Source organism: Enterobacter cloacae complex sp. HYC003_NIDB, assembly GCF_056673375.1.
The window spans coordinates 2,643,844-2,700,943 of sequence record NZ_CP114220.1 but is presented as its reverse complement, the minus strand read 5'-3'; the positions used below and the strand labels follow the sequence as shown (position 1 = coordinate 2,700,943).

The 57,100-nt window shown below is 56.4% G+C and carries 53 protein-coding genes and 1 pseudogene (2 of these 54 running past the window's edge); 37 read left to right on the top strand and 17 right to left on the bottom strand.

The window, feature by feature from the left end:
• The 4 genes from O1722_RS12795 to O1722_RS12780 all read left to right on the top strand — a co-directional run.
• On the top strand, nucleotides 1-930 hold the 3' portion of the coding sequence (locus O1722_RS12795; protein WP_017694076.1) for an MFS transporter. Its footprint begins 456 nt before the window's first position; 930 of the gene's 1,386 nt are visible here — the last part of the coding sequence; its start codon lies off the left edge, out of view; its stop codon occupies nucleotides 928-930.
• Nucleotides 927-2,333: a glucuronate isomerase gene (gene uxaC / locus O1722_RS12790; RefSeq protein WP_032669998.1), complete on the top strand. Its 1,407-nt coding sequence runs from the start codon at nucleotides 927-929 to the stop codon at nucleotides 2,331-2,333. The genes O1722_RS12795 and uxaC overlap by 4 nt, the downstream gene beginning before the upstream one ends.
• Before the next feature lie 27 nt (nucleotides 2,334-2,360).
• Nucleotides 2,361-3,899 (top strand): MFS transporter, encoded by a 1,539-nt coding sequence (locus tag O1722_RS12785; protein WP_015570613.1) that lies wholly within the window; start codon nucleotides 2,361-2,363, stop codon nucleotides 3,897-3,899.
• Between the two features lie 223 nt (nucleotides 3,900-4,122).
• Nucleotides 4,123-5,586, top strand: coding sequence for a mannitol dehydrogenase family protein (locus O1722_RS12780; protein WP_033486751.1), 1,464 nt, complete (start codon nucleotides 4,123-4,125; stop codon nucleotides 5,584-5,586).
• Nucleotides 5,587-5,630: 44 nt separating this feature from the next.
• Here O1722_RS12780 and ydfZ read toward each other — a convergent pair whose 3' ends face one another.
• On the bottom strand, nucleotides 5,631-5,834 hold the full coding sequence (gene ydfZ, locus O1722_RS12775; protein WP_003857405.1) for a putative selenium delivery protein YdfZ: 204 nt from the start codon (nucleotides 5,832-5,834) through the stop codon (nucleotides 5,631-5,633).
• Nucleotides 5,835-6,121: 287 nt separating this feature from the next.
• Here ydfZ and O1722_RS12770 point away from each other — a divergent pair, with 287 nt between their 5' ends.
• Entirely contained in the window at nucleotides 6,122-6,553 is a 432-nt protein-coding gene (locus O1722_RS12770; protein ID WP_015570611.1) for a universal stress protein, read from the top strand.
• 35 nt (nucleotides 6,554-6,588) lie between these two features.
• Here O1722_RS12770 and O1722_RS12765 read toward each other — a convergent pair whose 3' ends face one another.
• Together O1722_RS12765 and ydfG are read right to left on the bottom strand one after the other, a co-directional pair.
• Nucleotides 6,589-7,275, bottom strand: coding sequence for a GntR family transcriptional regulator (locus tag O1722_RS12765; protein ID WP_003857403.1), 687 nt, complete (start codon nucleotides 7,273-7,275; stop codon nucleotides 6,589-6,591).
• Nucleotides 7,276-7,365: 90 nt separating this feature from the next.
• Nucleotides 7,366-8,112, bottom strand: a complete 747-nt coding sequence (gene ydfG / locus O1722_RS12760) for a bifunctional NADP-dependent 3-hydroxy acid dehydrogenase/3-hydroxypropionate dehydrogenase YdfG (protein ID WP_022647991.1) — start codon at nucleotides 8,110-8,112, stop codon at nucleotides 7,366-7,368.
• 143 nt (nucleotides 8,113-8,255) lie between these two features.
• On the opposite strand from ydfG, the gene dcp reads away from it, so the two are divergent.
• On the top strand, nucleotides 8,256-10,289 hold the full coding sequence (gene dcp / locus O1722_RS12755; RefSeq protein ID WP_033486753.1) for a peptidyl-dipeptidase Dcp: 2,034 nt from the start codon (nucleotides 8,256-8,258) through the stop codon (nucleotides 10,287-10,289).
• Between the two features lie 260 nt (nucleotides 10,290-10,549).
• Here the strand turns inward: dcp and O1722_RS12750 are convergent, their stop codons facing one another.
• Nucleotides 10,550-11,608, bottom strand: a complete 1,059-nt coding sequence (locus O1722_RS12750; protein ID WP_017694072.1) for a YncE family protein — start codon at nucleotides 11,606-11,608, stop codon at nucleotides 10,550-10,552.
• Nucleotides 11,609-11,772: 164 nt separating this feature from the next.
• Here O1722_RS12750 and fhuE point away from each other — a divergent pair, with 164 nt between their 5' ends.
• On the top strand, nucleotides 11,773-13,941 hold the full coding sequence (gene fhuE / locus O1722_RS12745) for a ferric-rhodotorulic acid/ferric-coprogen receptor FhuE (RefSeq protein ID WP_033486755.1): 2,169 nt from the start codon (nucleotides 11,773-11,775) through the stop codon (nucleotides 13,939-13,941).
• Between the two features lie 5 nt (nucleotides 13,942-13,946).
• On the opposite strand, the gene O1722_RS12740 is transcribed toward fhuE, so the two are convergent.
• Nucleotides 13,947-14,192: a hypothetical protein gene (locus O1722_RS12740; protein ID WP_033486756.1), complete on the bottom strand. Its 246-nt coding sequence runs from the start codon at nucleotides 14,190-14,192 to the stop codon at nucleotides 13,947-13,949.
• 331 nt (nucleotides 14,193-14,523) lie between these two features.
• Between O1722_RS12740 and O1722_RS12735 the strand changes: the two genes are divergently transcribed.
• Both O1722_RS12735 and O1722_RS12730 read left to right on the top strand, forming a co-directional pair.
• A complete protein-coding gene (locus tag O1722_RS12735; protein WP_033486757.1) occupies nucleotides 14,524-15,438 on the top strand; it encodes an extracellular solute-binding protein in 915 nt (304 codons plus the stop codon).
• A 14-nt stretch (nucleotides 15,439-15,452) separates the two neighbouring features.
• Nucleotides 15,453-16,199, top strand: coding sequence for a molybdate ABC transporter permease subunit (locus O1722_RS12730; protein ID WP_033486758.1), 747 nt, complete (start codon nucleotides 15,453-15,455; stop codon nucleotides 16,197-16,199).
• A 320-nt stretch (nucleotides 16,200-16,519) separates the two neighbouring features.
• On the opposite strand, the gene O1722_RS12725 is transcribed toward O1722_RS12730, so the two are convergent.
• Both O1722_RS12725 and O1722_RS12720 read right to left on the bottom strand, forming a co-directional pair.
• A complete protein-coding gene (locus tag O1722_RS12725) occupies nucleotides 16,520-16,759 on the bottom strand; it encodes a DinI family protein (protein ID WP_003857390.1) in 240 nt (79 codons plus the stop codon).
• An 87-nt stretch (nucleotides 16,760-16,846) separates the two neighbouring features.
• On the bottom strand, nucleotides 16,847-18,109 hold the full coding sequence (locus O1722_RS12720; RefSeq protein ID WP_020480531.1) for an amino acid permease: 1,263 nt from the start codon (nucleotides 18,107-18,109) through the stop codon (nucleotides 16,847-16,849).
• A gap of 632 nt (nucleotides 18,110-18,741) precedes the next feature.
• Between O1722_RS12720 and O1722_RS12715 the strand changes: the two genes are divergently transcribed.
• Both O1722_RS12715 and O1722_RS12710 read left to right on the top strand, forming a co-directional pair.
• Nucleotides 18,742-19,107, top strand: coding sequence for a hypothetical protein (locus O1722_RS12715; RefSeq protein ID WP_032104048.1), 366 nt, complete (start codon nucleotides 18,742-18,744; stop codon nucleotides 19,105-19,107).
• 10 nt (nucleotides 19,108-19,117) lie between these two features.
• The gene (locus O1722_RS12710) at nucleotides 19,118-21,214 is read left to right on the top strand and encodes a pyrroloquinoline quinone-dependent dehydrogenase (protein WP_033486759.1); all 2,097 of its coding nucleotides are present in this window, start codon (nucleotides 19,118-19,120) and stop codon (nucleotides 21,212-21,214) included.
• 74 nt (nucleotides 21,215-21,288) lie between these two features.
• On the opposite strand, the gene O1722_RS12705 is transcribed toward O1722_RS12710, so the two are convergent.
• A complete protein-coding gene (locus O1722_RS12705) occupies nucleotides 21,289-21,879 on the bottom strand; it encodes a DUF4142 domain-containing protein (protein WP_033486760.1) in 591 nt (196 codons plus the stop codon).
• A gap of 227 nt (nucleotides 21,880-22,106) precedes the next feature.
• Between O1722_RS12705 and O1722_RS12700 the strand changes: the two genes are divergently transcribed.
• Both O1722_RS12700 and O1722_RS12695 read left to right on the top strand, forming a co-directional pair.
• On the top strand, nucleotides 22,107-22,385 hold the full coding sequence (locus O1722_RS12700; RefSeq protein WP_003857380.1) for a YdgH/BhsA/McbA family protein: 279 nt from the start codon (nucleotides 22,107-22,109) through the stop codon (nucleotides 22,383-22,385).
• Nucleotides 22,386-22,676: 291 nt separating this feature from the next.
• Nucleotides 22,677-22,850, top strand: a complete 174-nt coding sequence (locus O1722_RS12695) for a GnsA/GnsB family addiction module toxin (RefSeq protein WP_006808842.1) — start codon at nucleotides 22,677-22,679, stop codon at nucleotides 22,848-22,850.
• Nucleotides 22,851-23,028: 178 nt separating this feature from the next.
• Here O1722_RS12695 and O1722_RS12690 read toward each other — a convergent pair whose 3' ends face one another.
• Nucleotides 23,029-24,018 (bottom strand): 2-hydroxyacid dehydrogenase, encoded by a 990-nt coding sequence (locus O1722_RS12690; RefSeq protein ID WP_017384525.1) that lies wholly within the window; start codon nucleotides 24,016-24,018, stop codon nucleotides 23,029-23,031.
• A gap of 210 nt (nucleotides 24,019-24,228) precedes the next feature.
• Here O1722_RS12690 and O1722_RS12685 point away from each other — a divergent pair, with 210 nt between their 5' ends.
• From O1722_RS12685 to O1722_RS12675, 3 genes are read left to right on the top strand one after another with little or no spacing between them, the layout of a single operon-like run.
• On the top strand, nucleotides 24,229-26,868 hold the full coding sequence (locus O1722_RS12685; RefSeq protein ID WP_017694063.1) for a YdbH family protein: 2,640 nt from the start codon (nucleotides 24,229-24,231) through the stop codon (nucleotides 26,866-26,868).
• Nucleotides 26,865-27,056 carry a YnbE family lipoprotein gene (locus O1722_RS12680; RefSeq protein ID WP_003857369.1) on the top strand — a complete coding sequence of 64 codons (192 nt, stop codon included), beginning with the start codon at nucleotides 26,865-26,867 and terminating at the stop codon, nucleotides 27,054-27,056. The genes O1722_RS12685 and O1722_RS12680 overlap by 4 nt, the downstream gene beginning before the upstream one ends.
• 7 nt (nucleotides 27,057-27,063) lie before the next feature.
• Nucleotides 27,064-27,381, top strand: a complete 318-nt coding sequence (locus O1722_RS12675; protein WP_006808832.1) for a YdbL family probable chaperone protein — start codon at nucleotides 27,064-27,066, stop codon at nucleotides 27,379-27,381.
• Here the strand turns inward: O1722_RS12675 and feaR are convergent, their stop codons facing one another.
• The gene (gene feaR / locus O1722_RS12670; RefSeq protein WP_015570600.1) at nucleotides 27,382-28,290 is read right to left on the bottom strand and encodes a transcriptional regulator FeaR; all 909 of its coding nucleotides are present in this window, start codon (nucleotides 28,288-28,290) and stop codon (nucleotides 27,382-27,384) included.
• A 241-nt stretch (nucleotides 28,291-28,531) separates the two neighbouring features.
• Here feaR and O1722_RS12665 point away from each other — a divergent pair, with 241 nt between their 5' ends.
• On the top strand, nucleotides 28,532-30,031 hold the full coding sequence (locus tag O1722_RS12665) for an aldehyde dehydrogenase family protein (RefSeq protein ID WP_033486761.1): 1,500 nt from the start codon (nucleotides 28,532-28,534) through the stop codon (nucleotides 30,029-30,031).
• A gap of 151 nt (nucleotides 30,032-30,182) precedes the next feature.
• Nucleotides 30,183-30,257: pseudogene (locus O1722_RS12660) on the top strand (hypothetical protein); the annotation flags it as partial.
• A 97-nt stretch (nucleotides 30,258-30,354) separates the two neighbouring features.
• Here the strand turns inward: O1722_RS12660 and O1722_RS12655 are convergent.
• The 4 genes from O1722_RS12655 to paaZ form a co-directional block, all read right to left on the bottom strand.
• Nucleotides 30,355-31,461, bottom strand: coding sequence for a sensor domain-containing diguanylate cyclase (locus O1722_RS12655; protein ID WP_033486763.1), 1,107 nt, complete (start codon nucleotides 31,459-31,461; stop codon nucleotides 30,355-30,357).
• A 51-nt stretch (nucleotides 31,462-31,512) separates the two neighbouring features.
• Nucleotides 31,513-33,486 (bottom strand): alkyl/aryl-sulfatase, encoded by a 1,974-nt coding sequence (locus O1722_RS12650; protein WP_017693485.1) that lies wholly within the window; start codon nucleotides 33,484-33,486, stop codon nucleotides 31,513-31,515.
• A gap of 168 nt (nucleotides 33,487-33,654) precedes the next feature.
• A complete protein-coding gene (gene tynA, locus O1722_RS12645; RefSeq protein WP_033486764.1) occupies nucleotides 33,655-35,928 on the bottom strand; it encodes a primary-amine oxidase in 2,274 nt (757 codons plus the stop codon).
• A 196-nt stretch (nucleotides 35,929-36,124) separates the two neighbouring features.
• Entirely contained in the window at nucleotides 36,125-38,164 is a 2,040-nt protein-coding gene (gene paaZ / locus O1722_RS12640; RefSeq protein ID WP_033486765.1) for a phenylacetic acid degradation bifunctional protein PaaZ, read from the bottom strand.
• 285 nt (nucleotides 38,165-38,449) lie between these two features.
• Between paaZ and paaA the strand changes: the two genes are divergently transcribed.
• From paaA to paaY, 13 genes are all read left to right on the top strand, one after another.
• Nucleotides 38,450-39,379 carry a 1,2-phenylacetyl-CoA epoxidase subunit PaaA gene (paaA, locus tag O1722_RS12635; protein WP_032103760.1) on the top strand — a complete coding sequence of 310 codons (930 nt, stop codon included), beginning with the start codon at nucleotides 38,450-38,452 and terminating at the stop codon, nucleotides 39,377-39,379.
• A 12-nt stretch (nucleotides 39,380-39,391) separates the two neighbouring features.
• Nucleotides 39,392-39,679, top strand: a complete 288-nt coding sequence (gene paaB, locus O1722_RS12630) for a 1,2-phenylacetyl-CoA epoxidase subunit PaaB (RefSeq protein WP_003857353.1) — start codon at nucleotides 39,392-39,394, stop codon at nucleotides 39,677-39,679.
• Nucleotides 39,680-39,687: 8 nt separating this feature from the next.
• On the top strand, nucleotides 39,688-40,434 hold the full coding sequence (gene paaC / locus O1722_RS12625) for a 1,2-phenylacetyl-CoA epoxidase subunit PaaC (protein ID WP_033486767.1): 747 nt from the start codon (nucleotides 39,688-39,690) through the stop codon (nucleotides 40,432-40,434).
• Between the two features lie 11 nt (nucleotides 40,435-40,445).
• Entirely contained in the window at nucleotides 40,446-40,943 is a 498-nt protein-coding gene (gene paaD, locus O1722_RS12620; RefSeq protein WP_033486768.1) for a 1,2-phenylacetyl-CoA epoxidase subunit PaaD, read from the top strand.
• Nucleotides 40,944-40,950: 7 nt separating this feature from the next.
• Nucleotides 40,951-42,021 (top strand): 1,2-phenylacetyl-CoA epoxidase subunit PaaE, encoded by a 1,071-nt coding sequence (gene paaE / locus O1722_RS12615; RefSeq protein WP_033486769.1) that lies wholly within the window; start codon nucleotides 40,951-40,953, stop codon nucleotides 42,019-42,021.
• Nucleotides 42,018-42,785 carry a 2,3-dehydroadipyl-CoA hydratase PaaF gene (gene paaF, locus O1722_RS12610; RefSeq protein ID WP_033486770.1) on the top strand — a complete coding sequence of 256 codons (768 nt, stop codon included), beginning with the start codon at nucleotides 42,018-42,020 and terminating at the stop codon, nucleotides 42,783-42,785. The genes paaE and paaF overlap by 4 nt, the downstream gene beginning before the upstream one ends.
• Nucleotides 42,785-43,573 (top strand): 2-(1,2-epoxy-1,2-dihydrophenyl)acetyl-CoA isomerase PaaG, encoded by a 789-nt coding sequence (paaG, locus tag O1722_RS12605; RefSeq protein WP_094058368.1) that lies wholly within the window; start codon nucleotides 42,785-42,787, stop codon nucleotides 43,571-43,573. Before paaF ends, paaG begins: the two co-directional genes overlap by 1 nt.
• Before the next feature lies 1 nt (nucleotide 43,574).
• Nucleotides 43,575-44,999: a 3-hydroxyacyl-CoA dehydrogenase PaaH gene (paaH, locus tag O1722_RS12600; RefSeq protein ID WP_033486772.1), complete on the top strand. Its 1,425-nt coding sequence runs from the start codon at nucleotides 43,575-43,577 to the stop codon at nucleotides 44,997-44,999.
• The gene (gene paaI / locus O1722_RS12595; protein WP_033486773.1) at nucleotides 44,989-45,411 is read left to right on the top strand and encodes a hydroxyphenylacetyl-CoA thioesterase PaaI; all 423 of its coding nucleotides are present in this window, start codon (nucleotides 44,989-44,991) and stop codon (nucleotides 45,409-45,411) included. The genes paaH and paaI overlap by 11 nt, the downstream gene beginning before the upstream one ends.
• Nucleotides 45,411-46,616 carry a 3-oxoadipyl-CoA thiolase gene (gene pcaF, locus O1722_RS12590; protein WP_033486775.1) on the top strand — a complete coding sequence of 402 codons (1,206 nt, stop codon included), beginning with the start codon at nucleotides 45,411-45,413 and terminating at the stop codon, nucleotides 46,614-46,616. The genes paaI and pcaF overlap by 1 nt, the downstream gene beginning before the upstream one ends.
• Nucleotides 46,617-46,642: 26 nt before the next feature.
• Complete coding sequence (gene paaK, locus O1722_RS12585) at nucleotides 46,643-47,959, top strand: phenylacetate--CoA ligase PaaK (RefSeq protein ID WP_017384511.1); 1,317 nt, start codon at nucleotides 46,643-46,645, stop codon at nucleotides 47,957-47,959.
• Nucleotides 47,960-48,080: 121 nt separating this feature from the next.
• On the top strand, nucleotides 48,081-49,016 hold the full coding sequence (paaX, locus tag O1722_RS12580) for a phenylacetic acid degradation operon negative regulatory protein PaaX (protein WP_032103751.1): 936 nt from the start codon (nucleotides 48,081-48,083) through the stop codon (nucleotides 49,014-49,016).
• Between the two features lie 9 nt (nucleotides 49,017-49,025).
• Entirely contained in the window at nucleotides 49,026-49,631 is a 606-nt protein-coding gene (gene paaY, locus O1722_RS12575; protein WP_006810541.1) for a phenylacetic acid degradation protein PaaY, read from the top strand.
• 42 nt (nucleotides 49,632-49,673) lie between these two features.
• Here the strand turns inward: paaY and O1722_RS12570 are convergent, their stop codons facing one another.
• Nucleotides 49,674-50,309 (bottom strand): helix-turn-helix domain-containing protein, encoded by a 636-nt coding sequence (locus O1722_RS12570; RefSeq protein ID WP_100151278.1) that lies wholly within the window; start codon nucleotides 50,307-50,309, stop codon nucleotides 49,674-49,676.
• 202 nt (nucleotides 50,310-50,511) lie between these two features.
• Here O1722_RS12570 and O1722_RS12565 point away from each other — a divergent pair, with 202 nt between their 5' ends.
• The gene (locus tag O1722_RS12565; protein ID WP_017693471.1) at nucleotides 50,512-52,488 is read left to right on the top strand and encodes an alkyl/aryl-sulfatase; all 1,977 of its coding nucleotides are present in this window, start codon (nucleotides 50,512-50,514) and stop codon (nucleotides 52,486-52,488) included.
• A gap of 57 nt (nucleotides 52,489-52,545) precedes the next feature.
• On the opposite strand, the gene O1722_RS12560 is transcribed toward O1722_RS12565, so the two are convergent.
• Entirely contained in the window at nucleotides 52,546-53,298 is a 753-nt protein-coding gene (locus tag O1722_RS12560) for a hypothetical protein (RefSeq protein ID WP_017384508.1), read from the bottom strand.
• A 1-nt stretch (nucleotide 53,299) separates the two neighbouring features.
• Complete coding sequence (locus O1722_RS12555) at nucleotides 53,300-53,497, bottom strand: hypothetical protein (protein ID WP_003857318.1); 198 nt, start codon at nucleotides 53,495-53,497, stop codon at nucleotides 53,300-53,302.
• Nucleotides 53,498-53,755: 258 nt separating this feature from the next.
• Between O1722_RS12555 and O1722_RS12550 the strand changes: the two genes are divergently transcribed.
• The 5 genes in view from O1722_RS12550 to O1722_RS12530 are tightly spaced (at most 1 nt apart) and all read left to right on the top strand, a layout consistent with a single transcriptional unit that may run on beyond the window.
• A complete protein-coding gene (locus O1722_RS12550) occupies nucleotides 53,756-54,190 on the top strand; it encodes a nuclear transport factor 2 family protein (RefSeq protein WP_017384507.1) in 435 nt (144 codons plus the stop codon).
• Nucleotides 54,187-54,906, top strand: a complete 720-nt coding sequence (locus O1722_RS12545) for an SDR family NAD(P)-dependent oxidoreductase (RefSeq protein WP_033486776.1) — start codon at nucleotides 54,187-54,189, stop codon at nucleotides 54,904-54,906. Before O1722_RS12550 ends, O1722_RS12545 begins: the two co-directional genes overlap by 4 nt.
• The gene (locus O1722_RS12540; protein ID WP_033486778.1) at nucleotides 54,903-56,162 is read left to right on the top strand and encodes an NAD(P)/FAD-dependent oxidoreductase; all 1,260 of its coding nucleotides are present in this window, start codon (nucleotides 54,903-54,905) and stop codon (nucleotides 56,160-56,162) included. Before O1722_RS12545 ends, O1722_RS12540 begins: the two co-directional genes overlap by 4 nt.
• A gap of 1 nt (nucleotide 56,163) precedes the next feature.
• Complete coding sequence (locus tag O1722_RS12535; protein ID WP_023296566.1) at nucleotides 56,164-56,886, top strand: DUF1365 domain-containing protein; 723 nt, start codon at nucleotides 56,164-56,166, stop codon at nucleotides 56,884-56,886.
• Nucleotides 56,883-57,100: the 5' portion of an SAM-dependent methyltransferase gene (locus O1722_RS12530; protein ID WP_033486779.1), read on the top strand. 1,003 nt of this gene lie beyond the right edge of the window; 218 of the gene's 1,221 nt are visible here — the first part of the coding sequence; it begins with the start codon at nucleotides 56,883-56,885; the stop codon falls past the right edge of the window. Before O1722_RS12535 ends, O1722_RS12530 begins: the two co-directional genes overlap by 4 nt.

The following is a 57,100-nucleotide window of genomic DNA, read 5'->3' as shown; positions in this document are numbered from 1 at the left end:
GGCATCATCTCCTCGCTGGTGGCCATGGGCACCAACTGCGGGACGCTGAGCGCCACGGCGATCTGGGCCGTGATGTTCTTTGCCCTCGATCGTGAAGAACTTATTGCCTGGGGCTGGCGCGTGCCGTTCCTCGCCAGCGTGGTGGTGATGATCTTCGCCATCTGGCTGCGTATGAACCTTAAAGAGAGCCCGGTGTTTGAGAAGGTAAACGATGCCGAAGCCGTTGCGCCGGTTGCTGCGCAGGATACCTCGGTCGGCGCGATGTTTAAGAGCAAATCGTTCTGGCTGGCGACGGGGCTGCGCTTTGGTCAGGCCGGTAACTCTGGGCTTATCCAGACCTTCCTTGCCGGGTACTTGGTACAGACGCTGTTATTTGATAAGGCGATCCCAACCGATGCGCTGATGATCAGCTCGATTCTTGGCTTCGTCTCCATCCCGCTGCTGGGCTGGCTGTCCGATAAAGTGGGGCGCCGTCTGCCATATATCATCCTTAACATTTCAGCCATTATTCTGGCTTACCCGATGCTGTCGATTATCGTCGATAAGAGTTACGCGCCGGGCGTGATTATGCTCTCTATCATCGTTATTCATAACTTTGCGGTGCTCGGGCTGTTTGCGCTGGAAAACATCACCATGGCGGAGATGTTTGGTTCGCGAAACCGCTTTACCCGCATGGCGATCTCCAAAGAGGCGGGCGGTCTCGTGGCGGTAGGCTTTGGTCCGGTGCTGGCGGGGATCTTCTGCAATATGACCGGGTCCTGGTGGCCGATTGTGGCGATGCTGGTGGCGTACTCGCTGATTGGGCTGGTCTCCGCTTTGCTGATGCCAGAAGTGCGCGACCGCGATTTGAGCCTGGTGGAAGATGCAGCTGAACCCCTGCGCCAGAGCGATACCGCAGCGAAGCAGCGGAAATATGGAGCCCTGTCATGAGTTTTATTAACGATAACTTCATGATTGGCAATGCGAGAGGTGTTGAACTTTATCGTAACGTCGCGAAAGCGCTGCCAATTATTGATTATCACTGTCACCTGGACGCGAAAGATATCTTCGAGAATAAAAATCTCGATAATATTACCGAACTCTGGCTGGCTGGCGATCATTATAAATGGCGCGCCATGCGCGCCAACGGTATTGACGAAAAATACATTACGGGCGATGCCCCGGCGGAGGATAAATTTGCGGCATGGGCTGAAACGGTCGAAGCGAGCTATGGAAATCCGCTCTATCACTGGACTCATTTAGAACTTCACCACTATTTTAACTGTGACGAACCGCTGGGCAGGCATAACTGGCGTGAAATAATGGAGCGCTGTAATCTGCTATTGCAGCAGCCTGATTTTACGCCGAGGGAACTCATTAAACGCTCCAGGGTAGAAGTTATTTGCACGACAGATGCTCCGCTTGATGATTTACGCTACCATCAATTATTGCGTGATGACGCGACGTTCAACGTTAAGGTATTACCGACCTTTCGTCCGGACGATGTTTTTGCGCAAAACGCGGAACAGTTTGCCGACTTTATCGATCGATTAGGTGAGACGACAGGATCTAAAATCCAGACATTCAGCGATTTTGTTAAGGGAATGAGCCAGCGTATTGCCTGGTTCCACGAAATGGGGTGCCGAATTTCCGATCACGGACCCGTGGAGATCCATTTTCAGTCAGCAGATGAAAGACAGGTTGAATCCGTGTTTGCCCGAAAGCGCCGGGGTGAAAATCTGGACGCCCGTAATAATGCGATTCTTGACAGTGCCATTTTTATTATGCTGGCGCATAATTACAGGCAGCATAACTGGGCAATGCAGATACACTTCGGTGCGATTCGCAATAATAATTCCCGCATGTACCGTTCTTTGGGTAGTAATACTGGTTTTGACTCGCTGACCGATCAGTCGAATCTTGCGGCCAATCTCAACCAACTCCTGGATGCAATGGCGCAGGCTGAAGCTTTGCCCAAAACCATTCTATATAACCTCAACGCCAGTTATAACGATATTGTCGCGACGACTATCGCTAATTTTCAGACTGCGGAATTGGGCGTTAAATCGCCGATACAGTTTGGCTCCGGATGGTGGTTTAACGACACTCAACGCGGAATGGAAAACCAGCTACATAGCCTTGCGGATCAGGGGCTATTAATGAATTTTGTCGGTATGTTAACCGATTCCCGTAGTCTGGTTTCGTATACTCGCCACGATTATTTCCGTCGTATTTTGTGCAATATCATTGGCGGCTGGGTGGAGCGTGGTGAAGTTCCGGATAATAACGCCATCCTAACGAAGATGGTTAAAAATATTTGCCATGATAATGCTGAAAACTATTTCAGATTCTAAATTCTACTCACTGAGTGGGGATGGAACATGTCTCGTACTGCAAAAAAAATTACTATTCCGGTTAGTATCGGCTACGGACTAACGGATATTATGGGCGGCGGTGCCTTTACCGTTATCGGCGCCTGGTTATTATTCTTCTATACGACATTTGTTGGGTTGTCACCGGTTGAAGCGGCGTCTATTGTTGCTATAGCGCGCATTGTCGATGCTATCGTTAGTTTGTTTATGGGAAGTTTCACTGACCATTTTTACAAAAACTATTTTGGTAAAAAATTTGGTCGCCGACGTTTCTTTTTGCTGATCGGTGCACCGTTGATGCTGGTCTATGCATTGCTGTGGCTTGATGGCATGACATACGGTTTTTATCTCGCCGTCTATCTAGCATTTGAAATTATTGCTGCAATGGTACTGATCCCGTGGGAAACGTTACCGTCAGAAATGACAAAAGACTTTAACCAGCGGACCAAACTCTCTACCTGTCGCATGTTTCTTTCAGCGTCCGGGACGTTTCTGGCGACATTTATTCCCGGATTACTGATCGGCTATTTCGGGGAAAACAGCGCCCATGCCTACCTCATAAACGGCGTTATTTTTGCTGTACTGTTTATGGTATGTGTATTCATCTCGTGGAAAGTGACCTGGGAACGCGAGTTGACGCCGGAAATGCTCTCCGGGCTGGAAAAAAACACACGCCCACAAACAGCAGGGGAGAAGCTGGCTGCCTTTGGACGACTTTTTAAGGAGTATGGTTCCACCCTGAAAATCCGGGCCTTCAGGAAACATCTCGCCATCTATCTGCTGTCGTTTACCGGCAAAGATGTCTACAACACGGTATTTGTATTTTTCTGCGTCTACTGTCTGAATGTCTCTTCCTCACTGGCAGGCACGCTGCTGTCGATGAGTATTGTGGGGCTGCCCGTCACGTTAATTGCGGGTATAGGGATCATCAGATATGGGCCATCAAAGCTATATGTATTTGCCTATTCACTGATGTTGCTCTGTTTGGGGGGCTTCTTTGCCGTGTACCAGATCCCTGCGCTGAATACCGTCGCGACGCTGGTCATTCTGGCCGGGGTGTATCAGGTGGGGCGCTGCGTCCTTGAGTTTACACCGTGGAACGTGTTCCCGTTCATTCCAGATATCGATGAAATGGTCAGCCGTCAGCGTCGTGAGGGACTGTTTGCCGCGGTAATGACATTTTCCCGAAAAACCACGGTCGCTATTGCCACCTTTATTGTGGGTCTCCTGTTACAAAGCGGCGGATTTGTAAAAGGGAGCCAGACGCAGCCAACCGAAGCCATCCACACCATCGCAATGCTGATGTTCATCGGCACTGCTGCCTTGCTTATCCTGGCCCTGTGGCAGGCTCTGACATTCAACCTGAACAAGCGTACGCACAAAATCTTTGTGGATGAGCTGGATCGCCTGAAAGCCAACGGCTCTCCCCAACGCGTATCCGCCGAAGCTCGCCGGGTCGTGGAAGATTTAACAGGCTATTCCTACGACAGGTTGTGGCGTGAGCCGACGGTCCGGTCCGGCGAGCAGACGGTGCGCACCCCTGTATGATCTGGTTTATATCTTTTGCCAGATGTCACACAACTTGATTTTTATATCACACCACTTGGCCGAAAGTTAATGTAAATCAATGTTCATGGCAGCATAACCAGTATTGTGATCGGCAGGATAAAGTAATGACACTGCCATTCTAGTTGGTTTAGTCAACCGGCGCAGCCGCACTGTCACCAGAGCGGCTGCGGATCTCAGCGTTCATAATTAACGAGTCTCAATCATGGAAAACCGTTTATTACAGGCGAAGGCAACGCGTCCTCAGTACGATCGCGACAGCCTCAAGGCACGCATTGTTCATTTAGGGTTTGGCGCGTTTCACCGTGCGCACCAGGCGGTGTACACCGATATACTCGCCGCAGAACAGGGCAGCGACTGGGGTTACTGCGAAGTTAACCTGATTGGCGGCGAACAGCAGATCGCCGATCTGAAGGCACAGGATAATCTTTACACCGTAGCAGAGATGTCTGCCGATGCGTGGACGGCGCGCGTGGTCGGCGTCGTCAAAAATGCGCTGCATGCGCAGGTCGACGGCCTTGAAACCGTGCTGGCGGCGCTGTGCGATCCGCAGGTCGCCATTGTTTCCCTGACCATCACCGAGAAAGGGTATTGCCACTCCCCGGCAACCGGACAACTGATGTTCGATCATCCGTTAATCGTTGCCGACCTGCAAAACCCCCATCAGCCGAAATCTGCGCCAGGCGTAGTGGTTGAAGCGCTGGCGCGGCGTAAGGCGGCGGGGCTGCCAGCATTCAGCGTGATGTCATGCGATAACATGCCGGAAAATGGCCACGTGATGCGCAATGTCACCTGCGCCTACGCGCGCGCTGTTGACGGCGAACTGGCCGACTGGATTGAAGCGAACGTCACCTTCCCGTCAACCATGGTGGACCGTATTGTGCCCGCCGTCACGGCTGAAACGCTGGATAAAATTGAACAGCTGACCGGCGTACGCGATCCGGCAGGTGTCGCCTGCGAGCCGTTCCGCCAGTGGGTGGTAGAAGATAATTTCGTCGCCGGACGTCCACAGTGGGAAAAGGCCGGTGCGGAACTGGTTTCTGATGTCATTCCGTTTGAAGAGATGAAGCTGCGTATGCTTAACGGCAGCCACTCGTTCCTGGCCTATCTCGGCTACCTGGCCGGTTATCAGCACATTAACGACTGCATGGAAGATGAACATTATCGCGCAGCCGCGCATGCGCTGATGCTGAAAGAGCAGGCGCCGACGCTGAAAGTGAAGGGGGTGGATTTAGCTCACTATGCCGACCAGCTGATCGCACGTTACAGCAATCCGGCCCTGCGTCACCGCACCTGGCAAATCGCCATGGACGGTAGCCAGAAATTGCCGCAGCGGATGCTCGATTCCGTTCGCTGGCACCTTGTCCACCAGAAACCCTTCCCGCTGCTGGCCCTCGGTGTTGCGGGCTGGATGCGTTATGTCGGCGGTGTGGATGAGCAGGGTAACGCGATTGAGGTGAGCGATCCGCAGCTGGCGGTGATTCAGGCGGCGGTAAACGGTAGCGCTGAAGGCGAAAGCCGCGTTAGCGCGCTGTTGGGCATTGAGGCTATTTTCGGTAACGAGCTGCAGAAGGACGCGGTGTTTGTGGCTGCGGTCATGCAGGCCTATCAAACGTTGCTGCAAAAAGGCGCGAAGGCCACGGTTGCTGAGTACGCCTCCCGGCTTTAACGCGATGACATGCCGCCGTCCGCGGCGGCATGTCGGGGCGCAGCTTAGTGCATCCCCAGGCGAATCAGCTCAATCGGTTCGAACTTACCTTCGCATCCCTCGACTTCAACCGTTTTACCACGACGCACCTGCTCGGCATTAAGGCCGTCGCTGTGGATCGCTTTAATCACGCCGAACTGGCCTGTGCCGCTAATCATGACGCGGCTGCCAGTGGTGATTGCATTTCGGTTACGGTCGTATGTCATCATGGTATTTTCTCCTCTCGTACTTATCCGTTACGGCGCTAATTCAACGGCTGCCGTTCACGGGGCACTATTAATACGCCTCTCTTTAACGAAATTATTTGCTTTTGATCAAGCTCACACTTTTTTCTTATTTCATGCAGGCGTTGACGGTTCAGGATACCACTTTACAAAGCGGACAGTTATTTTCTTTAAATGATAGTTTCCAGGAGCAAGTGTTTAGGTTTTGTTTATATCCACAATGTCATTCTGGAGGCAGAAAATAACCCTTCATCGGAAAAGGAGTCAGGCTTATGTATAAGAAAATTTTGATGCCTGTTGATGTGTTTGAAATGGATTTGAGCGATAAAGCGGTACGCCACGCGGTCAACCTCGCGAAGGCGGAAGGCGCGACGATCACCCTGGTCAACATTCTCCCTAACAGCAGCCGTTCGTTACTGCGGGGGTTCAATGCCGATATTAAGAAGTTCGAAGAGTATATGACCGCCGAGTCTGATAAGAAGATGAAGGCGCTGAAACGGCTCTTTGATATGTCCCCGGACAATATTGACTGTGAAGTTCGCTTCGGCAACGTACGCGATGAAATCATCAAGCTCAGCAAAGAGGGGAAATATGATGTCATTGTTATCGGATCAAAAAATCCGAGCATTACAACCCATCTGCTGGGTTCGAATGCTGAAACTATCCTGCGCTACGCCACTATTCCGGTATTAGTGGTCCGCTAATTACTTCGCCGCAACCGAAAGGGGGCGGCGAAGTTTTATTCTTCGCTGAACCACTCGCGGTTTTCCTGGCGAATTAACTGAACTGACTCACTAATTTCCTGAAGGTGAAGCGTCATCGCTTTATCTACGGCTTCCACGTCGCGTTTTTCCAGCGCGCTGAAAATATCATGATGCTGGCGCAGCAACATCTCTGGCGGAGAAACATGGTCGAGGCTCATGTAGCGCACGCGGTCGATGGTAGCTTTGATGTTTTCGACGGTATCCCACGCGAGCTGGCACTCGGCGATCTGCGCCAGTTTCTGGTGGAACTCGTCGTCCAGCTGGAAAAAGTCGTTTAACTGTTTGCGGTCGATGGCGATTCGTTGCTGATGCAGGTTTTGCTCCAGCAGGTAGCACTGGTTATCGTTGATGAGCGACGCGGCGCGACGCACCACGGCGCACTCGATGGCCTGGCGAACAAAACAGCCATTCCGTACCTGCGAAAGCGAAATTTTATTTACATAGCTGCCGCGCTGAGGGCGGATCTGAATAAGGCCGTTTTCTGCAAGCTTAATAAACGCCTCACGTACGGGCTGACGGGAAACGTCAAAACGTACCGAAACCTCTTTTTCTGAGAGTGGCGTTCCCGGTGGGATCAGGCAGCGAACAATATCACGGCGTAAGATGCGATATATTTGCTGATTAACGGGCTGGGTAGGATTAAGTTGCGATTCAGCGGCCATGGGTTGTGATTTCTCAGAGAGTTAACCTGAACATACTACCATTCTTTTCCCTGCCATCACATACCCGGCCCGCAGGCCGGGCAGGGTAAATTAACCGCGATGCACGCTGAGTCCGGCATAGGTCTGGCTGACGGGCATCATCTCAACCGTATTGATGTTGACGTGCTTCGGCAGGGTCGCGACCCACCAGACGGTTTCGGTGATATCTTCCGGCGTCAGCGCATTCGCGTTTTCATAGGTTTTATCCGCTTTCGCGTCGTCGCCTTTGAAACGCACGTTGGAGAATTCAGTTCCGCCTACCAGACCCGGTTCAACATCGGTCACGCGGATCGCGGTTCCGTGCAGGTCGGTGCGCAGGTTCAGGCTGAACTGGCGGACAAAGGCTTTGGTCGCGCCATAGACGTTGCCGCCCGCGTAAGGCCAGCTTCCGGCGGTGGAACCGATGTTAATGATATGGCCACGGTTACGTTCAACCATGCCCGGCAGCACGGCGCGGGTCATGTACACCAGCCCTTTGTTGTTGGTGTCGATCATGTTTTCCCAGTCTTCCACGCTGGCTTTGTGGGCAGGCTCCATGCCCAGTGCCAGGCCAGCGTTATTGACCAGCACGTCAATTTCACGCCATTCGGCAGGCAGGTTGGCAATCATCTCTTCGATGGCGGCGCGGTTGCGGACGTCCAGCTGCGCGGTCAGAATGCTGTCACCCAGCTCGTCTTTTAGCTCCTGCAAACGCTCCTGACGGCGCCCTGTTGCAATCACTTTGTGTCCGTTGGCGACGAAGCGACGCGTGATGCTTTCACCAAAACCCGCTGTCGCCCCGGTAACTAAAATAATCATCTCACTGTTCCTCAACGCTTTTTGTGTTGTACTAACATAGCACGCTCTCCGGCACGTCGTTAAGGCAACATTTGTATGACGCCATTGCAGGCCGGCGCAGGCTGGCCTACTCTGGGGAGAAATACCGTGCTCAGGAGTAAACGATGTCGGTCAACAATCCTTTTTTTGAAATTAGCCTGTTGCCTTATCAGGCGCCACGTTTTGATGCGATTAACGACAGCCATTATCGTCCGGCATTTGATGAAGCAATGCGCCTGAAGCGTGCAGACATTGACGCGATTATCGCGCAGCGCGCCGCGCCGGACTTCGACAATACCGTGCTGGCGCTGGAAAAGAGCGGGGCCATGCTGTCGCGCGTGAGCAGCGTGTTCTTCGCCATGACGTCCGCACACACCAACGATGATCTTCAGGCACTGGACGAGCAGTTCTCCACCGAACTGGCCGGGCTGGCGAACGATATCTGGCTAAACGATACGCTTTTCGCCCGCGTGGAAGCCGTCTGGCAGGATCGCGAGGCGCTGGATGCCGAATCCCGACGACTGACGGAGGAGATGTATCAGCACTTTGTTCTTGCTGGCGCGCGTCTGAACGCCGATGAAAAAGCCGAGCTGAAAGCCCTGAATACCGAAGCCGCCACCCTGACCAGCCAGTTCAACCAGCGCCTGCTGGCGGCGAACAAGGCGGGAGGGCTGGTGGTGGACGATGTTCACCAGCTTGACGGGCTCAGTGCGGAGGAGGTGGCTGCCGCGGCTCACGCTGCCGCAGAAAAAGGGCTGACGGATCGCTGGCTGATCCCGCTTTTGAATACCACGCAACAGCCCGCGCTGGCGGCGCTGTCGTTGCGCGAGACCCGTAAAAAGTTGTTCAGCGCGGGCTGGGAACGCACTCAGAAAGGCGACGAAAACGATACGCGCGAGCTGATCCGTCGGCTTACCGCGTTACGGGCAAGACAGGCGCAGCTGCTCGGCTTTGACAACTATGCGAGCTGGAGCATTGCCGATCAGATGGCGAAAACGCCTGAAGCCGCGCTCGAATTCATGCGCGGGATAGTTCCTGCGGCACGCGGCAGGGCCGCGCTGGAGCAGGCGGATATTCAGAAGGTCATCGACGACGAGCAGGGTGGTTTTACGGTACAGGCCTGGGACTGGGCGTTTTATGCCGAACGCGTGCGCTCAGCGAAATACGCGCTGGATGAGTCGCAGATCAAACCCTATTTCGCGCTCAATACCGTGCTGGAAGATGGCGTATTCTGGACCGCCACGCAGCTGTTCGGTATCCGCTTTGTCGAGCGTTTTGATATTCCGGTTTACCACCCGGATGTTCGCGTGTGGGAGATTTTCGACCACACGGGTGAAGGCATGGCGCTGTTCTACGGCGACTTTTTCGCGCGTGATTCCAAAGCGGGCGGCGCGTGGATGGGGAATTTTGTTGAGCAGTCTTATGAGTTTGCCGCGCGTCCGGTGATTTATAACGTCTGCAACTATCAAAAAACGGCGAACGGGCAGACCGCGCTAATCTCCTGGGATGATGTGATTACCCTGTTCCACGAGTTTGGCCATACCCTGCATGGCCTGTTTGCCAGCCAGCGCTATGCCACGCTTTCAGGCACCAACACGCCACGTGATTTCGTTGAATTTCCTTCGCAAATCAATGAACACTGGGCCAGCCATCCGCAGGTGTTTGCGCACTTTGCTCGTCACTATCAAACAGGCGAACCGATGCCGGATGCGCTGCGGGAAAAAATGCTCAATGCGACCCAGTTTAATAAGGGTTATGACATGACGGAGCTATTGAGCGCCGCGCTGCTGGATATGAACTGGCACGGCATTCAGGAGCCCGTTGAAGACGTGGAAGCCTTTGAAGCCGCCGCGTTGAAAAAAGAGGGGTTGGATCTTCCAGCCGTACCGCCGCGCTATCGCAGCAGCTATTTCGCCCACATCTTCGGCGGCGGCTACGCGGCGGGCTATTACGCCTATCTCTGGACGCAGATGCTGGCGGACGATGGCTACCAGTGGTTTGTCGAGCAGGGCGGTTTGACGCGCGTGAACGGACAGAAATTCCGCGAGGCGATTTTGTCCCGCGGCAACAGCACTGATTTAGCTGAACTTTACCGGAACTGGCGCGGGCACGATCCGAAGATCGAACCGATGCTGGAGAATCGCGGATTGAGTGCGTAAGGCTTTTTAGTGTGGGAACAGAACCGGGCGCGAGGCCCGGTTTTTTCTTTCCCAAAATGAATCCTTAATTCTGCGAAATTTGCAGGAGGATAGGGGCCAGCTTCACGTAGCTACACCTTTACTTTTACCCAGTAAGGATCCCCGCGACTTTAGAACATCTGGCGCTTTAACCCGACTTTATCCGTTGGCCGGACTAAATATACTGCTTCAGCGTCCACGTTTATAAGTCAGCCATCCCTCACAGGATGGCTGTATATTGTTTAATTTAATGAAATACGAACCACACTATCCGGGCCTTTCGTCGTGTTGTCGTCATTGAAGTCCTGCTTCACGGTTACGTATAACGTTTTACCGTCCGGTGTTACCAGAAGACTGTTGGGATGGCTGGTGAACGTCCAGCTGTTTTTCACAGCATAGCTCCCGGCGTCAAGCTGCAACACCTTCCTGGATTCGCGCTGAGTGATGAAAATTTCGTTGCGCTCAGCGTTAAACTTAATTCCCAGCGCATCGCCTTTAAGACGCTTGATAACTTTCCCGCTGCGCTCATCAAATACCAGTGTGGTTTTGGCTTTTGAATCATCAGTCACGAACAGGCGCCCGGTGGCCGGATCTTCTGCCATATTCAGGAACAAATACGCTTTTTTATCTCCCGGCGTCCAGCGCTGTTCGATTTTATACGTCTCCGGGTTAATCACCAGAATTTCACCGCCGCCATTGGCGGCATAAAGGCGGTCTGTCAGCGGCGAATAAATAATCCCCGTCACCCATTTCCCGGCATTTTCGATTCGGGCTTTTAGCGTCATGGTGTTGGCATCAACCACGGAGATAAACCCAGGGTCGGCAACGCCGCCGATAAACAGTTGTCCCTTGTGGAAGAGGATTTCACGCGCACCAACCGGGTCGCCATCCTTGTCTTTGCCTTCAAACATCAGGCGCTGTAGCACCTTGCCGCTTTGCACGTCCACTTTCGATACCCCGCCATCAAGGGTGTTGGTGGTGTAGTAGACCTTGCCATTATCGTCCGCTGCCATGCCGAAGTTTTTCAGGTCGGTGTGGGTTTCACCTTGCGTGGCAAGCGTTGTGGGATCCAGTTTATAGAGCACCCCGCCGTTGACGTTTTTGAAACTCTGTGCGCTCGCAACGTACAACGCGTTTGCCGTTGGGGAGTAAACCATCTCATACAGACCGTCAGCGAGTTCGCGCTGCTTGAGTTCGGCCGAACCCGGGAGGGCTGCTGACGCCGTTGCGCTCAGGGTTAACGCCGCGGTAAGAATGCTTAAGCCCCATGTCTTTCCTTTTAGCCAATGGAATGTGTTCATTTTTTGTTCCTGTCATGCGCGAGCCGCGCTGATTTTGATAAATATACATTTATTTACATTTAACTTACAAAATTACCTGTGCATAATAAAGCAAATAATTATCATTTCCATTCTTATTTGGATGAATGATTTGCACATAACGACAACAACAGACAGGTAACATGATGATTTTTAAAGGCAGGGCTAATCGCGCGAAAGCGCCCGCAGGATTAATTCCTGCTTCCTTCTCACTTTCACTGCTTGCGCTGGCAATGTCCGCCGTCATGCACCCGGCACAGGCGGATGAAAATACGCAAGAACAAGAGATGGTTGTCTACGGTGACGGGAACGGGAGCGCCGACTCGCAGCAGGATTATGCGGTAAAAACCACGCGTTCAGGCACCAAAATGCTGCTGACCCCGCGCGATATCCCCCAGTCAGTCAGCGTCGTGACGCGCCAGCGTATGCAGGATCAAGACCTGCAAACCATTGACCAGGTACTTACCAATGCCACCGGCGTTTCGTCGCAGCAGGTTGATAGCGAGCGTTCCAGCTACTTTTCCCGCGGCTTTGAAATCACCAATTTCGCCTACGATGAGATCCCCACATCAATGGGCGACGCGTGGAACTTTGGCGATGCGCAGGAAGATACTGCCATTTATGATCGTATAGAGATTGTGCGTGGCGCAAACGGCCTGATGACCGGCGCTGGCGATCCGGGAGCAACGGTGAACATGGTGCGTAAACGTGCCGACAGTAAAACCTTCAGGGGCAACGTCAGCGCAAGTTACGGAAGCTGGAACAAACAGCGTTATGTGGGCGACATCTCCGCGCCCCTCAATTCCGACGGCAGCCTGCGTGGGCGCGTCGTGGCAGGTTATCAGGATCAGGACAGCTGGCTTGACAGATATGGCAAGCGCAAGAAATTTCTCTATGGCGTCATTGAAGGCGATGTAACGGAACACACGACGGCCTCGCTGGGCTGGGACTATCAGCAAACAAACACAGCCAACCCGACCTGGGGCGGATTACCCAGCCTGTACAGTAACGGCAGTCGTACCCATTACGATCGCAACGTCAATACCTCGGCAGACTGGACGGGATACTCCGTTGAGTCGCGTAAAGTTTTTGCTAACCTCACCCACAACTGGGATAACGGCTGGTCGGTGCGTTTCAATGGAACCCACGGCGCGCAAACGTTCAATGATACCCTGCTTTATGTGATGGGCAATCCGGACGCCACCACCGGAGAAGGCGCATCAGGCTGGGGTAGTAAGGATCGCGGCAAGCGCACTCTGGACGCCCTTGATGCCTACGCCAGCGGGCCTTTTGAACTTCTCGGGCGTCAACATCAGCTGATGGCCGGAGCCAACTATAGCCGACAGCACAATGCTACCTTCAGCAAAGACGGGCCAATGGACAGTGCTCAGATTGGCATCTTCAACAACAGCTGGGACGGCAGCGTGGCCGAGCCGGAGTGGGGCGACTGGTATCAAAATGCGGATGATATCGTGCGGCAAAAATCGGCGTATACGGCGGCACGCCTGTCGCTGGCGGATCCGTTGTCGCTAATCGTTGGCGCACGTTATACCCAGTACAGCTCAGATGGCAGCAGCGGCGATATGCGTAAATACAACACCACCCCTTACGGCGGGCTGGTGTATGACATCAACGACAGCCTTTCCGCTTACGCCAGCTATACCTCAATTTTTGCCCCGCAAACCAAACGCACGAAAGAGGGTGCATGGCTCTCTCCCGTCACCGGTAAAAATTATGAAACCGGCCTGAAGGCAGACTGGATGGACGGTCGACTGACCACCAACGTTGCCGTATTCCGCATAGAACAGGAGAACGCGGGGGAGGAAATCAGCGGGGTATTCGTTAATGGATCCAGCGAACAAGCTTATCGCGCAACCAAAGGCGCAGTGAGCAAAGGCGCGGAATTTGAGGTGAACGGTGCCGTTACCGACAATCTTCAGCTTACCTTCAGCGCGACCCGCTATGTTGCCCGTGATTCAGATGGCCGCTTCAACAGCTTTGCGCCGCAGACGCAGCTTAAGGTGTTCAGCCGTTACCGCGTCCCGGCGCTTCCGGATCTGACAGTAGGCGGCGGCGTAAACTGGCAGAATCAGGTGTACAAAGATGTCACCGGTCCGGACGGCGAGACGCAGCGCCTCTATCAGGGCAGCTATCCGCTCGTCGACTTGTTCGCGCAGTATCAGCTGACGAAACAGCTGGCGGTGCAGGCAAACGTTCGTAACCTGTTCGACCGCGAATACTACTCCTACCTCGATGACTCTGCCGTCTATGGCGAACCGCGTAGCGTCTCGGTAAGCATGAGTTACACATTCTGATCTAATCAGCTTATCGCTATCCTGGCCATCACCTGTTCCGAAATGCGCTTCGGCCCCACCAGCGGCAACGACACGGCGATGGCCGCCATGCCATTGCCATCCTGGTAACGAATAATATGCCGGTTTGAACGGGTGACGAGCCAGGTGCCGGAAACATTGGTCCAGTTAAAGAAGACGTATGTTGGATAGACGCAAAAGCGTAAATATTCAATGAACAGGACGCCCTCAGACTCGAGGGTAATCCTGAGCAATACACAACTCCTCAAGTTATTTAATCACTATGTATCTATCTATCTATATAGCGAGTTGGGCTACAACTGTGCAAAAGACCTTGATGACAATGAGTTCAAGATTCTTCTACGCAAAGCCACGAGGAGTTTACGCAGCATGTTTCATGAACAATTGCCCACATTTGGATGACAACATCTGAATAAGTCGACCATGCACCACCCAGACCGATTTCCTTTTATTCAACCTTGCATCAACGGCGCGCTTGAGGAGGTTGTCATTGCGGTGATTTTTCTGGAAAATTCGATATATAAAAGAATATATAGCGAGAGGGTGTTTATGGCCAGGAAACGAATGCAGGTTGTGCTGGTGGCGGTTGCGCTGATGCAAATGCCATCCATGGCGCTGGCAAAGGATATCAGGGTGACTTATGCCGGTTCCATGGGCAAAGTAATGGACCAGGGGTTAGGTCCGGCTTTTTCCAGAGCAAATAACGACGGCTATCAGGGGCAGGGCCAGGGTGCATACGGGATGGCACGCCTGCTTGCAAGCCACAAAATTGAGGCCGATGTGTTTGTCTCCATCACCCCGGGGCCGATGCAAATTCTCAAAGACGCCGGGCTGATAGATGAGGCGGTCCCTGTCGCCAGTACCAGCATGGTGGTCGCTTACAGTCCTGAGGGTAAATATGCAGCGCAGTTTGAACAGGCCAACAGAAAGAAAGACGGCTCGTGGCTGACTCTGCTTACGCAGAAAGATGTCTTATTTGGCCGCACCGATCCTTATGTCGACCCAAAAGGCCAGAATATTGTGTTTAGCCTGATGCTGGCGGAAAAGTATTACAACATGCCGGGCATCACCGATAAAATTTTAGGCTCGCTGCAAAACCCACAGCAGACTCATCAGGAAGGAGGGCTGCTGGCGCGTCTGGAAAGCGGTCAGGTGGATGCAGCAGCGGGATACGAGAGTGAAGTTCGATCAGCGCATTTGCCGTATGTCGCGCTGCCGGATGAAATAAACCTCAGCAACCCGGCGATGACGAAACAGTGGTATGACACTGTCAGTTTTACCATTAAAGACAGCAAAGGCCAGGATCAAATCCTGCACACTCAACCAATGGTGTTCTATGCGGCGGTGCTGAAAAACGCGCCGAATGGTGTAGAACAGGGACAAAAGTTCGTATCGTTCATGCAAAGCGCCGAGGGGCAGAAATTGTTCAAAGCGTTTGGCTACGCCGAACCTAAAGGAGACAGCTTATACGCCCGCTAAGAAAACCGGGCTGGGTGGCGGGGTGGTTATCTCTGCCCGCTATCCTGCTGTTAAGTATCCCCTTTATCACGCTGATTAGCGTCACGCCCTGGCATCATCTGAAGCTGGCCTGGCGCGACGACAGCGCCATTGTCGTCTCTATGGGACTGGGTGTGCTGGCACTCGGAATTATCATTCTTATCGGCATGCCGGTGGCATGGTGGCTGTCACAAGCCACGGGTCGAAAACGATTGATCGGTGAACTGCTGGTGATGATCCCACTGCTGACGCCACCGCTGGCAATGGGGATTTTGCTGGTTTCGGCTTTCGGGCCTTATGGCGTGATTGGCCGCTGGCTTTCACTGTTGGGAGCTACGCTGGTAAATAATCCGGCGGCGTTTGTGCTGGCTCAGGTTTACGGCGCTTTGCCTTATTTTATCGTGGTGTCGCGTTCGGCGTTTGCCACTGTTCCCAAAAATATTCTTGAAGCGGGACAAACGTTGGGAGCTTCTCCCTGGAACCGCTTTCGTTTTCTTACATTACCCCTGGCATTGCCTGGGCTGGCTTCTGCCGTAACACTCGCCTGGGTTCGCGCGGTAGGCGAGTTCGGGATCGTGATGATCTTTGCTTATTTCCCGCAGGGTATACCGGTAAAGCTGTATACCAATCTGCAAAATGACGGGGTGGACACAGTATATACTTTGCTATGGATGCTGCTGGTAGTGACGCTTCCCCTGCCAATGGTCTGCTTTGCTCTTGGCAAACGAATGGCCAGGAAATGAACACCCCTTAGATCGTCCGTTCCTCGTTCATAGCGGATGAGCTTGCTCACGTTTCCTTTTCAGCGGGCTACCTCGAATAACCCCAAACCGGATTCTTCATAAAAGGCCACACACAGAAACCTCCAGTCAGTCAGACTGAAAGTACAGGGCAGGAAGAAAATGTGGCGCGCGCTGGATATGTCTTACAATCGGATCGGTGGGATTATGCTGGGGGAACCATGGAGGCGTAAATCGGTACGTCGCGATAGCGGAAGAAATTACGCAAAGTTAACGTTGTATGCTCTTTGTCTCCCGAAGCCAGGACCGGGCTTTGCGCCCGGTTACTCTTGTATTAACCACATGTCCGACTCTTCGAACATCTCCTCAAGCATGCGGTTGAGCTTTTCACGGTCGCTTTTGCTGGCGTCGCTGTTCAGGCCGTTCGCTTGCATTGGCTTAACCGTCACGCTGGCATCAGGAAAAATCCGGTGCACGCGTTTTGTCAGTTCGGCCAGAATGATTTCCCTGGCTCCCTCCAGCCCCTGTACGTTTCGCTTGTCATAAACCAGTTCCACAAACATGATTGTTTACCTTATGGATATTACGCATGTGATTCAGCCTGAACGTAAAATACTACTGTATATGGGTACAGTCAAACGGCGTTCAGACTAAAGCATTGTCCAGAGCAATGCAGACAGCGTTGCCAGCCCGCCCAGAACAACCAAAAACACCGTCACGCCGCGAAGCTCTGCCAGCGAGGGGCGGGTGTATATGAGGTACGCCGGGATGAGGAACAGGATCACCGCGATCAGTGGTCCGCAGAACATTTCAATCAGGCTGAGCACATCCGGATTGGCATAAACAATGCCATAGGTCAGCAGGAACAGCGCCAGAGAGGCCAGCCGCTTGCTGGCGTTGGCCTTTTTGCCGGATACGCTGGCAGCCAGCTGACCAAACGTTTGTGCGACCGACAGACCTACGCCGAGGAAGGATTTCGTCATACCGATGATAGCGATGAGCGGGGCAATGTGGTAAATCAGGCTGAAATCACCGTTTCCCTTCATCACCGACAGCACATTCAGGTTTTCCGCCTTCGCTCGCACAAAGTTGTCATGGGGGATCCCCAGCACGCAGCTCAGCACGAAAAAGAGGATACTGGCGAAGATAGCTAAGTAGGCGATACGGATCACGAACAGTGCCTTTTTCTCACCCTCCGCTTTCCTCTCCCGGTAGTAAGAGCTCAGCGGGGAGACCATAGGCGCACAGCAAAACGAGAAGGTAATAAGCGGCAGCGTCAGCCAGATATTTTTCAGCGTTACCGGCAGCGGCGTGGCGTTCATTTCAGCGGCCGTATCGGTCAGGTTAGACAGATGCCATCCCGGGATAAGTGATACGGCGATCAGCAGTACAGATGCCGCGAACGGCAGCGCCAGTGCGCTCATAATGGCCACGACTCTGTCCCGGCCCTTGCTAAGCACCACATACAGCGCAGCAACCACGATAAACGACAATGGCCCACGGCTGATGGCGGTAATATGCAGATGCTCCACCAGTAAATTACTCAGCGCATTAATCAGCGCCACCCCGTAAACCAGGGTTACCGGGAAGAAGGTCACACAATAGAACAGGGTGATCAGCTTTTCACCCCTTCCGCTGAAGAAGGAGCCGAAGATCGGCAACGTGCCGTTTTCAGTCTTCTCTTCACGCATATATACACGACAAAGGAGTAAATGGGGGATCAGGGATAAGGGCAGCCCCAGCAGGAGCATAACCAGAAAAATAACCGGACCACGGGTGCCGATTTCCACGGGAAGGAACAGCGTTCCCGCTCCGACGGCTGTACCATAAAGGCCCAGCGTCCAGATATTATCCTGCCAGTGCCAGTTAGAGCGTGTTGTAATATTAGCTGAGAGAGTTGTGGCTTTATTCATCATATTTTACCGCGTTGTTAGAGGGGCGACGACTTATTTAGTTTTTATCTGTCTGTAGTCGTCGCTGCACCATTACGTCACGGGTGGGAGGGGTTTGATGTTGCATACCGAAAACCTTATGTGTATGCCTGCAATAACTATCGTTATTCTTTGACGATGCTTTAACAGGCGGTTAATTAAGAAAGGGATTTGTTAAATTAACGAACAAATAACGACTGACTTTCCCTGCCTGCACGTCTGTTAATTAAAGAATAAACACCCTGTTTTATTAAGTACCATAAGGCGCCATCATATTGAAGGGGGGCTTATTTAATTATTTTATTGGGCGTGAAATTATCCCGTTATGCCTGAAATTAAAAAACAGAATGTAGACAATCGTGTAACCCGCTCGTAGCTTTCGAACCGTCTTGTAACATAACGCTCTCTTTATGGTGGCGAAGGGGTTAAGGACGTCGTATGCCTGCTATTAAACGCCCCATAAGAAAATCCTCTTCTATACTCAGTTACGTTTAGTGAAATATGCCGCCGCTCCACACGTCGCGTTCCCTTAATAGCGGCGGGCAGCAGGGGTATATATTCACGAAAACGCCTTAATAATGGTCAATTTTGCATTTTAGAGGGGGTTTCCTGGTATGTTGCATTCTCAATCCTCGCGGGTCGGTAGCATTTTGCTGCTGCTGACCGCGATAATAGCCTTTGCGGTGGCGCTATACGCCTGGTGGACGCCGCTTACCGGCGTCACTGGCACCATTGGCGCACTGGGCGTGGTCATTGCCAGCGTAGTGCTGGCGATCCTGACCTTTATGTTACGTGCGGCATCGCGTCGCGGGGCGCGCGTTTTTCTGATTATTGTCACCCTGGTGGTGTTGGCGGGTATTGCTTTCGCCGCCGCGCTGCTACACCAGTACATCATAACGGCAGCCATGGTGGTCGGCCTGATTGGTCTGATTATGCTGAGCAGCCATTCCGCTCGTTACAACCATCCCGTCAGAAGCTGAGGAGCCGCCCGTGCACAACGATAAGCATTATCCCTTCATAAAAGTCAGCATGACGGCGCTGGCGCTGCTGGTCGCTCCGCTCGCGCTACAGGCGCAGGATAAGGCCGCTGAAGCCTCTCAGGGGACACAGGAATCACTGAACATTGATGCGGCCGATCAGCAGGCGCCCGGAACCACAAAAACCACCGACGATGCCTCAACCGGCAACGGTGATGGAAAGAGAGTCGCCTCGGCCAGCCAGCCAGCGACGCCGCTGGTGCCCGGCACCGCCACCTGGGACAGCTTCCACGGCCAGCTTAACGCGCAGAAATACAGTCCCCTGACCCAAATTACGGCGGATAACGTCGGGAAATTAACGAAAGTCTGGGAGTTCCATACCGGCGACGTCTCGGACGGTAAAGGCGATACGCCAGCTACCGTCTGGTCCGCAACGCCCATTTTCGCCAACGATACGCTCTACATCGGCACGCCATTCGATCGCCTGATTGCGCTGGATCCGGGGACGGGTAAAGAGAAGTGGCACTATGACACCAAATCGTCGCGCAAGGCGCTGACCCAGCCGGTGCTGAAAAATCGCGGCGTTTCCTACTGGCAGGCCAAAAATCCGCTGACAGGTGAGGCATGCCAGAAGATGGTCTATATGGGCACCGTTGACGGCAAGCTCTTTGCGCTGGACGCCGATTCAGGCAAACCGTGCAGCGGCTTTGCGAACAACGGCGTGCTGGATCTGAACCAGTGGAACACCGTTAACGCGAAGTATCCGCTCTCTGTCCTGCAACCGCCAACCGTTGTCGGCAACCATCTGCTGGTGGGCTGGGCCGGGAAGGACTGGGCCTATGCCGAAGCCCCTCCGGGCACCGTATTTTCAGTCAACGCCCAGACCGGTAAGCTTGAGTGGACCTTTGAGGCGATCCCCGCAGAGATCCGCAAGCGTACCGGTACCGCCAACGTCTGGACGCACATGTCCGCCGATGAGGCTAACGGGCTGGTCTATCTCCCGGTCTCATCGCCGTCTCCCAACTATTGGGGTGGCAACCGCGTAGACGCTATTCCGCTTGGCACCTCGACCACCGCGCTGGACATCAACACCGGTAAAGTGGTCTGGTCACGTCAGTGGGTACACCACGACGTCTGGGATTACGATATCAACTCCGCCCCGACGCTGATGGACATCACCGTAGACGGCAAGCAGATCCCGGCGCTGGTGCAGGCCACCAAGCAGGGTTTCCTGTTTGTGGTTAACCGCCTGACGGGGGAGGACGTATGGCCAATCGAAGAACGTCCGGTTCCGCAGGGTGATGGGTCGGTCCAGGGCGAAGTTCTCTCGCCCACGCAGCCATTCCCGACCAAACCCGCGCCGCTGCTCGACCAGTCGAAAAAACCGGAAATCTGGAAGCTGGCGGATATCGTCGGTGGCGGCCAGTGCTCCCGCCTGTGGGATAACCTGACCTATGAGGGAATGTATACCCCGCCAACCACCAAAGGCGAAGGCACGCTCACCTATCCCGATAGCGCCGGCGGCGTCCAGTGGGGTGGGGTGGCGTTCGATCCGCAAAAACAGATCGCCATCGTCAACACCTCGCATATCGTCCAGTACGTGAAGCTGTACAGCCGTGAGGATTACGATAACGCAGACAAAGACTCCGGCAACGAAAGCGGCTTTGCCCCACAGGAAGGCGCCCCGTACGGTATGCGTCTGCTGGTGGCGAGCAACTGGCTTGGCATGCCGTGCTGGCAACCGCCGTTTGGTGAAATCGTGGCGCTGGACATGCACACGGGCGATGTGAAATGGCGTCGTCCGGTTGGCGCCTCCCAGCAGTATGGCTTCTTCATGCCGGAAAGCTGGGGTTCGCCTACCATTGGTGGTCCGGCAGTGACGGCGGGCGGCGTGATCTTCATCGGTGCTTCAATGGATGCCAAAGTGCGTGCCTACTCGGTAGAGAGCGGTGAAGAGCTGTGGTCCGATCAGGCCGAAGCTCCGGCGGTAGCGAACCCGTCCGTCTATGAATATAAAGGTCGCCAGTATGTGGCCTTCGTGGCAGGCGGGAATACGATCCTGAAGGATCAGGTGGGCGATCAGGTGGTGGTCTACGCCTTGCCGGAATAATTCAGCAGGAAGGGGAAATAAGCGTGGGGCCTGCGGGCCCCACTTTATTTTGCAGTAGTCGTTTTACCGACGCGTTATTTATCGGCTGATGCGCCAGCACGCGTTGACATCTGCTCGGCGGACTTCAGATGCTGCTCAACGACCGGAGTGTGCTCGTTGGCCAGAGCCTTCACATCCGGATCGTCGATTTTACTGGCGTCGCTCTTAAGCTTCGACAGCACCTTCTCGTGGTCCTTCACGCCAGCATATTCCATATACATTTTGTCAAAAGCGTCACCGCGCTGGTTTTCCAGCCTTGAGTTCAGGGCTTTATGCGCGGCGTCTGGTTCGGTCGACAGCTCCACGCCCTTTTTCTGGGCAACGGTCTGGACTTTGGTCAGCGCGGCGCCGTGATCGTCGACCATTTTCTGGGCGAATGTTTTCACTTCACTGGTTTGGGCCTTGTCCAGGGCGAGCCTGGCGGCGGCAACTTCGTTGATATTGGCCTGCGCCATGTCCTTCAATGCTTTCTCGTCGCCGGAGCTGAGTCTGGCGTCCGGTTGAGCCTGGCCCGCAATTTGAGTTTGCGCGGCGCTGGTTGTCTGGGCTTGTACGCCAACGGTGCTGAACATTGCTGCAACTGCTGATACGGCTAGCAGCCTTTTCAGGGTTTTACTCGTGTGCATATTGTTCTCCTGATGGTCATGGTACAGGTAAGTTTCAATTGCTTCAGGCGCAACCGGCAGATAAATGACGACTGCACAGGTCAGTATAGTAGATGAACCTGCTGCACCCGCTGTTCAGGTCAGTGATGGCTGGTCGTGATGCTCAATCCTTCTACAATATTGATACGGATCATTTACATATTTGCTGCTAATGTTAAATATATAGATTCATCAACAGGAGGAATGATATGAAAAAAGCACTATTAGGGAGTGTATTGGCTTTAACAGTAGCAAGCTTCGGCGCATCTGCGGCAGATATGATTTCCAAGGATGAAGCGCACCACTTCAAGCTTGAATACCTTGGTAATGTATCTGTAGGGGCTTCAGGTGGACAAATTTCTTCACCTTCAGATCTTCATCAAAAACTCTCAAAACTGGCAGACGAGAAGGGCGGGAAATACTACGTCATCATCGCTGCCCGCGAGCATGGCCCTAACTTCCAGGCCGTCGCAGAAGTCTTTAAATAATTTTCTCGGATAACACAAAAACCCGCTTATGGCGGGTTTTTGCTTACAGGCAGCCAAAAAAATGCCCCTGATGCGGGGCGAGTGTGAGTCAAACCTTTTCTTATGTTTATCTGTTTTGTGCTCTAAGGCTTTGGGACAATAACACCCTGTTCAAATAATGCAATTAAATGCGACGGCAGCATACGTTACACAGATAGTCTACTCTTTACATACAGTTATGGTGAAAGGCAGTTAATCGTTAGCTGTCGCCTGCTGGAGAATGGAAACAGTAAACGGTTGCAAGAGGTAAACATGAACGTTGACGCACTGACGCAAAAGGCAGAAGAAGAAATTTCAGCGCTTATAACCAAAAAAATTTCAGAGTTACGTAAAAAAACAGGGCAGGAAGTGTCTGAAATTGAGTTTATCGCTCGTGAAGCCATGACAGGCCTCGAGGGATATGAGGTAAAAATCAAACTTATTTAATCAAAATTATTACCTGTTTCGGGACACTGGATAAATCAGAACGGCAAACGTCAGCTAAGACTATCCTGCGCGTGGCAGGATTGAAGCCAAAAAGCCCGGTGACGCTGCGCTTACCGGGCCTACAATTAACGCAATCCACAGGCCGGGCAGGGCGTAGCCGCCACCCGGCTTACCAGGCTTACACTATCGCGTTCGGGCACGCTTCGCCCTTTTCGAGTTGACGCAAATTCCCCAGCGTGGTTTCCGAAATGCTGATCAGCGCTTCGGCGGTCAGGAACGCCTGGTGCCCTGTGAACAACACGTTGTGACAGGCAGACAGGCGACGGAACACGTCGTCCTGGATCACGTCATTAGATTTATCCTCAAAGAACAGATCGCGTTCGTTCTCATACACATCCATACCCAACGCGCCGATTTTTTGCGTTTTCAACGCTTCGATAGCCGCCTGAGAGTCGATCAGCCCGCCGCGGCTGGTATTGATGATCATCACGCCGTCTTTCATCTGGTCGAACGCCGACTGGTTAAGCAGATGATAGTTCTCCGGGGTCAGCGGACAGTGCAGGGAGATAACGTCAGACTGCGAGAAGAGCGTTTTCAAATCGACATACTCCACGCCCAGCTCCAGCGCAGCGGCGCTTGGGTACGGATCAAACGCCAGCAGGCGCATGCCAAATCCTTTCAGGATGCGAAGGGCGGCCACGCCAATTTTGCCGGTACCGATGACGCCTGCGGTTTTACCGTACATGGTAAAGCCGGTCAGCCCTTCCAGAGAGAAGTTAGCATCACGGGTTCGCTGATAGGCACGGTGAATACGACGGTTGAGCGACATCATCATCCCGACCGCATGTTCTGCCACGGCTTCCGGAGAATAGGCCGGGACGCGAACGACCTTCAGACCCAGCTCTTTGGCGGCATCGAGATCGACGTTGTTAAAGCCCGCGCAGCGCAGGGCAATGTATTTCACGCCCTGTTTTTTCAACTCTTCCAGCACCGGTCGGCTACCGTCGTCGTTAACGAAGATACACACGCCTTCGCAGCCGTGGGCGGTTTTAGCCGTCTTTTCAGTTAGCAGAAAGTCGAAAAATTCAAGATCGAAACCGTACGTCTCGTTAACATGTTGCAGATACTTTTTGTCGTACTGCTTTGTGCTATATACCGCGAGTTTCATAAGACTTTCTCCAGTGATTTTGGAACCACGTTAGCATGTTTAAAATTATCTTACAATTTTTCAAAATTCATTGAAATCAATAAGTTCTATGAATTATTGTAGAGCATCTACTCTTAAAAATGGCATTACCTTCAACTGACTGGCTAAACATGCGACAATGAGCGGCAAGAACGGCTTATTTTTTTCGCAAAATCAGGATATTAACTGCCCATGAAGGGTAAATACAAAGCCGCAATCGCGCTATTACTGCTGCTATTTCTTGTGCCGCTGACGCTGCTGATGACGCTCGCCCAGTGGGTACCCACGCTCGCCGGGATCTGGCTCCCCGTTGGAACGCGCATCGCGTTTGAAAAAAGCCCACGGCTCACGCGTCACGCCCTGATCATCCCCGATCTCCGCTATCTGGTAGAAGAGTGTGAAATTGCCCGCGTGGAAAACGTGACTCTGTCACACCCCAGCCGCTGGGATCTGGATATTGGCGCACTTGAACTTAACTCTGTCTGCCTGAGCAAATTACCGCAATCGGCGCCATCTACGGTGGCGCCGAAAACGCTGGCGCAGTGGCAGGCCATCCTGCCCAACACCTGGCTGACCATCCATCGCTTTACCCTTTCTCCCTGGCAGCAGTGGGAGGGTGAGTTGCATGCCTCACTGACGCCAGCCCGCCAGGACATCACCTATAACGGCGAGCAGGTGAGCATTAAGGGGCAGTTACGCGGCCAGACCCTTTCCATCAGCCAGTTCGATGTGCAACTGCCGGATCAGCCGCAGCCCGTGAAGCTGGTCGGTGAATTTACCCTGCCGCTGGTGCCGGACGGCGTGCCGGTGAAAGGGCATACGGTCGCGACCTTTAACGTGCCACAGTTATCCTCGCTGGTCGATGCCGATCTGGACTGGGAGGACAATCAGGGCCAGCTGGTGGTCATGGCGCGGGACAACCCCGATCCGCTGCTCGATTTACCGTGGCAGATCACCGCTCAGCAGTTGACCATCAGCGACGGACGCTGGAACTGGTTAGCCTCCGGCGTGCCAATGAGCGGACGCGTCGGGCTGAAAGTGGATAACTGGCAGCAGGGGCTGGAGAAAGCCACCTTCACGGGGCGGCTCAACGTGCTGACCCAGGGGGATGCGGGTAAGGGCAACGCGGTGCTGAATATCGGTCCCGGCTCGCTCAGTATGGATAACAGCGCTATGCCGCTGCACCTGAGCGGGGAAGCCAAGCAAAACGATCTGATCCTGTATGCCAGGCTCCCGGCGATGCTGACCGGCAGCCTTTACGATCCGCAGCTTACGTTTGAACCCGGCGCTTTATTGCGCTCGCGCGGGCGCATCATCGACTCGCTGGATATCGATGAGATCCGCTGGCCGCTGGCGGGCGTGAAGCTCACGCAGAAGGGCGTGGACGGCCGCCTGCAAGCCATTCTGCGGGCGCATGAAAACGAGATGGGCGATTTTGAGCTGCATCTGGACGGCCAGGCTAACGACTTTTTACCGGACAACGGTTTGTGGCAGTGGCGCTACTGGGGTAAAGGGAACTTCACGCCGATGAACGCGCGCTGGGATGTCCGGGGAACCGGGGAGTGGCGCGACAACGTTATCGAACTGACCGATCTTTCCACGGGGTTCGACAAATTGCAGTACGGTACGATGCTGGTCAGCAAGCCGCGCCTGGTGCTGGATCACCCGGTGCGCTGGTCGCGGGACCCGGATAACCCCACCTTTAGCGGCGCGCTCGCGCTTAACGCCGGGCAAACAAGCTTTTCAGGCGGAAGCGTGCTGCCGCCGTCCGTTTTGACCTTCAGCGTTGACGGGACAGACCCGACGGTGTTCCAGTTTAAAGGGAACCTGCATGCGGACGACATCGGCCCGGTCCAGGTGAATGGACGCTGGGACGGCGAACGCCTTCGCGGTCAGGCCTGGTGGCCAAAACAGTCTCTTACGGTGTTTCAGCCGCTGATCCCGCCAGACTGGAAAATGACCCTGCGCGGCGGCGAAATGTACGCGCAGGTGGCTTTCTCCGCGGCCCCCGATCAGGGGTTTGAGGCCGGGGGGCACGGGGTGCTGAAAGCGGGCAGCGCGTGGATGCCGGATAACGAGATCAACGGCGTGGATTTTGTTCTTCCGTTCCGCTTAAGCCAGGGTACCTGGTCGCTGGGCACGCGCGGGCCGGTAACGTTACGAATCGACGAGGTGAAAAACCTGGTCACAGCCCGAAATATCACCGCGGATCTCCAGGGCGATTATCCCTGGACCGAAGCGAACCCGCTCCTGCTCACCAACGTGAAGGTGGAAGCGCTCGGCGGGAAAATCACCATGCAGCAGTTGAGAATGCCGCAGCACGATCCGGCTTTACTGCGCGTGGATAATATTTCCTCCAGCGAACTGATAAGCGCGGTGAATCCGAAGCAGTTTGCCATGTCCGGCCCGGTGAGCGGCGCGCTGCCGTTCTGGCTGGACAATGAAAAATGGATCATTAAAGATGGCTGGCTGACCAACCCGGGGCCGATGACGCTGCGCATCGACCAGGACACGGCGGATGCCATTGTGAAAGACAACATGGTTGCCGGGGCGGCGATCAACTGGCTCCGCTATATGGAAATTTCGCAGTCGTGGACAAAACTCAATGTGGATAATCTGGGTGTGTTAACCATGCAGGCGGCCATTAAAGGCACCAGCCGCGTCGAAGGCAAAAGCAGTTTCGTAAACCTGAATTACACCCATGAAGAGAACATTTTTACCCTCTGGCGCAGCCTGCGCTTTGGGGACAATCTGCAAACATGGTTTGAGCAACATGCGGCGATACCCCTTCTCCGCGGTTCGACAGGCAAGGAAAGTGAGGAACAACAATGAAAAAGAGGGCTGGTGTACTCACCGTGGCCGTCGTCGCGCTGCTGTCAGGCTGCACGCCGCGCATTGAAGTGGCGGCGCCCAAAGAGCCGATCACCATCAACATGAACGTGAAAATCGAGCATGAAATCCATATCAAGGTGGATAAAGACGTTGAAGCCCTGCTGAAATCCCGCAGCGATCTGTTCTGAGGATGTCATGAAACGATTAGCTCTGATGTTACTGGCGCTGGGGATGAACGTTCACGCCGCCACGCTTACGCTCAACGATGCGCGTGCCCAGGGGCGCGTAGGGGAAACCCTGAGCGGCTATCTTGCGCCCGTTCAGCACGACGCTGAAACCCTGGCGCTGGTGAACCGTATCAACGCCGCACGCACGGAAAGTTACCAGCAGCTGGCTGACAGTAATAATTTACCCGTCGACGAGGTGGCGAAAATGGCGGGACAAAAGCTGGTGGCCCGCGCGCAGCCGGGTGAGTACGTGAAGGGAATTAACGGCAAGTGGCTGAAAAAATAGCTAGCGATAACGCCTGCGGTATTCGCCCGGCGAAACCCCGAAACGCTGCTTAAAGGCGGTGGAAAAATGGCTATGGTCGGTGAAACCCCAGCTGTAGCCAATCCCCGCCAGCTTTTCGTCATCGCTGATGGAACGCAGCGCCTGAGCGCATAAATCGAGGCGACGGTTCTTAATATACTGCGCTACTACCAGCCCTTTCCCGGCAAACATGCGGTACAAGCTACGCACGGACATGCCGCTCTCTGAAGCTATCCACTCCGGTCTTAACGCCTCCGACTGAATATGATCATCAATCAGGGACAGAACGTGGCGGAACTGACGCTCCTTGCGCGGCAGCACCTCGTCACGCTGCTGGAAGGCCGGACGCAGCAGACACACCATCGCCTCAAGCGCCGCTTCGCTTTCACTGGCGCTGAGATCGGCATTGCCCATGCTCTCCTGTAGCAGTCGGTAGCTCAGCTGTACGGTAGGCAGACTGCGGGAGAGGGGCAGCGCGCACCTCACTTCCTGAAAACGCGCGTGTTGCTCAATGATTTGTCGCGGGAGCAGGAGCGAAATCTGGCGGGAACGCTCCTGCCAGTAAATGGAGCACGGGCGGGAGGCGTCAATCAGCGTAATATCCCCGGCTTTCAGCATCGCGCGCTGGTCGTCCTGTTCGATTCCGGCGCTGCCTTCCAGCTGAAACACGGTGTAGAACCAGGCGTCGTTGCCGTTTTTGATCTCCTGACGGGTGCGAAACAGGTTAACGCCTGCGGCGGTCACCGTGCTCAGCTTCAGACTTTGGGTGTAGCTGGTTTCCAGCTCGCCGAGAAACGCCCCCTCTAACGGACGTGCCGCAAAGCGCCCACAAACCTGGTTAATTTGCGCCAGCCACTGCTGAAAATTGTCCTGTTCGCTTGCACACGCCATTGATGTTCTCGCTGCACCGTCACTGTTTTCGCATTGTTGCATTTATGTTGCATTTTGTCAGGGCTACGAGGCTGACTATAGGAAAGAACACTCAACGGTTACAGCGATATAAGCGGGAATTATCACGATTTGCGGACCCTGTCACAGCTGGCAAAGCGAATGTCACACAGACAAAAGCAGGAATGCGAATCCCCTCTTAGACTGCATACACACCCTGCGAAGCATAACGAAGGAGTATTCTATGTCCGAATCACATGTCGCCATCCTGCCGGGCGTGCAGCAGTTTTTAGATCGCCAGCACGGCCTGTGGATCGAAGGGCGTCAGGCGGCATCCGATAGCGAAAAGCGTCTGAACGTCTACAACCCGGCGACCGGAGAGGTTATTGCCTCTACCGCCGATGCCAGCGTCGATGATGTCGATCGTGCGGTGATGTCTGGCTGGCGCGCCTTTGTCGCCCGAAGCTGGGCCGGGCGGCTGCCGGCAGAGCGGGAACGCATCCTGCTGCGGTTTGCGGATCTGGTGGAACAGCATGGCGAAGAGCTGGCACAGCTCGAAACCCTGGAGCAGGGGAAATCGATTAACATTTCCCGCGCCTTCGAGGTGGGCTGCACCCTGAACTGGATGCGCTACACGGCAGGGCTGACCACCAAAATTGCCGGTAAAACCCTCGATCTCTCGATTCCACTGCCGCAGGGCGCGCGTTATCAGGCGTGGACGCGTAAAGAGCCGGTGGGAGTCGTGGCGGGGATTGTGCCGTGGAACTTCCCGCTGATGATTGGCATGTGGAAAGTGATGCCCGCGCTGGCGGCAGGTTGCTCCATCGTGATCAAACCGTCGGAAACCACGCCGCTCACCCTGTTACGGGTGGCGGAACTGGCGAGCGAGGCGGGGATCCCTGAGGGTGTGTTCAACGTGGTGACCGGCAGTGGCGCCGTCTGTGGCGCGGCGCTGACCTCGCACCCGCGCATTGCCAAAGTGAGCTTTACCGGTTCGACGGTGACGGGCAAGCAGATTGCCCGCGCGGCGGCGGACACGCTAACGGGCGTGACGCTGGAGCTGGGCGGCAAAAACCCGGCCATCGTGCTGAAAGATGCCGATCCGGCGTGGGTGATTGAAGGGCTGATGACCGGCAGCTTCCTGAACCAGGGGCAGGTCTGCGCGGCCAGCTCGCGCATTTATATTGAGGCTCCGCTGTTCGACACGCTGGTCAGCGGGTTTGAACAGGCCGTGAAATCCCTCAGCGTCGGGCCGGGCATGTCGCCGGAGGCGTTTATCAACCCGCTGGTGTCGCGCGCCCACTGCGATAAGGTTCAGGCGTTCCTGGATGAGGCGAAGGCGCACAATGCGGAGCTGATCGCCGGGAACCGGGGCCCAGACGGCAAAGGCTATTACGTTTCGCCAACGCTGGTGGTCAACCCGGATAATCATCTGCGACTGACGCGTGAAGAGGTCTTCGGGCCGGTGGTGAACCTGGTTCGTGTGGCCGACGGGGAAGAGGCGCTTCAGCTGGCGAATGACACTGAATATGGCTTAACGGCCAGCGTCTGGACGCAGAACATCAGTAAAGCGCTGGCGTATACCGACAGGTTACAGGCCGGAACCGTGTGGGTGAACAGCCACACGCTGATCGACGCCAACCTGCCGTTCGGCGGCATGAAGCAGTCCGGCACCGGGCGCGATTTCGGCCCCGACTGGCTGGACGGCTGGTGTGAAACCAAGTCGGTGTGTGTGCGGTATTAAAAAAACGCCGGGTGGCGGCTACGCCTTACCCGGCCTACGGGATCGAGGAAAAGGTTGGTTTTGTAGGCCGGGTAAGCGCAGCGCCACCCGGCGTAACTTACAGCGACCACCGATCCCGCCCGGCCTCCTTCGCCCTGTACAGCGCCGCATCGGCGCGGGCGATGATTTCCGCCCCGACTGGCTGGACGGCTGGTGTGAAACCAAGTCGGTGTGTGTGCGGTATTAAAAAAACGCCGGGTGGCGGCTACGCCTTATCCGTCCTGCGGGATCGAGGAAAAGGTTGGTTTTGTAGGCCGGGTAAGCGCAGCGCCACCCGGCGTAACTTACAGCGACCATCGATCCCGCCCGGCCTCCTTAGCCCTGTACAGCGCCGCATCGGCGCGGGCAATGATTTCCGGGCCGGCCAGCCCTGCGGTATAGCCTGCAATGCCCATACTCGCCGTCACACATTCACTCACCTTCGACGCGCCGTGCGGAATGGCTGCGTTGCGCAGGCCAGCCTGGATCCGCGCGGCGACTTTCTCAGCAATGCTTTCTTCGCAGTCAAAGAGGATCACCACAAACTCCTCGCCACCGTAGCGCGAAACCACATCCTCTGGCGTGCGCACCGAGGTGTTCAGCACCTCTGCCACCCGCGCGAGACACGCATCTCCCGCCTGGTGACCGTAGGTGTCGTTATACAGTTTGAAGTAATCGACATCCAGCATCAGCACCGCGAAGCGTTTGCCTTGCTCTACGGCATTTTCCAGCACCAGCTCCATCGCCCGGCGGTTGGCCGTTTTCGTCAGTGGATCCTGATGGGCCAGCGCATCCAGCCGCGAAATTAAACGCTGATTTTGCTGGTTGCGACGCCACGCCTCTTCAAACCAGCTCAACAGGATATAGCGCCCGCACACGAGAATGAACGTGAACACCACCCACAGCCCGGCAAAGCGATAATTAATTTCCTGATTCAGCAGCATGCTGGCAACGGGCAGGCTTACCCATAGCGGAACGGTGAAGCAGAGCAGTGCCACCGGGTGAAAATAGAGCGCGGTCATACCGGCCATCAGCAGGGTAACGAATATAGGCCAGGGATGAGGAAGCTGTAACACGTTGATAAACCAGTAACAACTTATCGACCACAGCAGGCTGCACATAAACAAAACGGCGCTGACGCCGCGGATGTGGCGCCAGGCCATGATCACCAGCGCCACGGAAAGGATCACCACGCCCAGCATGGAGGCGTCAATCATCTGCCGCAGAGGGGGGCTGATGTGCAGGAGGGCATCGATATGGCCGAACAACGAATTGCGCAGCAGGACCATAAGGGCAAAGCTGGCATTCACAAAGGCGAGCCACGGCAGGTTCACGGCCAGCCCGTGAACAACCATTGATTTACGGGTAGGCCATATCGCGGGTTCGGGTGTGGCTGGATGTCTTTTTTCCATTGAAGAGAATTTTCCTTGAGCGGGCGGAACGTCCGCCCGCGAGTGCTGCCTTTACGGGGTCACAATGTTAAACCAGAATTCAAATTTATCCATGTAACCGAGCATAGCATCAAGTTTTGCGGCATCGCCGGTCACTTTGATATCGCCGTTATCCTGCGCCTGTTTAAGCGTCACTTCTTTCAGGATGATTTTATTCAGCGTATCGCGGTTGAGGGTCACGGTCGCGTCAGCGTCTTTCGCTTCGGCGTTCGCCGTGTGGTTCAGCACGCCATTTTCCAGCTCCAGCTTGTATTTGCCGCCGTCGCTGCCGAGGTCGATGTTAAACACCGATTTTGCATCCGCCGCTTTTTCACCGTTAATGTGCACCGCCAGATAGTCAAAGAACATTTCTGGCGTCATCGCGCGCACGGTATCCGGGCTGGCGGTGTTCGGGGTCGGTCCTTTCACCACGCCGTTACGCAGCTCCTGTGCGCCGGTCAGGTAGAAGTTACGCCACGGGCCTGATTCAGCCTGATAACCCAGCTGCTCCAGCGCATCCGCTTCCAGGTTTCGCGCGGCCTGATTATTTGGATCGGCAAAGACCACTTTGCTGACCACCTGAGCCACCCAGCGGTAGTTCCCCTGGTCAAAGTCGGTTTTCGCTTTGCTCAGGATGGCATCCGCGCCGCCCATATAGTCCACAAATTTCTTCGCGGCTTCTTCAGGCGGCAGTTCGTCCAGGGTCGCCGGGTTGCCGTCAAACCAGCCTAAATAGAGCACGTAGGTCGCTTTAACGTCATGGCTGACAGAACCGTAATAGCCACGGTTTGCCCAGGTATTGGCCAGGGAGTTTGGCAGTTTGAAGTTGGCGGCAATCTCGTCACGGGTCAGCCCTTCGTTCGCCATGCGCAGGGTCTGGTCGTTGATGTAGCGATACAGGTCGCGCTGGCTTTTCAGCAGGTTAACCACGTTGTCGTTGCCCCATGTCGGCCAGTGGTGCTGCGCCATAATGATTTCGGCTTTATCACCCCAGCGTACAATCGCCTGGTTGATGTATTTCGACCATGGCAACGGCTCACGAATTTTCGCGCCGCGCAGGGAGTAGGTGTTGTGCAGGGTATGGGTGACATCTTCCGCAGACTCGATCAGCTTTTTCTCTTCGATATACCAGAGCATCTCGGAAGGCGCTTCCGATCCCGGCGCGAGCATAAAATCATAGGTCAGGCCGTCGATCACCTCTTTCTGACCATCTTTCTCGATGATATTGGTCGGGGCGATCAGGGTCACCGTCCCGGCGGAGGTGGTGGTGCCGAGACCCGCGCCGACCTGGCCCTTCGCATCCGGCTTCAGCAGGTTGCCGTACATATAGCTGGCGCGGCGGCTCATGACGTTACCCGCCATGATATTCTCCGCGACGGCGGCCTCCATAAATCCGGCGGGCGCGTAGACTTTCACCTTGCCGGACTTCACATCTGCTTCGTCCACCACGCCGCGCACGCCGCCATAGTGGTCAACGTGGCTGTGGGTGTAAATTACGGCGACAACAGGCTTGTTACCGCGATTTTTATAGTAAAGATCCATCCCGACTTTGGCCGTTTCCGCCGACACCAGCGGGTCGACCACGGTAATGCCTTCTTTACCTTCAATAATGGTCATGTTTGACAGGTCGAGGTTACGTATCTGGTAGACGCCTTCGGTCACTTCAAACAGACCGCTGATGTTAATCAGCTGGGACTGACGCCATAAGCTCGGGTTAACCGAGTCGGGCGCCTTATCGCCTTCTTTGATAAAAGCGTACTGCTGCGGATCCCAGACGGTGTTGCCTTGCTCACCTTTGATAATGTCCTGAGGCAGCGGGGCAATAAACCCTTTGTGGGCGTTGGTAAAATCGGTGTTATCGGAGAAAGGAAGCTGGTTGAAGAGTGCGTTGTTGGCCTGTTGCGTTGCTGCGGTGGCATCCTTAGGTGCTTCTGCGGCCCAGGCGGAACTGGCAGAAATAAAACATCCCGCCAGCGCGAGACTCCTGACGATCTCATTGATTCTCATCCTAAAACCTCTCAGTAAACTGTGACGTTGTTTGTGGGGACTTCGAATCCTGGTGAAAGTGTGTCAAGAAATGCAAAAGGATTAAGCGAGGTAACAATAACTATAATCGGGGAGAGTAATTCAGCAAGTAAGCGGATGAAAAACCGGGCATTACGCCCGGTCGGTAGGTTATTTCTGCTCTTTTTTCTTGCCGAGCGTTGGCGTCTCGTCAAAGAAATTCCACGGCTTGAGTAACGTGTGCACCCATTCCGTCGGCATTATCGGCCACTCCTCGGCACGGGCGACATGGGTGGTGCCGGTGGTCATCCAGATGACGTTATCCTGGTCGTTCAGCGACTCGTTATCTTTGCTGTACTGGCCGAGGCCGGTATCGTGCGTGGAACGGTTCGGGTATTTTCCCTCCGGGTACATCTCGTCGGGATGGTAACGCGTCACCCACAGCTGTTTATCCATAAAGCTCAGGCGGTGATAAATCCACTCGTCCGGGGCAAACTTCGCGCCGGACGCTACCGGGTGTGTACCGCCCGCGTAAGGGATGATTTGATACGAGACCGGGTTGCCGATGTGGTTCTCTTTGCTGGTATTGCTCAGCAGGCGGATGGTGCCCGGGTCAAACTTCTGCGCCGCCTGCTTTTCGGTATCAATATCATACTGATTAACCTGCATGGTGCTGGTGCGCGGTCCGCCAGCGGTGTTCGGTTTGACGTCCGGATCCATGGCCACCAGCTTATTGTTGATGCCGTCCACGTCCATATCCAGACGGAAGTTGTAGATGTGCTGGTGGGTGGTTCCGACAATATTATGGTCGATCAGCGTTCCGTATCGGGTGTCATCCTTCGCGGTGGCATCATGCATGGTTTTCGTCTGCACGCCTTTCACCGCTTCAATGCCCGTAGCCCCTGCATCAATGCCGATAGTGCCGTTTTCGTGGAATACCCAGTCGAAGATGTAATCGTAGTTACCCACGGTGCTGACCCAGCGCACCACCAGCTCGCGGCGTTCGGTGCTGACGTTGGGTTTACCTAACTCCTGATGCTTATATTCCGGCCCGGCGTAACGCTCGAAAATGGCGATCGCCCGGGGGATCTCCATTGGCGCGCCGGTGTAATCCGGGATGGTTTCGTTGAGCATCACGGCGTTAGACGGAACATCCTTGCCGCGCACCAGCGGGGAGGTCAGGGTACCCATGCCGTAATCGCCGGAGTCCAGGTAGGCTTTAAAGTACCAGCCGATATCCGGGTCGCCGTACGGCACAATCATGCCGCCGAGCGATCCCTGATACATCACCTGTCGCTTTTTGCCGTTGTCGTTATAGGTCACGGTGGAGATTATCGGGCCGACGCGTGAGTCCAGGCTCAGATGAAAATCCCAGTTCTGCCAGTGCACCCTATCCCCGGTGATGGTGTAGTTCTTGCCTTCCGGCTCGATAATCTCCAGCGGTTTTTTCACCGTTTCAACGCGGTCGCGGCCATCATAAGGGCGCGGCGTGAGCGGAACCGGCACGACCGGGCCTTCCTCAATCTTCTGGATTTTCTTCTGCTCGAGATCCACCACCGCAACCAGGTTTTCGATCGGGTGCGCCCAGTAGTTACCGTCGCCCACGTCGAGATAGCTGATCACTTTCAGCAGGCGGTCTTCCTGTTTCAGCCCATCCTTGCCGTCAAAAAAGCCGACGGTAAGCGGAGTGGTGATCACTTTCTTCGGGTCGGTAATGCCGCGCTTTTTCAGCACGGCGGCAAACTCCGGGCTTTCATTGATGATCTGCTGCACGGTATTGAAGTCATCCAGCAGCACCATGCCGTGCGCGTCTTTGATCGGCTCCCAGCGGAGGATCTTTTTCTCCTTCAGATCCACCCGGCTTTCGATGATGTGTTTACCATCAAGCATGATGATATTGGCCTGGCGGGGCGCATCCACCGCCGTGCCGTTAAGCACAAAGTCCCAGACTTTGGCCTTTTCTGGCTCCGCCAGCGCAATCTGGGTAAAGCGGGTATTGGGTTTAAAATCCGCAGAGGCTTTCACAATGGCTACGGCCTGGTTGATTTCATCAGCCGTCAGCGCGTTTAACGGGTGGGGGCTTTTTTCAACCTGGAATGTCTGATCAAGACCGGACTGAAAAACATCGTTGATAAAGGTCTCCGGGATAAACGCCTTATTGTTCTTCATCACCACGGGCACCTGGAGCGTCAGCGGTTTGCCGTTAACGATGGCGGTGTTTGCGCCGGGTTTGACCTTCACAAAGGCACCGTCTTTGACGATGGTGAACATCTGGGCGTAATCATCCCACTGCACGTCCGCGCCAAACGCCTGAAGCGTTTTGTCCATCGGGACCATATGCGCCTCGCTGCCGTGAGCGTAAACAGGGGATTGCCAGGCGCAACAGAGCGCAACGGCCATGGCCAGTGCCGTTCTACGGGCAGAAAAAGAAGAATTGCTTCCCATCGCAGACCTCATCTTGTTGTGTTTATTGTGTTGTGTCAGCCTTATCCTGACAGGCGCGCACGAAAAGCGTTTGCCTGCATCTGCCAGGTTGTTTGTCAGTCTTGCCAGGTTAAAAAAAGAGCGGGGGTGCATCACACCCCGGTCAGGTAGTTGTAGGCCGGGTAAGCGGAGCGACACCCGGCAAGAAAGAGGTGGGTCAGAAGTCACCCTGCTGGCGCGCCACCAGCGTCAGGATGGAGTAGAGCGCCACGGCCTGCTGGTGCTGGTTGAAGATCTCCACCGCCCATTCCACCACGCCGGTGGGTTTTTCCTCGGCAGTGCGCTGTTTCTTCAGCGTTTTACGTTTACAGGTCAGGCGCACCTGAATGGTATCACCCGGCTTGACCGGCTCAATAAAGCGCAGGTTTTCCATGCCGTAGTTGGCAATAACCGGCCCAACCCCGGCATCGACAAACAGCCCCGCCGCGGCGGAAATCAGGAAATAACCGTGTACCACGCGCTCACCAAAAATCGACTCCGCCGCGCCAATTTTGTCCATATGGGCGTAGAAATGATCCCCGCTCAGGCAGGCAAAATTCACGATATCCGCTTCCGTCAGGGTACGACGCGGGGTCAGCAGGCTGTCGCCCGGCTGTAACTCCTCGAAGTATTTACGGAACGGATGAACGCGATTTTCCTGCACCTCCGCGCCACGGACCCACTGTTTACCGATCGCGGCGAGCATGGACGGGCTGCCCTGAATGGCCGTGCGCTGAAGATAGTGCTTCACCGCGCGCAGGCCGCCCAGCTCTTCGCCGCCGCCCGCACGTCCCGGACCACCGTGCACCAGCTGCGGCAGCGGTGAACCGTGGCCGGTGGATTCTTTCGAGGATTCCTGGTTGAGGATCTGAATGCGTCCGTGGGCGCGCGCGGCACCGGCAATAAACTGCCGCGCCATGCGGGTATCTGCCGTAACCAGCGTTCCCGCCAGGCTGCCGCCACCCGCCCGCGCCAGCTGCATGGCGTGTTCGGTGTTACGGCAGGGCATCAGGGTTGCGACGGGGCCAAAGGCTTCGGTGGCGTGGACGGCCGGGGTTTCGTCCGGCTGCGGGCAGAACAGCAGGGTGGGCGGGAAGAATGCTCCAGCCGCCTGCAAATCGGCTTTACCACCCAGACGGATCTGACAGCCCGCGGCAAGCAGATGATCGACTTTTTCCTGCACGTCAGCACGTTGCTCACCGTTGACGAGGGCCCCCATCTTCACCCCTTCCTGGGCCGGATCGCCGACGACCACTTTCTCCAGCCGCGCAATCAGCGCCTGGCTGACGGCGTCAACCTGCGCTTCCGGCACGATGATGCGGCGGATGGCGGTACATTTTTGCCCGGCTTTGGCGGTCATCTCGCGCACCACTTCGCGAATAAACAGTGCAAACTCCGGATGTTCCGGCGTCACGTCCTCACCCAGCACGCAGCAGTTAAGAGAATCTGCTTCCATGGTAAACGGAATGGAATGCGCGACGATATTCGGGTGGACGCGCAGACTCTGCCCGGTGCTGGCCGAACCGGTAAACGTCACCACGTCCTGGCTGTCGAGCTGGTTCAGCAGATCGCCCGCGCCACCGCAGATCAGGCTGATGGAGCCGTCGGGCACCAGTCCACTTTCGACGATCGCTTTCACCATCGCCTGAGTCACCTGCGCGGTGGCGGTGGCGGGCTTGATGATGGCGGGCATCCCGGCAAGCCAGGTGGGCGCGAGCTTTTCCAGCATCCCCCAGCACGGGAAGTTGAACGCGTTGATATGCACCGCCACGCCGGATTTCGACGTTAACACGTGACGTGCCGCAAAACCGCCTTCCTTCGACAGCGGGATCAGTTCATCCTCCGGCCACAGGGTATCGTCCGGCAGCTCACGGCTGCCGAGGCTTGCGTAGGTGAAGAGGGTGCCGATACCGCCTTCAATATCCACCCAGCTGTCGGCCTTCGTCGCGCCGGTCTGAGCTGACAGGGCATAAAAGCGATCCTTCTGGCTCAGCAGATGTTTGGCCACCGCCTTCAGCATGGCGGCGCGCTCGATAAAGCTCATTGCCCGGAGCGCTTCTCCGCCGTGTTCAATGGCGTAACGGCGCGCGGCCGCCATATCCAGCCCTTCGCTGGTGACTTCAAATAGCGTTTCCCCGCTGATGGCGTGGGTGATGGTGCGCTCGCGGCCCCGGCCTGATTGCCAGGTGCCGGACAAGAAGCTGGCTAACTGCTGCATTTCTTCTCTCCAGATGTTTCATGATTTCACTATAAATAGTTTGATCGCGAATCATAAAAATCAAGCTGAGTTTTAATGAATTGTTAACGCTGTGATCTGTATTGCTTAACCTGACCACCCAGAAGCCTTGCGTTATCGGCCTTTCATGAAAAGGCTTGCGAGCGTCGTCACAAAATAAACAAACGCTTCTTGGGGTTATATTTAACCTTTGTGTAACTTTTAAGGAAATAAATGATTCACCATTTTGCTATTTGTGGTGATTTGACGAATCACAAAGGTGGTTATGTGACGCAAGAACAACGCTTTGAGCAACGCATCGCACAGGAGACGGCCATCGAGCCGCAGGACTGGATGCCGGATGCCTACCGCAAGACGCTGATCCGCCAGATTGGACAGCACGCCCACTCTGAGATTGTCGGCATGCTGCCGGAAGGAAACTGGATCACCCGCGCGCCGACGCTGCGCCGGAAAGCCATTCTGCTGGCGAAGGTGCAGGACGAAGCCGGACACGGCCTGTACCTCTACAGCGCGGCGGAAACGCTGGGCTGCGCCCGGGAGGACATCTATCAAAAGATGCTCGACGGCAAGATGAAATACTCCTCCATCTTCAACTATCCGACCCTGAGCTGGGCCGATATCGGCGTCATTGGCTGGCTGGTGGACGGGGCGGCCATTGTGAACCAGGTGGCGCTGTGTCGTACGTCTTACGGTCCGTATGCCCGGGCGATGGTGAAAATCTGTAAAGAAGAGAGCTTCCACCAGCGTCAGGGTTTTGAGGCCTGCATGGCGCTGGCGCAGGGCAGCGAAGCCCAGCGGCAGATGTTGCAGGACGCCATCAACCGTTTCTGGTGGCCCGCGCTGATGATGTTTGGACCCAACGACGACAACTCCCCAAACAGCGCCCGCAGTCTGGCCTGGAAGATCAAACGCTTTGGCAACGATGAGCTTCGCCAGCGCTTCGTGGACAACACGGTGCCTCAGGTGGAGATGCTCGGTATGACCGTGCCGGACCCCGACCTGCGTTTCGATGAAGCGAGCGGCCACTACCGCTTCGGCGAAATCGACTGGCAGGAATTTGACGAGGTGATCACCGGGCGCGGGATCTGCAACCACGAACGTCTGGCCGCAAAACGTAAAGCCTGGGACGACGGCGCATGGGTGCGTGAAGCCGCTCTGGCCCACGCGGAAAAACAACGCGCCCGCCAGGCCGCATAAGAGGAATCAACCATGAGCAATGTTTACTGGCCGTTATACGAAGTTTTTGTCCGTTCGAAGCAGGGGCTGTCGCACCGGCATGTGGGCAGCCTTCACGCTGCCGACGACCGCATGGCGCTGGAAAACGCGCGCGATGCCTATACCCGCCGCAGCGAAGGCTGTTCCATCTGGGTGGTGAAGGCGAGTGAAATCGTCGCTTCCCAGCCGGAAGAGAGCGGGGAGTTTTTCGATCCGGCGGAAAGCAAGGTCTACCGCCATCCGACGTTTTACACCATCCCTGATGGCATCGAGCATATGTGAGGTTGGGGATGAACAACGTATCTGCTTATGCCCTTCGTCTGGGCGACAACGGTCTGGTGCTCTCACAGCGTCTGGGCGCCTGGTGCGGCCACGCGCCGGAGCTGGAAATTGACCTGGCGCTCGCCAATATCGGCCTTGATCTGCTCGGGCAGGCGCGCAATTTCCTGACCTACGCCGCTGAACGGGAGGGTAAGGGCGATGAAGACACCCTGGCCTATGGCCGCGATGAGCGTCAGTTCCGCAATCTGCTGCTGGTGGAACAACCAAACGGCAGCTTCGCTGACACCATTGCCCGTCAGTATCTGATGGATGCGTGGAACGTGGCGCTCTACGAGCGGCTGATCCATAGCAGCGACAGTCAGCTTGCCGCCATCGCGGCAAAAGCCATTAAGGAGGCACGCTATCACCTGCGCTTTAGCCGCGGCTGGCTGGTGCGGCTGGGGGACGGAACAGAGACCTCCGCACAAAAAATGCAGCAGGCGGTGGATAGCCTGTGGCGCTTTACGGCTGAACTGTTCGACGCCGACGACCTCGAGCTGGCGCTAATTGATGACGGCGTGGCGGTTGATCCGCGCGACCTGCGGGACCCGTGGGAGCGCGAAGTGTTTGCTGGCCTGGCGGAAGCCACCCTCCGCGTGCCCGAAGAGGTGGCGTATCGCACGGGCGGCAAGAAGGGGCTACATACTGAACACCTCGGGCCGATGCTGGCAGAGATGCAGTATCTCCAGCGCGTTTACCCCGGCCAGCAGTGGTAAAGGAGGACGCCATGCAACGCCTCGTCGACATCGCGCCTGCACAAATCCCGCAGATTTGGGCGCTGTTAAGCCAGATCCCCGACCCGGAAGTGCCGGTGCTGACCATCACCGACTTAGGCATGGTGCGCAGCGTGAAGGCGCAGGGGGAAGGCTGGGTCATCGGCTTCACGCCAACCTATTCGGGCTGTCCGGCAACGGAGCATCTGCTGGGGGCGATCCGCGAAACCCTGACCGGAAACGGCTTTAGCCCGGTACATATTGTGCTGCAACTGGAGCCCGCCTGGACCACCGACTGGATGACCGACGATGCCCGCAGGCGCCTGCGTGAATATGGCATCAGCCCGCCTGTCGGCCATAGCTGCCATGCCCACCTTCCCGCTGAGGTGAGCTGCCCGCGCTGTGCGAGCACCGATACCTCGCTTATCAGTGAATTTGGTTCTACGGCCTGCAAAGCGCTCTATCGCTGCAATACCTGCCGTGAGCCCTTCGACTATTTCAAATGTATTTGAGGCTGCCATGACAACGTTTCATTCATTAACAGTGGCAAAAGTAGAACCCGAAACCCGCGACGCGGTGACCATTACCTTCGCGGTGCCGCAGGCGTTACAGGAGGCGTACCGCTTCCGTCCCGGTCAGCATCTGACCCTGAAAGCCAGTCCTGGCGGGGATGAACTGCGCCGCTGCTACTCCATCTGCCGGAGCACCGCGTGCGGTGAGATCAGCGTGGCGGTCAAAGCCATCGAGGGCGGACGTTTTTCCCGCTATGCCCGGGACGAGATCAAACCGGGCATGGCGCTGGAGGTGATGGTGCCCCAGGGGCAGTTTGGCTATCAGCCGCAGGCCGAACGCGAAGGCCACTATCTGGCGATTGCCGCCGGGTCCGGGATCACCCCGATGCTGGCGATTATGTCCGCTACGCTGGCCACTGAAGCCCACAGCCACTTCACCCTGATTTACGGCAACCGCAGCAGCCAGAGCATGATGTTCCGCCGGGCGCTGGCGGACCTGAAAGATAAATACCCGCAGCGTTTGCAGCTGATCGCCATCTTCAGCCAGGAGACGCTCGACAGCGATCTGCTCCATGGCCGCATTGACGGGGAAAAGCTCCAGGCGCTGGCAAAAACGCTGGTGAATTTCCGTCAGTACGATGAAGCCTTCATTTGCGGCCCGTCGGCGATGATGGATGAGGCCGAAGCGGCGCTGCAAGCGCTGGGTATGCCGGAAAAAGCGATCCATCTTGAGCGCTTTAACACGCCGGGTACCGCCGTTAAACGGACAGCCAGCGTGCAGGCCGACGGGCAGAAGGTCACCGTCCGTCAGGACGGGCGCGACAGGGAGATCACCCTGACGGCGGACGACGAGAGCATTCTTGACGCGGCCCTCCGTCAGGGGGCGGATCTGCCTTACGCCTGCAAGGGCGGCGTATGCGCCACCTGCAAATGCAAAGTGCTGCGCGGAAAAGTCGATATGGCGACCAACTACAGCCTGGAGCCGGACGAGCTGGCCGCAGGCTATGTGCTGAGCTGTCAGGCGCTGCCGTTAACCGCCGATGTTATCGTCGATTTTGATGCGAAGGGGATGGCATGAGTGAACTGATTGTCACCCGTCATGGCCGCGTGTTGCAGCTGACGCTAAACCGTCCGGCGGCGCGCAACGCGCTCAACAATGCGCTGCTCCTGCAAATCGCGGAGCAGCTTGAGGCCGCCGCCGCGGATGCTGAGATCGCCGTCTGCGTGATTTCCGGCAACGAACGCTGCTTTGCCGCCGGGGCCGATCTCAACGAAATGGCGGAGAAAGACCTGCCCGCCACCCTGAACGATATCCGCCCGCAGCTGTGGGCGCGGATCAACGCCTTCACCAAACCGCTGATTGCCGCCGTGAACGGCTTCGCGCTGGGGGCAGGCTGTGAGCTGGCGCTGCTCTGCGATGTCGTGATTGCCGGCGATAACGCCCGTTTTGGCCTGCCGGAAATCACCCTCGGGATCATGCCGGGCGCAGGGGGCACCCAGCGGCTGATCCGCAGCGTGGGCAAATCGTTGGCCAGCAAAATGGTGCTGACGGGCGAAAGCATCACGGCGGTTCAGGCGCACAGCGCCGGGCTGGCCAGCGACGTCTACCCGGCCTCGCTGACGCTGGAGTACGCCCTGAAGCAGGCGGCGCTGATGGCGCGCCACTCGCCGCTGGCGCTACAGGCGGCGAAGCAGGCGCTTCGCCAGTCGCAGGAAGTCCCGCTTCAGGCCGGGCTGGCGCAGGAGCGTCAGCTGTTTGCGCTGCTCGCAGCCACCGACGATCGCCGGGAAGGTATCAACGCCTTTTTACAAAAACGCACCCCAGACTTTAAAGGACGCTAATTGTGGAATCTATTCTGAGCCATGTTGAGCAGGGCGTAATGACCATTACGCTGAACCGCCCGGAGCGCCTGAACAGCTTTAACGACTTCATGCACCAGCAGCTTTCCGAATGCCTGAAGCAGGCCGAGCGCGATGACGCCATCCGCTGCCTGCTGATCACCGGGGCAGGACGCGGTTTCTGCGCCGGGCAGGATCTTAACGACCGTAACGTCGACCCGAACGGCCCCGCGCCCGATCTGGGCATGTCCGTTGAGACTTTTTACAACCCGCTGGTGCGCCGCCTGGCAAAACTGCCGAAGCCGGTGATTTGCGCGGTTAACGGCGTGGCGGCGGGCGCGGGGGCCACGCTGGCCCTCGGCTGCGACATGGTGATTGCGGCCCGTTCAGCCAGCTTTGTGATGGCCTTCAGCAAGCTCGGGCTGGTACCGGACTGCGGCGGAACCTGGCTGCTGCCGCGCGTGACCGGACGCGCCCGCGCCATGGGGCTGGCATTGCTGGGCGATAAGCTCAGCGCCGAGCAGGCACAGGCCTGGGGAATGATCTGGCAGGTGGTGGACGACGACCAGCTCTCCGCCACCGCACAGCAGATGGCGCTGCATTTTGCCTCGCAGCCGACCTTTGGCCTGGGCTTGATCAAGCAGGCGATCAACGCCGCCGAAACCAATACCCTCGACGCCCAGCTTGATCTGGAGCGCGACTATCAACGTCTGGCCGGACGCAGCGACGACTACCGGGAAGGCGTCAGCGCGTTCCTGGCAAAACGCGCGCCGAACTTTATGGGGAAATAAGATGGTGAATATCCATACGGTCGCCGTCATTGGCAGCGGCACCATGGGCGCCGGTATTGCCGAAGTGGCAGCCAGCCACGGTCATCCGGTTCTGGTGTACGACATTGATGCAGCGGCGATTTCCCGCGCCATCGACGGCATTCGTCAGCGGCTCTCCTCTCGCGTTGCGCGCGGAAAACTCTCTGCCGACGCCGGGGAACAGATCCTCGCCCGCCTGACGCCGGTGACGACTATCAGTGCTCTGGCGAAAGCCGATCTGGTGATCGAGGCGGCCTCTGAGCGGCTTGAGGTAAAAAAAGCGCTGTTTACCCAGCTGGCAGAGATCTGCCCGCCGCAGACGCTGCTTGCCAGCAATACCTCGTCCATTTCCGTTACCGCGATTGCAGCGGAGATAAACCACCCTGAACGCGTCGCCGGGCTGCACTTCTTCAATCCTGCCCCGGTGATGAAGCTGGTGGAAGTGGTCAGCGGGCTGGCGACCTCTCCCGAAGTGGCCGATGCACTGTGCGAGCTGGCGTTGAGCTGGGGAAAGCAGCCGGTACGCTGCCAGTCCACGCCGGGGTTTATCGTCAACCGCGTGGCGCGCCCGTTCTACTCGGAAGCCTGGCGTGCGCTGGAAGAGCAGGTGGCAACGCCCGAGGTGATCGACGCTGCCCTGCGAGACGGCGGAGGCTTCCCGATGGGGCCGCTTGAGCTGACGGACATGATTGGTCAGGACGTCAACTTTGCCGTGACCTGCTCCGTGTTTAACGCCTTCTGGCAGGAGCGTCGTTTTCTGCCGTCGCTGGTGCAGCAGGAGCTAGTGCTGGCGGGGCGTCTGGGTAAGAAAAGCGGGCAGGGCGTTTACCGCTGGCTGGAGGAGAAACCCGCCGTCAGCTGGCTCGCCCCGGTCAGCGACAGCTTCAGCCCGATGCGCGCACAGCGAAGAAGTGACGGTGTCACGGAAATTGACGATCTGTTGCTAATCGAAACGCAGGGTGAAACCGCGCAGTCGCTGGCGCTGCGCCACGGCTGCCCGGTGGTGGTGGTCGACCGCATCGAGCGGGATGTGGCCGTGATAGCCGCCGCACCGGGCAACCCGCACGCCGCCACGCAGAAAGCCATTTACTGGTTGCAGCATCAGGAGAAACGGGTGGTACAGATTGCCGATTACCCCGGCCTGCTGGTCTGGCGCACGGTAGCGATGATTGCCAACGAAGCGCTGGACGCTTTGCAAAAAGGGGTCGCCAGCGAGCAAGACATTGATACCGCCATGCGCTTAGGGGTCAACTATCCCTGCGGGCCCATCGCCTGGGGCGAGCGCCTTGGCTGGCAGCGTCTGTTAACGCTGCTGGAGAATCTGCAACGTCACTACGGCGAGGAACGCTATCGCCCCTGTTCACTGCTGCGCCAGCGTGCGCTTCTGGAGAGTAGCTATGAGTCATAACGCCTGGCATAACGCCCGCGCGATGTACGAACGGGACGCCTGCGCGCAGGCGATGGGGATGGACATTATCGACATGGGCGAGGGCTACGCGGTGGTGACCATGACCATCACCCCGCAGATGCTCAACGGGCATAAAACCTGTCACGGCGGACAGCTGTTCTCGCTGGCCGATACGGCCTTTGCCTACGCCTGCAACAGTCAGGGGCTGGCGGCGGTGGCCTCAGGCTGCGCCATCGATTTTCTGCGTCCAGGCTTTGCCGGAGATAAGCTCACCGCCACCGCGCGGGTGAAGCATCAGGGCAAACTGACCGGCGTCTACGACATTGAAATTCAGAACCAACAACACAAAACCGTCGCTCTTTTTCGCGGGAAATCGCACCGCACTGGCGGCAGTGTGACAGGAGAAGCCTGATGTGTGACGCATTTATTTGTGAGGGTGTGCGTACCCCGGTTGGTCGCTACGGCGGAGGATTATCCAGCGTGCGCGCCGATGACTTAGGTGCCGTGCCGCTGCGTGCGCTGCTGTCGCGTTACCCGCAGCTCGATCTGGAGCGCATAGATGACGTGATCTTCGGCTGCGCGAATCAGGCCGGAGAGGATAACCGCAACGTGGCGCGCATGTCGGCGCTGCTGGCCGGGCTGCCGCAGACGGTATCCGGCACCACCATTAACCGCCTGTGCGGCTCCGGTCTGGATGCCATTGGCTTTGCGGCGCGCGCCATCAGGGCCGGGGATGGCGATCTGCTGATCGCCGGTGGCGTCGAATCCATGTCCCGTGCGCCGTTCGTGATGGGCAAAGCCACGGCGGCGTTTCAGCGTCAGGCGGAGATCTTCGACACCACCATCGGCTGGCGATTTGTGAATCCGCTCATGCATCAGCAATACGGAACTGACAGCATGCCGGAAACGGCAGAGAATGTAGCGGAATTGTTAAATATAAGCCGTGCCGATCAGGACGCATTTGCCCTGCGCAGCCAGCAGCGCACCGCGCGGGCGCAGCAGAATGGCGTTCTGGCGCAGGAGATTATCCCGGTACAGGTGGCGGGCAAAAAAGGTGCGGTAACGGAAGTGAGCGTGGACGAGCATCCGCGCGCCGAAACCACCCTGGAACAGCTTGCCGCGCTGAAAGCCCCGTTCCGTAAGAACGGTGTGGTGACGGCGGGGAACGCCTCTGGCGTCAACGACGGGGCGGCGGCGCTGATTATCGCCAGCGAGCCGATGGCGCTTGCCCAGGGGTTAACCCCGCGCACCCGCATTGTGGCCATGGCGACAGCGGGCGTCGAGCCGCGCCTGATGGGATTAGGCCCGGTGCCCGCCACCCGCAAGGTGCTGGAGCGTGCCGGACTCAGTATCACCGATATGGACGTCATTGAGCTTAATGAAGCCTTCGCCGCACAGGCGCTGGGAGTGCTGCGTCAGCTGGGCTTGCCGGATGACGCGGAGCATGTCAACCCGAACGGCGGGGCGATCGCGCTAGGTCATCCGCTGGGAATGAGCGGTGCCAGACTGGCGCTAGCCGCAAGCAATGAATTGCACCGACGCGGCGGGCGCTACGCGCTGTGTACGATGTGCATCGGTGTGGGTCAGGGCATTGCCATGATCCTTGAGCGTGTTTGAGCGAACAATAATGTGAGTACCCTGCGATGATAAATACAACAAAGCTTGATCCGATCGAAACCGCGTCCATTGATGAATTGCAGGCGTTGCAGACCGCGCGCCTGAAGTGGACGCTGCACCACGCCTACAACAATGTTCCGATGTACAAACGCAAGTTTGATGCCGCGGGCGTTCACCCTGACGATTTCACCGAGCTGGCGGACCTGCAAAAATTCCCGTGCACCACCAAGCAGGATCTGCGCGACAACTACCCGTTTGATACCTTTGCGGTGCCAATGGAACAGGTGGTACGCATCCATGCCTCGTCGGGCACCACCGGAAAGCCGACCGTGGTGGGGTATACCCAGAATGATATCGACAACTGGGCCAATATCGTCGCCCGTTCCCTGCGCGCCGCCGGGGGCAGCGCGAAGGATAAAATTCACGTCGCTTACGGTTACGGGCTCTTCACCGGCGGGCTGGGGGCGCACTACGGTGCCGAGCGTCTGGGAGCGACGGTGATCCCGATGTCCGGCGGCCAGACGGAGAAGCAGGCGCAGCTGATCCGCGATTTCCAGCCGGATATGATCATGGTGACGCCGTCGTACTGCCTGAACCTGATTGAAGAGCTGGAGCGTCAGATGGGCGGCGATGCCAGTGCCTGTTCCCTGCGCGTCGGCGTGTTTGGCGCCGAGCCGTGGACGCAGGCGATGCGCCGCGAAATTGAAAAACGGCTGGGCATTACCGCGCTGGATATCTATGGTCTCTCCGAAGTGATGGGGCCGGGCGTGGCGATGGAGTGTCTTGAAACCGCCGACGGCCCGACCATCTGGGAAGATCACTTCTACCCGGAGATCGTCAACCCGAATGACGGCACGCCGCTGGCCGACGGCGAGCAGGGTGAGCTGCTGTTCACCACGCTGACCAAAGAGGCGCTGCCGGTGATCCGCTACCGCACCCGCGACCTGACGCGCCTGCTGCCGGGCACCGCACGCACCATGCGCCGGATGGATCGCATCAGCGGGCGCAGCGACGACATGCTCATCATTCGCGGGGTTAACGTCTTCCCGTCACAGCTGGAAGAGGAGATCGTTAAGTTCGAACACCTTTCGCCGCACTATCAGCTGGAGGTGAACCGCCGCGGGCATCTTGATTCACTTTCGGTGAAGGTCGAGCTGAAACAGAGCAGCTTAACGCTGACCCATGAACAGCGCTGTCAGGTCTGCCATCAGCTGCGTCATCGGATTAAATCGATGGTGGGGATCTCGACCGACGTGATGATCGTGAACTGCGGCAGTATACCGCGCTCCGAGGGTAAAGCCTGCCGGGTATTTGATTTGCGTAAAGTGGCAGCCAACGGTTGAATTTCCCTCACCCCAGCCCTCTCCCAAAGGGAGAGGGTGTATTAAGTACCCTCTCCCTTTGGGAGAGGATACACCCCAGATTCGTATGCTATGATTCATCCAGGAAAAAAATAACAACAGAATGAATCACATGAATAAACTTGATGCCTTTATCCAGCACGCAGTCAGCTCTGTTCCCGTCAGCGGAACGTCGCTTATCTCCTCGCTGTATGGCGATGCGCTTTCCCATCGCGGCGGAGAGATCTGGCTCGGCAGCCTGGCGGCCCTGCTGGAAGGGATGGGTTTCGGGGAGCGCTTTGTGCGCACCGCGCTGTTTCGCCTCAACAAAGAGGGCTGGCTGGACGTTTCCCGCATTGGCCGTCGCAGCTTTTACCGTCTCAGCGACAAGGGTCTGCGTTTGACCCGCCGCGCGGAAAATAAAATCTACCGTGCGGAACTGCCGGCGTGGGATGGTAAATGGCTGCTGCTGCTTTCCGAGGGGCTGGATAAAACCACGCTCGCGGACGTGAAAAAACAGCTCATCTGGCAAGGGTTCGGCACGCTGGCGCCGAGCCTGATGGCCTCGCCGTCGCAGAACCTGGCGGACGTGCAGTCTCTGCTGCATGACGCGGGCGTGGCGGAAAACGTCATTTTCTTTGAAGCCCATTCGCCGCTGGCCTTGTCACGCGCGGCGTTACGATCCCGCGTGGAAGAGTGCTGGCAGCTGACCGAACAAAACGCGATGTACGAAACGTTTATCAACTCGTTCCGTCCGCTGCTGCCGCTGCTGAAAGAGGCGCCGCCTGAGGATTTGACTCCGGAACGCTGCTTCCAGATCCAGCTGTTACTCATTCATTTTTATCGTCGCGTGGTGCTGAAAGATCCGCTGTTGCCGGAGGAGTTACTTCCTGCGCACTGGGCGGGACAGAGCGCGCGACAGCTGTGTATTAACATCTACCAGCGCGTGGCGGCGGGAGCCCTGGCGTTTGTCAGTGAGAAGGGGGAAACCTCCGTGGGCGAGCTGCCCGCTCCCGGCACGCTTTATCACCAGCGTTTTGGTGGTCTGAATATCACATAAGGAGAGGGTATGCCTGTTTATCAAATTGATGGTTTGACGCCGGTCGTGCCTGAAGAGAGCTATGTTCACCCGACCGCGGTGCTGATTGGCGACGTGATCCTCGGAAAAGGTGTTTACGTGGGCCCTAACGCCAGCCTGCGCGGTGATTTTGGCCGGATCGTGGTGAAAGACGGCGCGAACATCCAGGATAACTGCGTGATGCACGGTTTTCCGGAGCAGGACACGGTGGTGGAAGAGGACGGGCATATCGGCCACAGCGCGATCCTGCACGGCTGCATTATCCGCCGTAATGCGCTGGTGGGGATGAATGCGGTCGTGATGGACGGGGCGACGATCGGCGAAAACAGCATCGTCGGGGCGGCGGCGTTTGTGAAGGCCAAAGCGGAGATGCCTGCGAATCACTTAATTCTTGGCAGTCCGGCGAAAGCGATTCGTGAGTTAAGCGCGCAGGAAATAGAGTGGAAAAAGCAGGGCACGCGGGAGTATCAGGTACTGGTGGATCGCTGTAAGCAGACGCTGCATCAGGTGGAGCCGCTGCGGGAAGAAGAGCCCGGACGCAAACGGCTGGTCTTCGATGAGAATTTACGGCCCAAGTCGGCTGGCCGGGATAAATAAGGCCGTTCGTTCCCGCACGTTGCTCAAGGCGTGAAGATGAGCTCAATACGCTTCCGGCAGGGGGCGGTCAATCGACACCAGCTTTCCGCGCTTCATGGTGATATAGCCCCCGGCTTTAAGATCTGCCAGCACGCGAAAGACATGCGTGCGTGACAGGTTAGTGCGCTTGATGATAAAAAGCGCCAGGCCCTCATTCTCTCCCGTGTGGGTCTCCTGCCGATAGAGATAGCGATAGAGCATCGGTTTGATGGTCTGGTAGCTGGTGACCTGCCTGCGTTCATTGTGCAGATCGATGGTGAAAATGGACATGTAGGTCAGTATGGTGGCCAGCGCCTGCATGCGCTCAGACCCGCCCTCGAAAAATAGCTGGTCGAAGTCGGCCCAGGCTATTCTCACCAGCTTCACCTTCGCACTGCTGCGATATTCATACTTCGCCAGTGGACAATACCTTTCCATTAACCCTATCGGCATATACTCGATAGTATTGCCAATATTTAGGCCATCATCAGGCATTAATATTGTCAGCGACCCTTCAGTGCAAAAATAAATATAGCCAGGCTCGACGGTGAATTTTTTATTTTCGGCAACGGTTAAGGCCTCGCCTTTACAAAGCATGTGCGGAAAGAATTGCCCAATATTGAGTTGCTGATAATAGGTATGGATATCCTGAAAATTCACGCTAAGCCTCTCCCCGCAACGTCTGCCGTGGTGGCGAGTATAGCAGCAATAGCCCCCGGATTACGAACCGATAAATAACCAGTCCCATATGGGACTATGATGAGAAAGTATTCTGATTAGAATGGTCGTCAATGAGTTCGCATTAAAATTATCCGCCAACAGTAAATATCCAGGCGGCGCAATTAATCTATGAGGCCATTCAATGAAATTAACCCTAATTGCTAAACATCTGGCGCTTGCCGGTGTGTTGACGTCGCTGTCGCTTTCCGCGTTTGCGGAAGTGCAGCCGCAGGATGCCACTGCCACAACCCGGCAGGCAAATAACGCCCTGTATAACAAATTACCGTTTGCCGATAAAACCGACTTTGAGAACGCCCATAAAGGTTTTATCGCCCCGCTGCCACAAAACATGATTAAAGGCGAGCAGGGGAACGTTATCTGGAACCCGGCGAAATATGATTTCGTGAAAGAGGGTGAAAAAGCCCCGGATACGGTAAACCCGAGCCTGTGGCGTCAGTCACAGCTGATCAACATTGGCGGGCTGTTTAAGGTCACCGACGGCGTGTATCAGATCCGCAATCTCGATCTCTCCAACATGACCATCATTGAAGGCGAGAAGGGCATCACCGTTATCGACCCGCTGTTAAGCGCTGAACCGGCGAAAGAAGCGCTGGATCTCTACTATGCAAACCGCGGCAAGAAACCGGTCGTCGCTGTGGTGATCACCCACAGTCACGTCGACCACTACGGCGGCCTGCGCGGTGTGGTTGACGAAGCCGACGTGAAGTCCGGCAAAGTGAAGATCTACGCCCCGGAAGGCTTTATGAAAGAAGCGGTTTCCGAAAACATTATGGCCGGGAATGCGATGAGCCGCCGTGCGAGCTATATGTACGGCAACCTGCTGAAGCCGGATGCAAAAGGCCAGGTGGGGGCGGGTCTTGGCACCACCACCTCTGCGGGTACGGTGACCCTGATCCCGCCGACCAACTACATTACCCATACCGGCCAGCAGGAGGTGATTGACGGGCTGACCTACGACTTTATGATGGCGCCGGGCTCAGAAGCCCCGTCTGAAATGCTGTGGTATGTCAAAGAGAAGAAAATGATCGAAGCCGCAGAGGACGTGACTCATACCCTGCACAACACCTACTCCCTGCGCGGCGCGAAAATCCGCGATCCGCTGGCCTGGTCTAAGTACATCAACGCCGCCATTGAGCGCTGGGGCGCGGACGCGGAAGTGATTATTGCGCAGCACCACTGGCCGACCTGGGGCAACGAGAATATCGTCAAGCTGATGAAAGGCCAGCGCGATATGTATCGCTACATCAACGACCAGACCCTGCGTATGGCAAACAAGGGGCTGACCCGCGACGAGATCGCCGCTGAATTTACACTGCCGGAATCGCTGGAAAAACAGTGGGCGAGCCGCGGCTATTACGGTTCCGTCAGCCACGACGTCAAAGCCACCTACGTGTTTTATCTCGGCTGGTTCGACGGCAACCCGGCTACCCTCGACGAACTGCCGCCTGAACAGGCTGCGAAGAAGTTTGTGGAATACATGGGAGGGGCCGATGCCATCATGCAGAAAGCCAAAGCTGACTATCAGCAGGGCAACTACCGCTGGGTGGCGCAGGTGACCAGCAAAATCGTCTTCGCCGATCCGCAGAACGCTGCGGCACGTAATCTGGAAGCCGACGCGCTGGAGCAGTTAGGTTACCAGGCGGAAGCGGGCACCTGGCGTAACTTTTACCTGACCGGCGCGCAGGAACTGCGTAATGGCGTGAAGAAGCTGCCGACGCCGAACACCGCCAGCCCGGATACCGTGCGGGCGATGACCCCGGAAATGTTCTTCGACTACCTGGGCGTGCACATCAACGGGGTGCGGGCCGGTAACGCGAAAGCGGTCTTTAACATCGATCTCGGTAAGGATGGCGGCAAATACAAGCTGGAGCTGGAAAACGGCGTGCTGAACCATACCGCCAACGCGCAGGCGAAGGATGCCGACGCAACCATCACCCTGGACCGCACCACGCTGAATGACATCATCCTTAAGAAAGAGACGCTCAAGCAGGCGATGGACAAGGGTGACGTCAAGGTGAGCGGAGACGGAGCGAAGCTGGAAGAGATGCTGAGCTACATGGACACATTTGACTTCTGGTTCAATATTGTCACGCCATAAGTTTAGCGTTCATCCTGGTTAATCCTGGCGCCTTATTACGATAAGGCGCCATTTTTTTTATTCACGCATCGCCAGCGCGCTGGCGCTTGCCGGATCGAACAGCGAAATACTCTCGATCTGATCCAGCATGATCACTTTGCGAAAATCCATGGCGCTTTTGGGCTCCGAATCGAGCGTAATGTCATGCTCGGCATACCATTTGCTGTAGTTATGTTCGATACAGAGCTGCATGTTCTTCCCGTCACGGTAGCCGCTCAGCATCGGAATAAGCACGATATTGGCCGTTTTTTCATACTCCAGCGTGGCGGTATGGATCATGCCGATATAGATCCGCCGCGATTTCAGCGTGACGTGCGCCAGTTCACCTTCCTCCATGCACTGATAGAGCAGCTGTTCAATCCCGCTCGACTGCGCCAGCCGCTTGTACAATTTTTTCCGGCCATCGCCGTCCAGCCGCGCGCTTCCGGCCCAGTTCGAGCGATAGAGACAAAACAGGATCGCGAAGGTCAGCATCACCACCACCGGGGCCTGAATCCCCAGGAAGCTCCAGTTCATAAAATCAATTTGCCAGTCGGCATATTTTGCTGACGTGAAATGGAACGTGTTATCGGCGGCGGAGAGGGCGAACAACAGCAGCCACAGCAGGCCGGTGGCGATCACCCCCTGAAGAACAAAAATACAGCCATACAGTGCAACAAGAAAATAGACGTCCCAGCCAAAGGATCGCTTGATTTTAAACCGTGTTGAGAGGTCGCGGCTGGTGTACCAGTACCCGCATACCATCAATACCATGAATATTGCCGTTCCCATTTCAGGCCCTCTTCAGCGCGTTGACATGGCGCAGAAAGTCCTGCCGTACTTCGTGGCTTTTGTAGTTAACCGAGGCGTTTCCATCCTGATCGATGATGATGCGGTCGCCATCCTCTACGGCTTCGATAATTTCCTGGTGACTCATGACCTGCAACAAGGATTCCGGGCTGGAAAAGAGCGTCATCAGTAAATGTTTCATCGCGTGACATCCTTATGAATTAAAAGGATAAGTCTGGAAGATAAATGGCACCTTTGCCTTAAGGTTATCCCTAAAAAAACGGCAGCCTGGCGGCGAAATTCATATTTTTCACAAAATGGTTGTGCGTGGTGATACCCCATGTAACTGAAAAATAATAAGAATAAAAAATATATCTGCGCAAACTTGGACAAATAAAGTTAATTGTGTAAGTTTAAATTATGCGATTCCGCTACGTTGTTTACACCCAGGATGTGACCCATGAGCACGTTGCCGTCCGTCATCAGTCGGTTCGTTGATTACTACGCCACGCTGGATACCCAGCCACCTTCGGCGCTGGCGGGGATTTATCGCGCCGATGCCACGCTTATCGATCCCTTTGGCGAACACAGCGGGGTGTTCGCGATTCAGCGCTATTTCACCCATCTGCTGGCTAACGTCCAGCACTGTCGCTTTACCGTCGATGCACCGTTGCAGCAGGGCGATCGCTTTGTTGTCACCTGGATGATGCACTGGTCGCACCCACGTATCGCCGGGGGGGCAATGCGCCAGCTGCCGGGCTGCTCCGTGGTAGACATGCGCGACGATCGCATTGTTCGCCAGCGGGATTACTACGATGCCGGAGAGATGATTTACGAACATCTTCCGATACTCGGCTGGGCCGTGCGCGGCGTGAAGCGAAGAGTGAAATCATGAAAACGGTTCTGATCACCGGCGCAAGCTCGGGCATCGGGGCGGGGCTGGCGAAATCTTTTGCCGACGATGGTTACCGGGTGATTGCCTGCGGGCGCGATGCGCAACGTCTGGCAGCCGTCCATCAGTACAGCCCCAACATTACGGTGCGCCTGTTCGATATGACAGACAGGGACGCCTGTCGCCAGGCGCTGGAGGACTGTACTGCCGACACGGTGATTCTCTGCGCCGGAACCTGCGAGTATCTCGACCGCGGCGAGGTGGATGCCGAGCTGGTGGCGCGGGTCATGACCACCAATTTCATCGGGCCGGTAAACTGCCTTGCGGCGTTGCAGCCGCAGCTGGTATCCGGCAACCGCGTGGTGCTGGTCAGTTCGATGGCGCACTGGCTTCACTTCCCGCGAGCCGAAGCGTATGGCGCCTCCAAGGCGGCGTTAACCTGGTTCGCCGATACGCTGCGCCTCGACTGGGAACCGAAAGGGATTGCCGTCACGGTCGTTTCACCCGGTTTTGTCGACACGCCGCTGACCCGCAAAAACGATTTCCCGATGCCGGGCCGGGTCAGCGTGGGGGACGCCGTCCACGCCATTCGTCGCGGTCTGGCAAAAGGGAAGGATCACATCGCGTTTCCCGCCGGGTTCAGCCTGGCGCTGCGCCTGCTTTCCTGCCTGCCCGATGTACTTCAGCGCGCACTGCTGCGCAGGATGGTGCGACCATGAAAATCGCAATTATCGGCAGCGGTATCGCCGGGTTAACCTGTGCCTGGCGGCTCGCCGGACATCACCAGGTCACGCTGTTTGAGGCGCAGGCCACGCCGGGCGGCCATACCGCAACGGTGGATGTCGACACGCCGCAGGGCAGCTTTGCCATCGATACCGGTTTTATCGTCTACAACGACCGCACCTATCCACGCTTCATGGGGCTGCTCAGCGAACTGGGCATCTGCGGGCAAAAAACGCAGATGAGCTTTTCGGTGCACAACCCGCAGAGCGGGCTGGAGTACAACGGGCACACGCTGACGTCGCTGTTCGCCCAGCGACGTAATCTGCTCAACCCGGCTTTCTGGACGCTGCTGAAGGAGATCGTGCGCTTTAACCGGCTGGCGAAACAGACGCTCCGGGGCGAAGTCGATGGTTCCGCCACGCTGGAAACGTTCCTGCGCCAGCACCGTTTTACGCCCTTTTTTGCGCGCCACTACATCCTGCCCATGGGGGCGGCTATCTGGTCGTCGTCGCTACAGGAGATGAAACGCTTTCCGCTGCCGCTCTTTTTACGCTTTTTTGAAAACCACGGTCTGCTGGACATTACCCATCGTCCGCAGTGGTACGTGGTGCCAGGCGGCTCCAGGGAGTATATCCGCGCGATGCTGGATACGCTCGGCGATCGCCTGACGCTGCACCTTAACGCGCCGGTGCAGCAGGTTATTCGCCACGATCGTGGGGTTGATATTGCGCGTGAGGGCGTAACAGACACTTTTGATCAGGTGATCTTCGCCTGCCACTCCGCTCAGGCGCTGGCGATGCTCGCCAGCCCAACGCAGGCTGAACGCGAGGTGCTGGGGGATATCGGCTGGCAGCGTAACGAGGTGGTGCTTCACCGCGATCCGCGCTGGCTGCCGGTGCGCGAACGCGCGTGGGCGAGCTGGAACTACCGCCTCAGCGAGCAGGATCAGGCCAGCGCCTGCGTCACCTACAACATGAATATCTTGCAGGGACTGCCGCCGGGTAGCCCGCTGTTATGCGTCACCCTCAACCCGGAAACGCCGGTGGAGGAACGGTTTGTGCTGCGCCGCTTTGTCTATGAGCATCCGCTTTTTAACCCGCAAAGCTGGCAAGCTCAGGCCCGGCGCGGCGAAATAAACGGTCGCCAGCGGAGCTGGTTCTGCGGCGCGTACTGGTACAACGGCTTCCACGAAGATGGCGTGCGCAGTGCGCTGGACGTGGTCAACGCTATCGCGACCGGGGAGGGCAACTAAGATGAACAGCTGCCTTTACCACGGCACATTGCGCCATCGTCGGCTTGCGCCGAAAGCGCACCACTTTACCTACAGCGTGTTTATGGCCTGGCTCGATCTGGATGAGCTGGACGCGCTGCCCTCTGTCGGCGTGCGTCGTAACCGCGTTGCGCCCGCGGCATTTTATGATGCGGATTACCCGCTGGGCACGCCGCTCAAAGCGCGTGTCCTTGAGCGTCTGGAAAATCTGACCGGCGAACGTCCGGCGGGGCGGGTCATGCTTCTGACTCAGCTGCGCTATTTCGGTTTTCATTTCAACCCGGTCAATTTCTACTACTGCTATGACGGGGAAGACACCCTGCGCTGGGTTCTCGCCGAAGTCCGTAACACGCCGTGGAATGAACGACATTACTACGCGGTAGCGGGGCGGGACGCCCCGCCGACGGAGAAAGCGTTTCACGTCTCGCCCTTTAATCCGATGGATATGATCTACCACTGGCGCTTCAACAGCCCGGACAGCACGCTGCGCATGCATATCGAAAACCATCAGGAGACGAAGGTGTTTGATGCCACCCTGACGCTGCGCCGGGTCCCGCTGACGCGCACGGCGCTGCGTTCGCTGCTGGCGCGGATCCCGTTGATGACCCTCAAAACCGTTTTCGCCATTTACTGGCAGGCGCTCAGGCTATGGCTGAAGCGCGTACCGCTGCATAACCATCCCCTCAGCAGGAGTGAACGCTCATGACCAATCCCGTCTTTGCGCTTGAACCCGATATCCCGCGCAACGTCCGCGTCGCGCGATGGTTGCTCTTCCGCCTGCTGAATGGCCTGCACGGTGGCTCGCTGACGCTGCTTGAAGGCGCGCAGACGTTCCAGTTCGGCGACGCTTCCGCCGCGCTTCACGCTGAGGTGCAAGTACTTGCTCCGGGCGTCTACTGGCGCATTTTAACCGGGGGCAG

Excerpts from the sequence above, each read along its gene's own strand:
- uxaC (WP_032669998.1), top strand. The coding sequence starts at position 927 with ATGAGTTTTATTAACGATAACTTCATGATTGGCAATGCGAGAGGTGTT.
- O1722_RS12785 (WP_015570613.1), top strand. The coding sequence starts at position 2,361 with ATGTCTCGTACTGCAAAAAAAATTACTATTCCGGTTAGTATCGGCTAC.
- O1722_RS12780 (WP_033486751.1), top strand. The coding sequence starts at position 4,123 with ATGGAAAACCGTTTATTACAGGCGAAGGCAACGCGTCCTCAGTACGAT.
- ydfZ (WP_003857405.1), bottom strand. The coding sequence starts at position 5,834 with ATGATGACATACGACCGTAACCGAAATGCAATCACCACTGGCAGCCGC.
- O1722_RS12770 (WP_015570611.1), top strand. The coding sequence starts at position 6,122 with ATGTATAAGAAAATTTTGATGCCTGTTGATGTGTTTGAAATGGATTTG.
- O1722_RS12765 (WP_003857403.1), bottom strand. The coding sequence starts at position 7,275 with ATGGCCGCTGAATCGCAACTTAATCCTACCCAGCCCGTTAATCAGCAA.
- ydfG (WP_022647991.1), bottom strand. The coding sequence starts at position 8,112 with ATGATTATTTTAGTTACCGGGGCGACAGCGGGTTTTGGTGAAAGCATC.
- dcp (WP_033486753.1), top strand. The coding sequence starts at position 8,256 with ATGTCGGTCAACAATCCTTTTTTTGAAATTAGCCTGTTGCCTTATCAG.
- O1722_RS12750 (WP_017694072.1), bottom strand. The coding sequence starts at position 11,608 with ATGAACACATTCCATTGGCTAAAAGGAAAGACATGGGGCTTAAGCATT.
- fhuE (WP_033486755.1), top strand. The coding sequence starts at position 11,773 with ATGATTTTTAAAGGCAGGGCTAATCGCGCGAAAGCGCCCGCAGGATTA.
- O1722_RS12735 (WP_033486757.1), top strand. The coding sequence starts at position 14,524 with ATGCAGGTTGTGCTGGTGGCGGTTGCGCTGATGCAAATGCCATCCATG.
- O1722_RS12725 (WP_003857390.1), bottom strand. The coding sequence starts at position 16,759 with ATGTTTGTGGAACTGGTTTATGACAAGCGAAACGTACAGGGGCTGGAG.
- O1722_RS12720 (WP_020480531.1), bottom strand. The coding sequence starts at position 18,109 with ATGAATAAAGCCACAACTCTCTCAGCTAATATTACAACACGCTCTAAC.
- O1722_RS12715 (WP_032104048.1), top strand. The coding sequence starts at position 18,742 with ATGTTGCATTCTCAATCCTCGCGGGTCGGTAGCATTTTGCTGCTGCTG.
- O1722_RS12705 (WP_033486760.1), bottom strand. The coding sequence starts at position 21,879 with ATGCACACGAGTAAAACCCTGAAAAGGCTGCTAGCCGTATCAGCAGTT.
- O1722_RS12700 (WP_003857380.1), top strand. The coding sequence starts at position 22,107 with ATGAAAAAAGCACTATTAGGGAGTGTATTGGCTTTAACAGTAGCAAGC.
- O1722_RS12695 (WP_006808842.1), top strand. The coding sequence starts at position 22,677 with ATGAACGTTGACGCACTGACGCAAAAGGCAGAAGAAGAAATTTCAGCG.
- O1722_RS12690 (WP_017384525.1), bottom strand. The coding sequence starts at position 24,018 with ATGAAACTCGCGGTATATAGCACAAAGCAGTACGACAAAAAGTATCTG.
- O1722_RS12685 (WP_017694063.1), top strand. The coding sequence starts at position 24,229 with ATGAAGGGTAAATACAAAGCCGCAATCGCGCTATTACTGCTGCTATTT.
- O1722_RS12680 (WP_003857369.1), top strand. The coding sequence starts at position 26,865 with ATGAAAAAGAGGGCTGGTGTACTCACCGTGGCCGTCGTCGCGCTGCTG.
- O1722_RS12675 (WP_006808832.1), top strand. The coding sequence starts at position 27,064 with ATGAAACGATTAGCTCTGATGTTACTGGCGCTGGGGATGAACGTTCAC.
- feaR (WP_015570600.1), bottom strand. The coding sequence starts at position 28,290 with ATGGCGTGTGCAAGCGAACAGGACAATTTTCAGCAGTGGCTGGCGCAA.
- O1722_RS12665 (WP_033486761.1), top strand. The coding sequence starts at position 28,532 with ATGTCCGAATCACATGTCGCCATCCTGCCGGGCGTGCAGCAGTTTTTA.
- O1722_RS12655 (WP_033486763.1), bottom strand. The coding sequence starts at position 31,461 with ATGGAAAAAAGACATCCAGCCACACCCGAACCCGCGATATGGCCTACC.
- O1722_RS12650 (WP_017693485.1), bottom strand. The coding sequence starts at position 33,486 with ATGAGAATCAATGAGATCGTCAGGAGTCTCGCGCTGGCGGGATGTTTT.
- tynA (WP_033486764.1), bottom strand. The coding sequence starts at position 35,928 with ATGGGAAGCAATTCTTCTTTTTCTGCCCGTAGAACGGCACTGGCCATG.
- paaZ (WP_033486765.1), bottom strand. The coding sequence starts at position 38,164 with ATGCAGCAGTTAGCCAGCTTCTTGTCCGGCACCTGGCAATCAGGCCGG.
- paaB (WP_003857353.1), top strand. The coding sequence starts at position 39,392 with ATGAGCAATGTTTACTGGCCGTTATACGAAGTTTTTGTCCGTTCGAAG.
- paaC (WP_033486767.1), top strand. The coding sequence starts at position 39,688 with ATGAACAACGTATCTGCTTATGCCCTTCGTCTGGGCGACAACGGTCTG.
- paaD (WP_033486768.1), top strand. The coding sequence starts at position 40,446 with ATGCAACGCCTCGTCGACATCGCGCCTGCACAAATCCCGCAGATTTGG.
- paaE (WP_033486769.1), top strand. The coding sequence starts at position 40,951 with ATGACAACGTTTCATTCATTAACAGTGGCAAAAGTAGAACCCGAAACC.
- paaF (WP_033486770.1), top strand. The coding sequence starts at position 42,018 with ATGAGTGAACTGATTGTCACCCGTCATGGCCGCGTGTTGCAGCTGACG.
- paaH (WP_033486772.1), top strand. The coding sequence starts at position 43,575 with ATGGTGAATATCCATACGGTCGCCGTCATTGGCAGCGGCACCATGGGC.
- paaI (WP_033486773.1), top strand. The coding sequence starts at position 44,989 with ATGAGTCATAACGCCTGGCATAACGCCCGCGCGATGTACGAACGGGAC.
- pcaF (WP_033486775.1), top strand. The coding sequence starts at position 45,411 with ATGTGTGACGCATTTATTTGTGAGGGTGTGCGTACCCCGGTTGGTCGC.
- paaK (WP_017384511.1), top strand. The coding sequence starts at position 46,643 with ATGATAAATACAACAAAGCTTGATCCGATCGAAACCGCGTCCATTGAT.
- paaX (WP_032103751.1), top strand. The coding sequence starts at position 48,081 with ATGAATCACATGAATAAACTTGATGCCTTTATCCAGCACGCAGTCAGC.
- paaY (WP_006810541.1), top strand. The coding sequence starts at position 49,026 with ATGCCTGTTTATCAAATTGATGGTTTGACGCCGGTCGTGCCTGAAGAG.
- O1722_RS12565 (WP_017693471.1), top strand. The coding sequence starts at position 50,512 with ATGAAATTAACCCTAATTGCTAAACATCTGGCGCTTGCCGGTGTGTTG.
- O1722_RS12560 (WP_017384508.1), bottom strand. The coding sequence starts at position 53,298 with ATGGGAACGGCAATATTCATGGTATTGATGGTATGCGGGTACTGGTAC.
- O1722_RS12555 (WP_003857318.1), bottom strand. The coding sequence starts at position 53,497 with ATGAAACATTTACTGATGACGCTCTTTTCCAGCCCGGAATCCTTGTTG.
- O1722_RS12550 (WP_017384507.1), top strand. The coding sequence starts at position 53,756 with ATGAGCACGTTGCCGTCCGTCATCAGTCGGTTCGTTGATTACTACGCC.
- O1722_RS12545 (WP_033486776.1), top strand. The coding sequence starts at position 54,187 with ATGAAAACGGTTCTGATCACCGGCGCAAGCTCGGGCATCGGGGCGGGG.
- O1722_RS12540 (WP_033486778.1), top strand. The coding sequence starts at position 54,903 with ATGAAAATCGCAATTATCGGCAGCGGTATCGCCGGGTTAACCTGTGCC.
- O1722_RS12535 (WP_023296566.1), top strand. The coding sequence starts at position 56,164 with ATGAACAGCTGCCTTTACCACGGCACATTGCGCCATCGTCGGCTTGCG.